This is a genomic window from [Clostridium] polysaccharolyticum, from assembly GCF_900111595.1.
GTDB lineage: Bacteria > Bacillota > Clostridia > Lachnospirales > Lachnospiraceae > Clostridium_AI > Clostridium_AI polysaccharolyticum.
The window spans coordinates 1-43,929 of record NZ_FOHN01000025.1 but is presented as its reverse complement, the minus strand read 5'-3'; the positions used below and the strand labels follow the sequence as shown (position 1 = coordinate 43,929).

29 protein-coding genes and 3 pseudogenes are annotated in these 43,929 nt (G+C 36.0%); 2 read left to right on the top strand and 30 right to left on the bottom strand.

Features of this window, described 5'->3' with window-relative positions:
* Positions 1–229, bottom strand: a pseudogene (locus BMY85_RS15710) (helix-turn-helix domain-containing protein); the annotation flags it as partial.
* 96 nt (positions 230–325) lie between these two features.
* Here BMY85_RS15710 and tnpC point away from each other — a divergent pair.
* Positions 326–961, top strand: a pseudogene (gene tnpC / locus BMY85_RS12705) (IS66 family transposase); the annotation flags it as partial.
* A gap of 140 nt (positions 962–1,101) precedes the next feature.
* Here the strand turns inward: tnpC and BMY85_RS12700 are convergent.
* The 29 genes and pseudogenes from BMY85_RS12700 to BMY85_RS12570 all read right to left on the bottom strand — a co-directional run bounded on the left by BMY85_RS12700 (position 1,102) and on the right by BMY85_RS12570 (position 43,584).
* A complete protein-coding gene (locus BMY85_RS12700; RefSeq protein WP_092478647.1) occupies positions 1,102–1,200 on the bottom strand; it encodes a DUF1848 family protein in 99 nt (32 codons plus the stop codon).
* A 65-nt stretch (positions 1,201–1,265) separates the two neighbouring features.
* Complete coding sequence (locus BMY85_RS12695; RefSeq protein ID WP_330387293.1) at positions 1,266–1,856, bottom strand: PD-(D/E)XK nuclease family transposase; 591 nt, start codon at positions 1,854–1,856, stop codon at positions 1,266–1,268.
* On the bottom strand, positions 1,857–2,078 hold the full coding sequence (locus BMY85_RS16200) for a hypothetical protein (RefSeq protein ID WP_330387292.1): 222 nt from the start codon (positions 2,076–2,078) through the stop codon (positions 1,857–1,859). It lies immediately after the preceding gene.
* 134 nt (positions 2,079–2,212) lie between these two features.
* Positions 2,213–2,869 carry a hypothetical protein gene (locus BMY85_RS12690; RefSeq protein WP_092478646.1) on the bottom strand — a complete coding sequence of 219 codons (657 nt, stop codon included), beginning with the start codon at positions 2,867–2,869 and terminating at the stop codon, positions 2,213–2,215.
* Between the two features lie 136 nt (positions 2,870–3,005).
* Positions 3,006–3,770 carry a hypothetical protein gene (locus BMY85_RS12685; protein WP_092478645.1) on the bottom strand — a complete coding sequence of 255 codons (765 nt, stop codon included), beginning with the start codon at positions 3,768–3,770 and terminating at the stop codon, positions 3,006–3,008.
* Positions 3,760–5,823: a UvrD-helicase domain-containing protein gene (locus BMY85_RS12680; RefSeq protein ID WP_092478644.1), complete on the bottom strand. Its 2,064-nt coding sequence runs from the start codon at positions 5,821–5,823 to the stop codon at positions 3,760–3,762. The genes BMY85_RS12685 and BMY85_RS12680 overlap by 11 nt, the downstream gene beginning before the upstream one ends.
* Complete coding sequence (locus BMY85_RS12675; RefSeq protein ID WP_092478643.1) at positions 5,823–7,919, bottom strand: AAA family ATPase; 2,097 nt, start codon at positions 7,917–7,919, stop codon at positions 5,823–5,825. Before BMY85_RS12675 ends, BMY85_RS12680 begins: the two co-directional genes overlap by 1 nt.
* 48 nt (positions 7,920–7,967) lie before the next feature.
* Positions 7,968–8,261, bottom strand: a complete 294-nt coding sequence (locus BMY85_RS12670; RefSeq protein ID WP_092478642.1) for a hypothetical protein — start codon at positions 8,259–8,261, stop codon at positions 7,968–7,970.
* A gap of 400 nt (positions 8,262–8,661) precedes the next feature.
* The gene (locus BMY85_RS15785) at positions 8,662–9,786 is read right to left on the bottom strand and encodes a hypothetical protein (RefSeq protein ID WP_207646554.1); all 1,125 of its coding nucleotides are present in this window, start codon (positions 9,784–9,786) and stop codon (positions 8,662–8,664) included.
* Positions 9,787–9,915: 129 nt separating this feature from the next.
* Complete coding sequence (locus BMY85_RS12660; RefSeq protein WP_092478641.1) at positions 9,916–10,158, bottom strand: hypothetical protein; 243 nt, start codon at positions 10,156–10,158, stop codon at positions 9,916–9,918.
* A gap of 29 nt (positions 10,159–10,187) precedes the next feature.
* Positions 10,188–10,721 carry a hypothetical protein gene (locus BMY85_RS12655; protein WP_092478640.1) on the bottom strand — a complete coding sequence of 178 codons (534 nt, stop codon included), beginning with the start codon at positions 10,719–10,721 and terminating at the stop codon, positions 10,188–10,190.
* Between the two features lie 166 nt (positions 10,722–10,887).
* Positions 10,888–11,319 (bottom strand): hypothetical protein, encoded by a 432-nt coding sequence (locus BMY85_RS12650; RefSeq protein ID WP_242939740.1) that lies wholly within the window; start codon positions 11,317–11,319, stop codon positions 10,888–10,890.
* 150 nt (positions 11,320–11,469) lie between these two features.
* Complete coding sequence (locus BMY85_RS12645) at positions 11,470–12,759, bottom strand: AAA family ATPase (RefSeq protein ID WP_092478639.1); 1,290 nt, start codon at positions 12,757–12,759, stop codon at positions 11,470–11,472.
* Between the two features lie 328 nt (positions 12,760–13,087).
* Positions 13,088–15,709 (bottom strand): pyruvate, phosphate dikinase, encoded by a 2,622-nt coding sequence (ppdK, locus tag BMY85_RS12640; protein ID WP_092478638.1) that lies wholly within the window; start codon positions 15,707–15,709, stop codon positions 13,088–13,090.
* A gap of 180 nt (positions 15,710–15,889) precedes the next feature.
* On the bottom strand, positions 15,890–16,651 hold the full coding sequence (locus BMY85_RS12635; protein ID WP_092478637.1) for an EFR1 family ferrodoxin: 762 nt from the start codon (positions 16,649–16,651) through the stop codon (positions 15,890–15,892).
* The gene (locus BMY85_RS12630) at positions 16,641–26,114 is read right to left on the bottom strand and encodes a type I polyketide synthase (protein WP_092478636.1); all 9,474 of its coding nucleotides are present in this window, start codon (positions 26,112–26,114) and stop codon (positions 16,641–16,643) included. The genes BMY85_RS12635 and BMY85_RS12630 overlap by 11 nt, the downstream gene beginning before the upstream one ends.
* 17 nt (positions 26,115–26,131) lie before the next feature.
* Entirely contained in the window at positions 26,132–30,613 is a 4,482-nt protein-coding gene (locus tag BMY85_RS12625; protein WP_177180786.1) for a beta-ketoacyl synthase N-terminal-like domain-containing protein, read from the bottom strand.
* 365 nt (positions 30,614–30,978) lie between these two features.
* Positions 30,979–32,064, bottom strand: a complete 1,086-nt coding sequence (locus BMY85_RS12620) for a cellulose binding domain-containing protein (RefSeq protein ID WP_092478634.1) — start codon at positions 32,062–32,064, stop codon at positions 30,979–30,981.
* Positions 32,065–32,182: 118 nt separating this feature from the next.
* Entirely contained in the window at positions 32,183–32,764 is a 582-nt protein-coding gene (locus BMY85_RS12615) for a hypothetical protein (RefSeq protein WP_092478633.1), read from the bottom strand.
* Between the two features lie 14 nt (positions 32,765–32,778).
* Entirely contained in the window at positions 32,779–33,126 is a 348-nt protein-coding gene (locus tag BMY85_RS12610) for a hypothetical protein (RefSeq protein WP_092478632.1), read from the bottom strand.
* A complete protein-coding gene (locus BMY85_RS12605) occupies positions 33,126–34,142 on the bottom strand; it encodes an MFS transporter (RefSeq protein ID WP_092478631.1) in 1,017 nt (338 codons plus the stop codon). The genes BMY85_RS12610 and BMY85_RS12605 overlap by 1 nt, the downstream gene beginning before the upstream one ends.
* Before the next feature lie 116 nt (positions 34,143–34,258).
* Positions 34,259–35,647 (bottom strand): annotated as a pseudogene (locus BMY85_RS12600) (glycine--tRNA ligase).
* A gap of 49 nt (positions 35,648–35,696) precedes the next feature.
* Positions 35,697–36,305: a hypothetical protein gene (locus BMY85_RS12595; RefSeq protein WP_092478630.1), complete on the bottom strand. Its 609-nt coding sequence runs from the start codon at positions 36,303–36,305 to the stop codon at positions 35,697–35,699.
* Positions 36,306–36,426: 121 nt separating this feature from the next.
* Positions 36,427–37,149: a DNA repair protein RecO gene (recO, locus tag BMY85_RS12590; RefSeq protein WP_092478649.1), complete on the bottom strand. Its 723-nt coding sequence runs from the start codon at positions 37,147–37,149 to the stop codon at positions 36,427–36,429.
* Positions 37,150–37,183: 34 nt separating this feature from the next.
* On the bottom strand, positions 37,184–37,330 hold the full coding sequence (locus tag BMY85_RS15705; RefSeq protein ID WP_177180785.1) for a hypothetical protein: 147 nt from the start codon (positions 37,328–37,330) through the stop codon (positions 37,184–37,186).
* A 71-nt stretch (positions 37,331–37,401) separates the two neighbouring features.
* Complete coding sequence (gene era, locus BMY85_RS12585; protein ID WP_092478629.1) at positions 37,402–38,307, bottom strand: GTPase Era; 906 nt, start codon at positions 38,305–38,307, stop codon at positions 37,402–37,404.
* Positions 38,308–38,322: 15 nt separating this feature from the next.
* Positions 38,323–41,271 (bottom strand): insulinase family protein, encoded by a 2,949-nt coding sequence (locus BMY85_RS12580; protein WP_092478628.1) that lies wholly within the window; start codon positions 41,269–41,271, stop codon positions 38,323–38,325.
* A 263-nt stretch (positions 41,272–41,534) separates the two neighbouring features.
* The gene (locus BMY85_RS12575; RefSeq protein WP_092478627.1) at positions 41,535–43,157 is read right to left on the bottom strand and encodes an ABC transporter ATP-binding protein; all 1,623 of its coding nucleotides are present in this window, start codon (positions 43,155–43,157) and stop codon (positions 41,535–41,537) included.
* 16 nt (positions 43,158–43,173) lie between these two features.
* Entirely contained in the window at positions 43,174–43,584 is a 411-nt protein-coding gene (locus BMY85_RS12570; RefSeq protein ID WP_092478626.1) for a hypothetical protein, read from the bottom strand.
* Between the two features lie 93 nt (positions 43,585–43,677).
* Between BMY85_RS12570 and tnpA the strand changes: the two genes are divergently transcribed.
* Positions 43,678–43,929 (top strand): IS66 family insertion sequence element accessory protein TnpA (gene tnpA / locus BMY85_RS12565; protein WP_092478196.1); only part of this gene is annotated, 252 nt, incomplete at its 3' end.

Sequence of the window (43,929 nt, the reverse complement as noted above, 5' to 3'; positions counted from 1 at the left end):
CTTCTATGATAGAATGAAAGTCATCTATAACAGATTTTTTCTTTCTTGTATGAGATTTTTCAAATCCATGCAGGTATTTGTCAACCGTTCGTCTATCGACGTTCAGTTCACGAGCAATTTGGCTCTTATTAATTTTCAATGTTGAATCCTCCAGAAAAGGTTTTAATTTAGTTAAATCATTTAAGGAATATATAGTTAAATCAGTGGTTATATTAGTTTGAATGATCATAATAGTGCCTCCTATCAGGAATCTATTATAATCAGTTTTTGTACATATTTATATTAGATTTTCTGTACTTATTTATGTTAGCATTTATATACGGACGGCTACACTGGATATGATAAGGTTACAAATGTTATTCGGTGCGAATGTTGGGCACACCTTAGAAGAAAGTTTGTGGAAGCCATGCCTCCGGGAGCGGAAAAACAGCTGATAGTATCTCCGGCAGAAACTGGAAGGGACTATTGCAACAAGCTGTTCCACATGGAAAAAGAAATGGAGAGCCTCTCACCTGAAGAAAGGAAAAAACTGCGTCTGGAAACGGAAAAACCGCTTTTAGAGGCTTTTTGGTGCTGGCTTGAAAAACTAGATCCCCTATCTGGCTCCAAACTCGGAAAAGCTGTAGTCTATGCCAAGAACCAGGGAACCTATCTTGAAAACTATCTATTGGATGGAAGATGCTCCATCTCAAATAACCTTGCAGAAAACAGCATCCGCCCATTTACAACAGGAAGAAAAAACTGGATGTTCTCGGACAGTACCAAAGGAGCAGATGCAAGTGCTGCTGTGTACAGCGTCATTGAAACAGCTAAAGCAAACGGACTAGAACCATTCCAATACCTGAACTTTTTACTAATGTACATACCAGAAACCAACTTCAAGGAACATCCTGAAGAATTGGAAGATATGATGCCTTGGTCTGATTTTGCCAAAGAACAGTGCTCAAAGAAAAGAAAGTAAACGGCTTCAATTTTCAAGCTTACACTGAAAACATTCAATATCTATTAAAAAATATATGAAGTAAACGTATTCAACTTTAAATTACCTGGTAAGTATAACACTTTGACATGTAATGTTGTACCTACCAGGTAATTGTGCGCTTACTTTCTTACATAAAAATATTCCTCTTTTACTCTGTTTATAAACCATTCTGGATAATAATTTGAGATATCGGTTCTTCTGCTTACATTTAGAATCATGGAATTCCCTTCACTAAAAACAGGGAAGCAGGTTTCCCCGCTTCCCTGAACATATCTTCACTAAATTATTTACTTGAATTTTTCTCTAAGACCAGGTTTTCTACCACTTCAATAGGTAAGTCTGCACATTCTGCTATTTCTTCTATGGATGCTATTTGTTTCTCTAACAGACGTAGTGCCATTCTCTTTTTCTCATCTGTTATTAAATCTTCTACTAAATCTTCTACTGCTTTACACATAGCTGAAATCCCCTCCTTGTCTTCTTTATAGTATCTTGCTGTTTTAGCAAGAATCTGATAATTCATGTCATCTGGATTGGAACATTTAAAGTCATGCATTAACTTACCCAGAGCAGAATCATCGTTGTATGTAGCGTTTACATATATGATATGCGAACCATCATGAAATAACTCCTCTGTTTCTTTAATATATCTATCAATATGATAAATAAGCTTATTCTTCCCAAATACGTCATTCTCTGTAATAAAGATAACATAGGTTTCTGTTAATTCGTCAGCATCATATCCTACTGATAAAATATTGGCATCAATAAGACTGCTGTTATATCTTGCCCGCTTAGCTCCAGCTTCTTTATTTGCTCTTTGAATTTCGATATTGTATTTCTTTCCTGTCGAATCTGTTGCAAAGATATCCAATCATAGAGAACGACCTTTTATATTTTTGATCGTGTATTGGGTAAAGACTTTCTCAACTATTATATCGGTTTTCTCTAAAATAATTCTTAAAACTAATTCCGTAGCTTCTGTGTTGTCTTCAAAACATTTCGTCATGAAATCATCATCTAGTAGTCTGAATTTTTTTATCTGGTGTAACACTTTTTCTCTTGTCTGTTGTTTCAATTCTGACTGTTTCTTCAAAATGTGTTCACCTTCTTTTATGCTTGTTTTGTGTGTTTATGATAACATAGTTAAGATAGGTTTGCAATATCAAAGCTTAACTACATCCTAATTCATCTTCATGTGTCATTCTCTCTGAATGTTCCTCCTTTACATTAGTAAAATCCATACTGCTGACAAATCTGATGAACTGCACAAGCAAATACCGATCTGGAATGAACATTAGGATCTTCATTCCTGTCTTTCATGTCTATATATACTTGCCTCATCTCCTGCCATAAATCATGCTCTTTCACCCATTCAATTTTCTCTGGCAATCTATAATAACCATCTGGCTGCTCGCACCAGCTATATGTTTTCTGTTTTTTATTGTGGCGAATGTATTCCTGACATTCATATCCATCCTCATCTATGTAATTATTTACAATGGCAAAATCACAGCTATGTAGAATACGTGACCTTCTCCTATCCTTCCTTTTTATCGTCAGGACACGCGTAGAATCTTCTGCGTAATCATATCCATACTTCCCTACTACTTTATTAAATGCTACCTGAAGGATATTTTTTATCTCCTTTGCCGTATATTCCTGATCGTCATCATTTACTTCAATATTGAAATCAAAATCATATCCAACATTGGATTTTGCATCATAAGTAATCATATTTCTTTTATAACTTCCAACTATTGTATATTGAAATGTAAATTTCCTTCTTACGAAATCCTGCACCTCATGAATCAGACACAAAATATTAGAATAGGCTTCCGCTACAACTGGATCTTTTTTAGAAATATAGTAAAAATCGTGTTTCATAATATATTCTCCTCTCTATACCCCAAAACCGTCCACTTAGCTTATCAGTGCTAAATCATTTTATTATATATCAAATCGCAATTTTTTTCAAGTATGAAAAATTAATAATTTGCTATATCGGTTCTTCTGCTTGCACTTAGGAGCATATATTTTCTGATAGATCGACCAAATTATTTATAATTTTCTCTTTTACCTCACGGAACATATACATATGCAATCTATCAGTAGTAAAAATAGCCTTATATCGAAATACAAACAAATCAATTGAATCTCTTACTCTATAGCCAAAATCATATTTATTTACTATCAAATGAAATTCATCCAGTTTGGCAAGCAACGAAAAATTTTTTGTTGCATGATGATGATATCCAAACTCAGAATACATATTATGGTAATACAATATATCAGAATCACTGAAATATCCAACTATACTAAATAATCTACCCTCTGTTACATCTTTTAATTTTTTCATATTTGTTTTCCCTAACGGAAATAATTCCTTTTTATTTTCAACTGGAAATGGTGCATTATTAGCCGCTGAAAGCTGAAAACCCATATGCTTTCCTAATGAAAGATAATGATAGGCAACAATATAAAAGACCTTATCTGTCACTTCTTTATCCGTCAGCAGATTATGTAAAAATTCTAAATACTCTTCCGTCAGACGTCTTTCTGGTGATTCGACATCTAACCTAAGATATTTATCTCTTTCTTGATAAATGCAACCATATACCCCCTTTATTTCCGATTCCTTTCCTGTTTCAAAGTATTCCTTACAGGTATCTTGGACTTTTACAAAATCTGAAATACAATAATGTTTCGATAAATCCTTTATCTCTTTCGCAATCTTCTCATTATTTTTTAAAAAATCATCAATGTACTCTTTCATTCTATTTTCCATCTTTAATGTCCTCTATCTTTCCAAAAATCATTTCAATTTTATCTTGAATGTCTTCCATATGATCAACGTAAAGGATGCATAAATTCTTAATCGCTCTTGAAACTGCAACGTATAAAATATTTCTTCCAGTTTCATACGAGTCAGAGATTTCTTCTATGGATTTGCCATATTCTTTAAAATACGTTTCAAATAAATTTTTTCCTTTACCCTTACCGAAGTCCTGCCCCAGAATAATAGCAACATTTTCAAATTCCAATCCCTTTGTGCTGTGAAATGTATGATAACAAATTTTCTCTTTTTCAGCATGGTTTCGGTAATCAAACCAGTTTAACAATTCTTGCTTTTCTATTTCCAGTATAGGACGAATCATTTCTTCTGCTGTTTTGGATTCCTCCCAGTCGTCACGATATAAATTTTTTGCAATCTCTGTTATTACAGCATTATAAGATGCTTCTTCAAGGTCAAATACTTTGTCTATAATCTTTTTAAATACCTTATCGTTTTTTTCTTCATATTGCTTAAATATTTTCTTTAATAATTCTTCTATATTTTCGCCATCTATTGATTTCAAGACTTGAATTAATGTTCTTAATTCTGAAAAACTTATACTTCTAAAGTCATCTGTCGGGAGAATATTTCTAAGAGGTTCTCTGCCATTTCTTACTTCACTATATAATCTCATTAGGCGGTCAAACATTGCTGGCACTCTGCCAAGCTGTCTGGTATCTTGACCAAGCAGTTCGGAATTTAATTGCTTATATCCAAGTCCCTTTTTATAACGGTCTGTACCGTTAAAAGCTATGTACATCTTTAAAAAACCACTATATTCTGCAACTTTCTGATTGGTAGCAAACAGACAGTGCAACGGATTTTCTGTACTGCAGTCCCAATTTTCTGCACACATATCAATAAATTCCTTTATATCTGCTTCTGTGCCATAGTAGCACATAGCACTGCCTCCTTCACAATCTGAATAAATTGACTTTTGTTCAATCCTATCATTTCTTACCTTGTTTGCAAGATCAATTATCTCTTTATAGGATCGGCGATTATAAATCTTATCAAACTCCTTCAATCCAGTATGCAACTCATTTAATCTTCCGCCTATCCCATCATCATAAATATTCTGTACCGAATCGCCAAAATATCCCACAAACATATCATGGTTTATTTCTTTTGCATATTTTTCAACTAAGTCCATCATTTTCACTGCAACTTCCGTTGTATCCTGATACTCGTCTATCAGAATATACGGATACTGGTCTATAATCATCTGTCGCATTTTAGGATACTTTTCAATCAACTGATAGCCATATTCCAGTACCGTATCATGACTGATACGCATTATATCTAATCGGTCACGATTGTACTTCGCATTATACTGGACTACTCTATACTCTTTCTCTTTTGCTTCTATCCGTTCCAGACATCTTTCATATCGTTCTATTTTAAACAGTTTGTCCACCAAACTTTTAAACTTTGTAACATTTGATAATAAATCTTTATATTCTAATGGAATTATTTCTGACATACTATTCTTAAATCCTGATGCATTATTACTGTAGGCTTCATAATAGGCTTCTCTATTCTCCTGCATAATCAAAAAAAACTCTTGCTTCTTAACCTGGTCTAACTTCTTATATTTTTGAAAATCTGGCTTTTTCGCTAACTGGTTTCTTATATCTTTTATCTCATTTTTCAGTTTTTCAACGTGTAATGCCAACAATGCACTTTTTTGTTCCTTTATCATACTCCAGATGCGTTCATGGATGGTAGAAACCACAACTACATCAGATGCACCTATCTGATGTTTTATATGATTGGCTGCCACATTTGTATAAGTAATACATACAATCTTTTGATTGTGTTCTATTAGCTTTTCCCGATTCTTATTTACAATATGTTTTAAACATTCTACTAATGCATAGGTCTTTCCAGAGCCTGCACCTGCATGAAAGACAACACTTTCAAATGTATCACAACATTGAAATAATTGTTCCTGTATTGCCTTTTCCTGTTCAAGATCCTCACTACTATACTCTGTAAGCCCCATTATTCTCCCCCTAACTTCTTTTCAATCCATGTCAGCCCATCTGCAATATACTTTGGCAATTTCGGAATTTTGTCCTCACATTCTTCATTTACGATTTTATAAAGCAGTTTACTGGCAAATTCTCCTTTTAAGTTCTCTAATTTTTCCTGCCATCTATAAGATTGGTTCTTATTCTCTACATATTTATTATTCTTCGTAACAATTCGTCCATAAATTCTTGGTTTTAATTCCTTAAGCACATCATTCAAAATTATATTGTCAAAGTTCGTCAATATAAACGCTTCTTCAAAACTAGTTGCATAATATCCTTCTATCTCTCCTTGATAAGACAAATACATATTATCTTTTTCTATCCATTCTCGAATATTTGAAATATCCTTCTTGCCATGAAAGTTCTCAATGGTCTTATTGGTAGTTTCTTTTCCCTCTAAACTTGTAATCTGATCCAAGTTCTTTTGCTTACTTTTTTCTCCATCTTCACTTTCTGCCTTTTCACGCTTAATATCCAAATCTGTTATGATAAGCACTGGTATCCCCAAAGCTTTCACAAGATTTCTATATAAATGCCCATGTGCCCCATTAATATTAAATACCGAAATGTAATATTGTCCTAATGTCTCCTCCCTGTTCTCCAGATAGTATGGAATCAACAAATCTTCTGCAAATCCTTCTACCAAAATGGCCGCATCTGAAAAGAAAAGTTCTGACACTTTATACTTAATATGTTTTTTGAAAAAATTGAATATTGCCTCATTATTTGCCTTATCTCTTGCCTTATCTTTTGTTTCCTTTTGCTTTGGAGCAACCTTCTCATTATTCAGATTAGTTATTGCTGCATGATGCTCCTTCTCATATAAATAACAGATGTTATCGAATGTATTAGAACTATGTATTTTACTATTTAAAATATGGGAGGAATGCGTTGTGATAATAATCTGACTATTTATGTTCTTCTTTTTGTCAACAAGGATCTCATCTATTGCTTCATTAATATTCCGAATAAACAGTTCCTGCATCTGCGGGTGCATAAAGGTTTCTGGTTCTTCGATAGATATTAAGTTTATCTTACTATTAAACGTAGAATCTGGATATTGTTCTATATAATCCATAATCGTTGCTATAATCAAAACCAAATTGCTATATCCTAAACCAAACTGATCTTCTGGAACTTTAACCGTATTGTCTACATATTGATATTTAATCAAGTTTGACATAAGCTTTTCAAATGTAATATCTGCACTCAAATCCACTGCCATATGGTTTGTGGAAACCATTTTTGCCATTACTTTTTCCACTACATCTGCATGTTTTTCATTAATATCCTCGGATAAATCCGAATTCATTTTTTCTAACTTTAATTCAATCGTTTTTTTCTGTTCTTTAAATGTATGCTCATATCTGTATTTGATAATTTTGTTAAATGCTTCTGATAAACTATTATCCTTCCTTAAATGATTGGCTTTAATGCATCTTATATCCATTAAATTAGACAACTTAAAATCTATTTCCAGGTTCTCTTTATTTTTATCGTAGTAATTAAGAGTAAAATCCGTCTCATTTAACAATTTCAAAAATTTATCAAATGCATCTACATTCTCAACATTGGTTTTTAATTCTTTCATACTTTCATGAAAAGTTGTCTCATCTTTTACTTCGTATTTAATGAAAATATCCAGTTCTGTATCTTCCAAGTCCTCAACAAGCATAAATGGAACCAGATTTGAAATCCTGTCATCACTATTTTCTTCTAACTCAACCGTAATACCAAACTCAATGTATGGTAATTCATTGTCTTCCTTTTTCACATCATAATTTTGCAGATAATTTTGCAGATACCGAAAATTAAAGTCATTTACGCCAAATGAAGTTGGCTGCTTAATTAACTTTTCTAATGCTGATATTATGGTTGTTTTTCCGGCATTGTTTTTTCCAATAATTAGGGTTGTATCAGTGGCAATGTCGATTTTTGTTTCTTGCTGTTCTTCTGTCTGATTGTCCTTCTTCTCTGGTTTGATTTTTGAACTAACAAATTCAATCTCGTTTTGTTCTTCGTAAAATTTTCTGTAATGGTTTAGTTTTAGTTTTTTTAGATACATTCTACTCCCTCCTGTTCACCTGTTGGCTCTTATATTTTTTCTTGAAATTTAAACAAAATTATCTCCTAATAAAATCATAGACATTAAGCATACAATATAATCTTTCATCCATTCCTGTACATTTTTCATTTCATGTTTGGTATCTATCAGATTTCTGCTAAGTGCAGCAAGTTGTATACTATCAACAGTTCTATATTCCAATAAAGGAATTTTCTCAGCAGGAGGTGTCTGTAAAAAGAAATATCCTAACTGAATATTCGCTTTCTTGCTAAAATCTTCTATCTGATTGAAGGTAGGCGTTTTCGTACCATTTAATACTTGTGCCGATCCAAAATACTGCATAAGGCAAAAAAGCTAACCCATAAATGGTTAGCAAATTATTGGAGCTGGCTATGTGATACTTTACACAATGCAACCATTACACCTCATCACCGCAGCAGCATAGCCAGCTAATCAACATAATAGACATATCCTTCATGAAGTGTCCTCCTTTCAAAGTCGAAAAACAAGCTTTCATAGTATCATAACAAATGCCAGAGGCTACAACACTCAACAATGTCGCAAATATTGAGGTGATGCTTGGATTCGAACCAAGTCCTGCTGCAAACTAATCTTGCACTTTTATTATATCAGAAAAACAATTATTATATAAAGGAATGTTTTCTGAAAAAATGCAACGCATGAAATCATCATTAATAAGGCGTAGATTTCTTAACTGTTGTAGTCTTTTTGCTGCTTACCTCTAATAAAAAATTGTGTTCAGCACTACAATCCCATTTATTTCTTGCAACATATCTAATTTTTGATTTTGAATACAATACTCTATAAATTTTTTATAATATATATTAGATGCTACCAAAACTTCAATGTTTTTATAGTCAAATTCAATCTTTTCAGGCACTCTCCACTCTCTTTCATGTGTCCAGTCAATCATTTTATCCTTATCATTCAAGTCATAATTAACAATCCTCCAGTGCTCATCCTTAGATAATTGTGACTTCATTAATTCCTTTTCCTCGTATATTACAGGTCTACCACCCATTTTAAAGATCTGCCTCTTATTGAATCGTACTCCAAAGACACAATAGCGAACTTTACAATTAGTTTCCTTTCGCAATTCCTTTTCATACAGCAGATTTTCTGCTATAGCATTTAATGGTGTATCCTGCAAACACACAGCAGGTCTGCTCCCAATTATAAATCCTGATTTTGTCGTGCTACCAATTATAGTTTTCTCATCAAGTATCTTTAGCAACGTACTAAATGCTTCTTCTGCTGTTTCCCCCTTTGTCAAATGAGTCAACCTAGATGATATATCATTTCTATTTTTATATCTATTTCTCCATTTATTAACTACTTCGGTTAATAAATTAAATCGACATAAGTCCTCCCTTAAATCATTCCCTGTTCGTAATTCATTAATTATCTCTGACAAAGTTTTTCCTCTTCCACCATTTTGAATAGCCGTATTTACCCTCTTAACTTTCCAGTCAAAAGGTTTATATTTTTTATAATGTACAATATCTTTTCTAAACTCGAATAATGGAGTATCAGGCTTTGCATCCCATGCAATAATAAGCCACATGATAGCATTGTATGATTGTTTTGCCACTGGATTCCATTCTGACTTTTTTCTTTTTTTGTCTCCCTCACCTGCTTCTAGATTCCCGCCTGCTCCACCATCTCTATGTAAAGGATTAAACAATGGTAATCCTTCATGCTTCAATAATTTTAGAAAATCTCTTGCTGCACCCATCCCACACTGAATAATCTCTTTTGTTCCATTTGCTTTGCTTGTTGCTTCAAAAATATAGTAATCATTTTCTATTGTTTTGCCTGCATCACTATGCTTTTTTTGTCCAGCCAATAACTAAATATGTGCAACTGGCAATACATCATAATTATTAATAATCCACTTTCTCCTTTCTGGACCTCTGCACTCTATAATGTTCCCCCTCCCTTCTTATGAAATAAACTCAAAAAACTTGATAAATCTTTATAATTCTACATTTTGTTTCCATTTAGCTGTGTGGTCTATTTTATCAACAACCTTATTTTCATCTAAAAGTTCTTTTTTAGTTTTTTGGCTTAATATCTCCCAATTTTCCTTTGGAATAATATAAGTTGCATTTCCATAAACAGCTGATTCCAATACACAATAATTTTTAAACACAAATGCATAATATCCCTTAAATCCATTAATACCTTCAACTATGCTTTCATACTTATATTTTTCCATATATTCCAGTCTAGTAATACTATAAACATCTATTTTAGGTTCATACTTAGTATTCTGTCTAGTTTTAATACGTTCACTTGGCATTTCTCCTTGAGGAAGAATTTCCCATGTGCATCTTTTTTTCTCGATGAGTCCCCAACCTGAATATCACCATTAAACACATAACAATTAACAATAACATATTGTTCCCTATTTTTATCCTCAAATAACTGCAATTCGATTCCATAAGGAGACACCTCTACCTTCGGATAACATTGTTTATAAATATCAACTGCAATTTCAGATGCATTAGTATTTCCAAAAGGATAAGTCCAAATTGTTGATACATATCTACGCTCTTTGGGTTTAGACTTGTCCGCATAAGTATATCCATATGCATTTTTTCTACTTTGCGTTCCAAATATCCCTGAAGGTAACACTATATCGCCAACTTCAGATAACCCTACTCTTTCTGCTTCATCCCCCTTAACAGGAATACCAATTTGAATTTTATTCAAATCCTCCCCTTCTGGAATAGGAACCTTTCTAATTCTCTTTCCTTGTATACAATAATATTCTCTCATAAAATCCTCCTTTGCAAAATCTCCTTGCAAAAGATGTTATACTCTGATATTATTGGTTTGCGAAAACAATACGTCAAAGTTCACCTTTGGCAAGGGAATCAGTCAGAGTATTTTCTCTGGCTTTTTTCTATGTAAAGAGTTAAACTCGTATACATGCCTTTTCATATTATATTGTCACCCCAAGAATTTTATATAATGGTGCTAACTGGTCTTTAACTGCTAATGAAATCTTATCAATATCCAGTTTCTCTACCATTCCGTTACTTCTCATCCCTTTGTAATAAACTCTATTTGCCTGTCTATAAAGCTTCTTCAACTTATCATATCCAGTACTTCCAACAACCTTCGTGGTCTTTTTTAGTCTTAAGAAAGAAATAATATTTTCTGCATCATACAAGAACCAGTCCTCGATAAACCTTTTTGCTCTTACCATTATTACCTTCTTCGCACCATAGTCCATCATCCCCTCTTTTACTTCATCCCACTTTATAGGCGGTTTTTGGGATAATTCAAATACGTCTGTATCACTGCAAAGAATAATTGTAAATTCACAATCAGCAGCATATTTAGGCTTAATTTCCTTAACAAACTTTCTCAATGCTATGTTTTTGAATCCACCAACCCCATTAACATTTCTACATTCAATAAAAGTATCAAACTTCTTGTTACTTCTTTTATTTCGAGCATTGGCAATTACTCGCTTGTAAATTCAACCTCTGTATCACCTTCAACAAACAATATCAGGCATTTATTCATATAAGTAATCACACTCCAAATAATCGCTTAAACTATCATCTGAATCTGAAAGTAAAGAAAACAAATAATCTCCCATACTCATATTAAAATCTGTTGCGTCTTGTTGCAGCTGTTTCTGTCCCGTCTTCTTAAAAGTAAAAAACTCAGCTATTCCAGCTACCCTGCTCATACCAATATGAATCCATGCTGGCTCTAAATAATTAATTATATATGGAGAATGACTTGTAATAATAACCTTGCAATCATCTAATAACTGGCTAATTATTCTTATATAAGCCTGAAATAGCCCAGGATGTACAGAATTCTCTGGTTCCTCAATTGCAATAAGAGAAAAGTTGCTTACACTTGATATAATAATTTTTGTAAGAATCATAAACACTCTTTTTGCACCATCTGACATAGCTGTAAAATCAATTGGTTTAGCAAGGCTTCTATCTCTAACAAATAATATATGCATACGATTTGTTAAAACAAATGGTATATCTTCTGGAAACTTTTCGTTCTCTAATTCATTTATACAAATCTCTTTTACAATAATATCCTCTATATTTGGAAACAGCTGAGTGTATACATCTTTCAACAATTCGAATTTATCTGGGTTATGCTCTTTTAAATTGTAAATAATACGAGGCAAATTGCCTGCTTTTATCATTTCGTTTTCAAATCCCTTACGAATAATAGGATCTGGCTGATAAAAACTTTTTGCATCAAGATTATTTTCCATGTATATCTTCATACCATTCAACTTTGTAATAATTTCTGCATAATACAGTTCATCATAAGCACGTAATTTATTAACAACTAATTCTGCAGGATCCACCTTTATCTTTGCTGAACATCTTCCAGTCTCAGAGCTCTTATACAAAGCTCCATCTGATGTTCTATTAATTAACTGCATGAATTTTTGTCCTTTTTGATCAAGCTTAACCTTTAACGACTCTGAAACAATTTCAGGCTCTATATCTTCACAATTTTTCCATACAAATTCAAATCCATACTGAGCAATATACTCTTTACCATTAATATCCGTAGACACTTCCATCTCGTATTTATAATTTTTCCCAATCGTGTTACGATTAATTGGAATCAAATTAGAATTTGCCATCATTTCTTTTTTATCTTCAATAGTAGCCTTTATAAATGTTAAACCAAAATCAATACCAGAAAGAACATTCGACTTGCCAAAATTGTTAAGTGCAACAAGAGCCGTAATATTCTCAAAAGAGATTCTAACATTGGATAAGTTTTTAAAACCATCTATCAAAACAGCTTGAATCTTCATAGTGACACATCCTTTTTTATCTATCGTATCTATACTATATCACTTTCTTTTACAAAACGCAATAAAAATTTTCTTTTGTTTATTTATATATATGCTATAGTTCTTATTGCATTTTTTATACGCAATTATTTTTTTCGTTTTTATTATCTATATGTTTTATCAATATCAGTCACCTGCTCCTTTTTCTTATAGCTATGCACTTTCCTTCTGTCATATATTCAACAATTGAATTATTCTGCGTAATACAAAAACCCCCTGAGAACATCTTACAACATTCCCAGGGGGCAAATCTATTCATCCGTAACTATATTCAATTACAAACTTTCAATTATTTATTATTAATTGCAGCCTGTGCAGCAGCCAATCTTGCGATTGGTACACGGAATGGTGAACAGGAAACATATGTTAAACCAACCTTATGGCAGAATTCAACAGATGAAGGATCTCCACCATGCTCACCACAGATACCAAGTTTGATATCAGGACGGGTTTTTCTACCTTTTTCAGCAGCCATCTGTACTAACTGGCCAACACCGTTCTGGTCAAGTCTTGCAAATGGATCGGATTCATAGATTTTTGCTTTGTAGTAAGCATCTAAGAACTTACCAGCATCATCACGGGAGAAACCGAATGTCATCTGAGTTAAGTCGTTTGTACCGAAGGAGAAGAATTCGGCTTCTTCTGCAACTTCGTTTGCAAGTAATGCAGCACGAGGAATTTCGATCATAGTACCGATGTGGTATTCGATATCGGAATTCTTTTCTTTCTTAACCTGTTCTGCAACTTCTACAACAACGTCTTTTACGTATTTTAACTCTTTCTTTTCGCCTACTAATGGGATCATGATTTCAGGAACAATATCAAATCCTTTTTCTGCTTTTACTTCGATAGCAGCTTCCATAACGGCTCTTGTCTGCATCTTAGCGATTTCTGGGTAAGTAACAGCAAGACGGCATCCTCTGTGACCCATCATTGGGTTGAATTCATGTAAAGCATCACAAGTAGCTTTTACCTGTTCAACGGATAAATTCATATCTTTTGCTAATGCAGCGATATCTTCATCATCAGTTGGAACGAACTCATGTAGAGGTGGATCTAAGTAACGTACTGTCATTGGTCTTCCTTCAAGAACTGTGTACATTGCCTTGAAGTCTGCTTTCTGGAACTCTAATAATTCGTTAAGGGCAGCTTCTCTTCCTTCAACTGTTTCAGATAAGATCATCTTACGGATCTTAGGAATTCTGTCTGGCTCGAAGAACATGTGCTCTGTACGGCAAAGACCGATACCTTCTGCACCTAACTTAACAGCGTTAGCTGCATCAGCTGGAGTATCTGCATTTGTACGAACTTTTAATGTTCTGAACTGGTCAGCCCATCCCATGATTCTACCGAAGTTACCACTTACAGAAGCTTCCACAGTCTTGATGTCGCCTAAGTAAATGTTACCTGTAGAACCGTCTAATGAGATGTAATCACCTTCCACGATTTTGTTTCCGCCAAGTTCGAATACTTTCGCTTCTTCGTCGATTTTGATTTCACCACAACCGGATACACAAGCAGTACCCATACCACGAGCAACTACGGCAGCGTGAGATGTCATACCACCACGAACTGTTAAGATACCTTCAGCAGCATGCATACCTTCGATATCTTCTGGAGATGTTTCAAGACGAACCAGGATAACTCTTTCGCCTTTTTCATGAGCAGCTTTTGCTTCTTCCGCTGTGAAGTAAACTTTACCTGCTGCAGCTCCTGGAGAAGCTGGAAGAGCAGAACCGATTACTTTACCTGCTGCTAATGCATCTTTATCAAATGTTGGATGTAATAGCTGATCTAAGGATTTCGCTTCAATTCTTGTAACAGCTTCTTCTGGGCTGATCTTTCCTTCATCTACTAAATCACAAGCGATCTGGATAGCAGCTGGAGCTGTTCTCTTACCATTACGTGTCTGTAAGAAGTATAATTTACCTTCCTGGATAGTGAATTCCATATCCTGCATGTCACGGTAGTGGTTTTCCAGTTTTTCAGCGATTGCCATGAATTCTTTGTAGCATTCTGGTAAATCTTCCGCTAATTTAGTGATAGGCTGTGGTGTACGAACACCAGCAACAACGTCTTCACCTTGAGCGTTGATTAAGTATTCCCCATAGATACCTTTTGCACCTGTGGATGGGTTACGTGTAAATGCAACACCTGTACCAGATGTGTTACCCATGTTACCGAATACCATTGCCTGTACGTTTACAGCTGTTCCCCAGTCACCTGGAATATCGTTCATTCTTCTGTAAACGATAGCACGAGGGTTGTCCCAGGAACGGAATACAGCTTTAACAGCTTCCATTAACTGTTCCTTAGGATCTTGTGGGAAGTCAGCTCCCATAGCTTCTTTATATATAGATTTGAATTTTTCGATAACTTCTTTTAAATCATCAGCTGTTAAATCTGTATCGAATTTAGCACCTTTTTCTTCCTTGATTTGATCAAGAATTCTTTCAAAGTGAGATTTAGGAATCTCCATAACTACGTCAGAGAACATCTGGATGAATCTTCTATAAGAGTCATAAGCGAATCTCTGGTTTCCTGTTTTTTTAGCAAAACCTTCTACAGCAACATCATTTAAACCTAAGTTAAGGATTGTATCCATCATACCTGGCATGGATGCTCTGGCTCCGGAACGTACAGAAACTAATAAAGGATCTTCTGTATCACCAAATTTCTTACCCTGGATTGCTTCTAATTCTTTTAAAGCATCGAAAATCTGTGCTTTGATTTCGTCAGTAATCTGTTTTCCACTTGTATAATAATCTGTACAAGCCTCTGTTGTTACTGTAAAACCTTGTGGAATTGGAAGGCCTAAGTTAGTCATTTCTGCTAAATTAGCGCCCTTGCCGCCTAAAAGATTTCTCATGTCGGCATTTCCTTCTTTAAACAAATATACCCATTTTGCCATTGTGAAAATTCCTCCTAAAATAAATTGTACCGCTAATGTCCCAAACTTTCCCTGATTCAATTGTTTTTCCAACCAATTGTCTATATGTACCTAAAAAGTTTGTTAAACATTAGTCACTGTTGGTATTATAACACACATAAATAAAGCATGGAAGAAGTTTTTTGATTTCTTTTACGTTTTTTATGAAAAAGGATTCTGATATCTTGGTTTTCCCTTCGTTTTCCTTTTTATCTCTATTGCAAATTTCGGACAATAGGATATGCAGGCTACGCAAAATTCACAGTTATGCTGCCATTCTGGCTTTCCATCTTCCATCCGGATATTGGCTACTGGGCAGTTTTTCACGCAGATGCCGCACCCGTTACAATTCTCCTCTACATAAAATTTTTTATCTTGTTTTGCTAAAGAACGCCGATAAGAGGAAAACAGCATTTCTGTCATCTTATGAAACTTAGGAATGGAATTGGATGTTTTCTGGCAGATGTCAGCTCCAATGCCCTTTAATGCCTCTTTTGCCTCTTGTAAAATCTTTTCATGTTTGTCTGTTTTCTGCATTCCCATCACTGTGGAGTAGTTATCTGGGCATTTCACTGCTGCTCCATAAGAAAGTGTATTGCCTTTGCCATCCAGTAACCGTTTAAGTTCTGGCAATGCATTTCCTGCACTGCTTCCCATAGTAATTACACCATATATGTATGTACCTGTTTTTATTTGCAGTTTTTTTACCGTTTCCCGAACCAGATTTGGAAGTCCCCAGAAATATACTGGGCAGACAATGCCAAGAGTCTCTGCATCTAGCATTTCTTTTGTATTGAACTGGGAAAGTGCAAGTTTCCTGCACTCTCCCAGACCCTGCTTTTCTATGGCCTCCCCTATGATGTCTGCTGCCATTAAGCTGTTATGTGTTCCAGTAAAGTAAAGTATTACATGTTTATCTTTCACGAAATTTTCCCCTTCTCTTTACGTTATTGTTTTCGTCCTCTTTCTCTAATGGCCTTGAAAAGAAATGTATCTTCTGTCCATACTCAATCATTTTCCGGAGAGATTCTACATCTGGACGGTTCCAGTTAAGTCCTAACTTATGAAGCAGACAGCAGGTCTTCTTCGTCGCAATCACAAATTCCGTATACATAGGTACTTCTAGAAGATGTGAATAAGTTAAAAAATTCTGGATAGCATTCTTTTTCTTATCCACATCATAATTTTCAACGAGATACTGGATAAATGCTTTGCCCTCTATGTATTCAATTCCAAATCCTTCTTCTTTTAACACCAATGACAAATCTCTAAGCGTCAGAAGATGTGGATTCTGTAAATGATAGGTCTCCTGTTTTAACTCCTCCTGCTGCATCAGTTTCAAAACCGCCTTGCTGATAAAATCCACATATGAAAATTCAATAAATGCCAAATCCAGATCTGGAAGATAATCCAGCTGCAGAATAGACTGCATAAGCAGATACACAGCATTTTTTTCAATATTCTCCTGAAAATGTCCATTTTCCGAATCATATACAATATCTCCAATACGGTATACATTTACATCAAATCCGTCAGCTCGAAGTCCTAACAGCATCTGCTCCGCTTCGTGTTTCGTATCGACGTAATAATTATTAAATTCCTGTCCAAAATCCGTATCAAATTCCGTAAACAAAATACTGTCTCTGCCCTCTATTTTTCCTGTTCCTACCCCTTTTGTAGACATCTGGTGAATCTCCTTTTTACATCCAGTCTTGCTAAATGCAACGATCTGTTTCACTGTTTCTACATTGGCTTCATAAAATGCCTCATATTCTCCGTAATGATCCACTTTTCCACTGGCATTTACGATACATTCTGTAATTTTAGCCAGTTCCCAGTAAACTGTATAATCCAGTCCAAAATTCTGTTCTGTTATGTCCCCTTCTAAAACAAGCCATCTGTCCTGATAAATCTGATATATCTCTTCTCCAAAATATTCACAAAATTTTTCATAGATACGTGTCTGCCCATCACAGTCTTTGTGTGACCTTACAATCAGAACAACCTGTGCATCTGTCTGAGTTACGATTTCCTTTAACAGATATATGCCAAGATACCCTGTTCCACCAAGAAGCAGTATTTGTTTCCAGTTCTTTTTCTTTTCCAGTTTCATAGTATCGTAAGCTTTACACAACTCTTCATATTTATCCTGTTCTTCTTTTAGCTGCCGTTCTCTTATAGAAGAATCTTTTCTTGCAGCAAGCGTCTTGCTTACACGGGCTAACTGCTGTTTTAAATCAAAGGAACGAGGTTCCAGTTTTAATGCTAGCTGTGCCACAGTTGGATAATCATATATATCCGTCATATCCACCTGATAACTTTTCTTCAATTCATTTACAATACCAATCGCATACAGAGAATCTCCTCCAAGCTCGAAGAAATCATCATAAATCCCAACTGTTTTTAACGAGAATGCTCCTGCCCAGACTAATGCTAAATGCTTTTCTATTTCTGTTACAGGTGCTGCATATTCAGAAGACAGCTCTGGCCGTTCATAAATCACAGTTCCCTGAAGCATATTTTTTATCAGTTCCTGTCTGTCTTTTCTTTCTCCCTGCCACAGCTTTTTCGTCAGTTCCTTAATTGAAACAATTACTTGGGGCTCCCTGCAGTTCAGGACTTTTTCAATAATTCTTATCCCTTGCCCCGGCATAAGTCCATCCTGAAAGAAACTGCTGATGCTGTTTTTCTCTAAACATGCCCGATGTGCCATGCCAATATTCTTCCAGTTATCCCAGCGGACCGATATAGTTTTCCTGCCATAATATTTCTTTGCTGCCCAGTCTGCATAAGCATCTAAATAACGGTTTGCTGCTACATAATCCGATTGCCCCGCATCCTCTGTTACAGTTGCTAAAGAAGAAAACAAAAGCATAAAATCCAGTTTTTTCTTCGCAAACACCTGATCTAAAACCTTTGTCCCCAGCACTTTCGGCCTTAATACCTCCATAGACTTCTCTTTGGTTTTAAAACGGATTAACCCTTCTCCTCTAATTCCTGCAGTATGAAATACACCGTTTACTTCTCCATGCTTGTGTTCAAATTCCAGAACCTCATTTTCTACTTCTTCTAAATTGCAGATATCACAAATCTTTACCGTAACTTGCGTCCCTTTCTCTTTCCATCTAAACAAAGATTTTATTTTCTGTGCTGTCGAATCCTCTGGCTGTTCTTCTAAATAACGCTTCCATTGATTTTCTTCTGGCAGTTCATTTCTGCCTAAAAGCAGCAGATTGGCATCATACTTATCAATCAGGTAATCTGCAAGAAATCTTCCTATATCCCCTAGACCGCCTGTAATCACGTAATTGCCACCTTTCTGAAATGCACTTGCCTCTGATTCTTCCATAAGCAAAGGTTCATGACTTGCTTCTAGACGGACCCCATTTAAATATTTAATATAGGCACTGCTTTGGAGGCTTGCACACTCTTCTAGTACATACTCCACAAGCTGTTCCTTCCCACTTTCCCCTGCAATCTGTATATGTGTACAAGATATGTTTTCGTATTCTTTATTTGCCACCGAACATACACCATTAATCAAACTTGCTAGCAGGTACTCCTGCCCACTTCTTTCTTGGGATACTGTGTAATAGCGTATTTGTTTGGAACTGCCAAAAATCTGAACCTGTCTTACAATTTCCCAGAAGCAGCTTTCTTGTGTAAGTTCCGAGTACGGAACAGCATTGATAATCGTAACTTCCTGATTCATTTCTACTGAATCAGCAAATAAATTCTGAAGCCTTGTCTCCCAGTTTTCATCAACTAACACCGCCTGAAAGGATATACCGTTTTCTGTAAGTTTCTGATAAAACTGCTCAAACAAAGTTTTATCTTTTGCAAGTACAAGCATTGAAGATACACTCTCTTTGGAACCAGTGGCTGGTTTCATCATTTTCCAACATGGACGATATAACCAGTCCTCTATCGAACGGGATTCTCTTTCCTTTTCCATCGTAATGCTTGCCGCTGGAAACTCTTGTCCCTGAAATGGATAACCAGGCAATGAAACTTTGTTTAAAGGATAATTTTTATAATGTAAATCAAAATTAATGGTTACGCCACTGCACCATAGTCCTCCGACCTGTCCCACAAGATATGTCACATCATCTATTTTTTCCTTTGAATGGCGTATCATGTTCTGAACAGATTTAATATTCTGCAGTCCATTATGCTGACACTGTTTTACAAGGGAGCTTAACACCTTTCCCGGCCCAACTTCTACAAAAATGCATTTTTTACTTAATACTGTTTTTATTCCCTCATAGAAAAGAACCGTATGACGCAAATGTTCACACCAGTACTCTGGAGTAATCACTTCATCTGTAATCCAAGTACCTGTTAAGTTTGAAATATATGGTATCTTTGGTGCTTCCATAGATATGGAATTTAATAGTTTTGCAAAATCCTCTAACATTGGCTCCATCATTCCAGAATGAAATGCGTGAGAAGTTTCTAGTCTTTTATAGTCTATTGACTTCTGTTCTAAAAACTTTTCAAATTGGCCTAATTCCTCAAAGCTTCCTGATACCACACAATTCTGTTCTCCATTTACGGCTGCAACCCAAAGATGCTGCTGACTTTCTTTTATTAACTTTCTGGCATCTTCTTCCGTCAAAGTTAAAGCATCCATGCCACCACGCTCCATGCCTTGCATAAGCTTTGCACGTTCTGCCACAAGTCTTAACCCTTGTTCCAGTGAGAACACGCCAGCAACGCAGGCAGCCACATATTCTCCCAGACTATGGCCTAATAAGGCATCTGGCTTAATTCCCAGCTCCATAAGAAACATTGCCATAGAATACTCTATCATAAATAAAATTACCTGAGCATTTCCTGTTTCCCGTATCTTCTGACTAGCCTCGTTTTCTTTTTCTCTGGCTGGAAATACTATGTTTTTATAATCCCTATTATCCAAAAACGACTGATTCATAATTGCAAAACATCTGTCTAAATGATTTTGGAACAGGCTTTCTTTCTCGTATAACTCCCTAGCCATATTTACGTATTGGGAACCTTGTCCCGTAAATAGAAATACAACCTTTGACTTTTCCTTATCTACGGTATCTTCTTTTACTAGTACATGTTTTTTTTCTCCTCTTAGTCCTTCTAATAATTCCTCTCTTGTAGAAGCTAACACCATCTGGCGGTAGGAAAATGCCTTTCTTCCAATTAGCAAAGTATATGCAACGTCTTCTAGATTCACCTTCTTATTGGTTTCAAGATACTCTATATACTGTTTTTTCATACGTTCCAAAGCTGCACTAGTTTTTGCAGAAAAAAGAAACAGTTTCTGCAGCTTTGCTTCTCCCTTATATTCTGCACTTTCCAATGGTTTCTCATACTCTTCTAATATTATATGAGCATTCGTTCCTCCAAATCCTAGAGAAGTAACTCCTGCTCGTCTTGGGATTTCGCATCCATCTTTTCCTATCTGTTTTTTCCATAGAACTGTCTGCTTAGGAATGTAAAATGGACTTTCTTCTAAATGCATATTAGGATTTGGGGTTTCACAATTAATGCTTGCAGGTATTTTATGATTTTTTAATGCCAGTGCTGCTTTTATGACACCTGCCACTCCTGCCGCTGCATCTAAATGTCCAAAATTAGATTTTAAAGAACCTAATGCACAATATGGCTGTTCCTTTCTTGGATATACTTCTTTCAGTCCTTCTACCTCAATTGGATCCCCTAATAAGGTTCCTGTTCCATGTGCTTCTACATAAGTTACAGTAGATGGATCTACATTAGCATTTTCAAGTGCCTGTTCAATTACTTGTTTCTGTCCTTCAATACTTGGTGCTGTATAGCCTGCCTTCCGTTTTCCATCATTATTGGCTGCTGTTCCTCGAATTACAGCATATATAGTATCTTTATCCTCCACAGCTTTCTCTAATGGCTTAAGGACAAGAACCCCTGCTCCATCGCTAAAAATAGTTCCGGAGGCTTGTTCATCAAATACACGGCAGTGGCCATCTTTGCTAAATATCATGCCTTCTTCATAATGATATCCTGTTTTTTTCGGCAGCATTACAGATACTCCGCCTGCTAACGCCATTTCACACTCTCCACGTTCCAAAGCACTGCATGCCAGATGAATAGACGTAAGAGAACTAGAACAGGCTGTCTGTACACCATAGCTTGGACCTGTCAGATTCATTTTATAAGAAATTCTGGTTGTCATATAATCCTTATCATTTAAAGAAATCCTCTCAATCCGTTCCTGTCCGCATGATGTTGGCTGATAGATCTGAGTCATCCATGTATAATCCGATGCACTTCCAGCAAAAACTCCTATATTCTGTGAACCTTCTCCTCCCCCCTCCACAGAACCAGGTGTGTAACCTGCATCTTCCAGTGCATTCCACACACATTCATGAAATATCCGGATCTGGGGATCCATTTTTTCCGCTTCTTTTGGAGAATACTCAAAAAATGTTGCATCAAACCATTCTGCATCTTCTAGAATTCCTTTGGCATAGACATAGTTTTTATCTTCTAATTCCTCTTCTGGTATTCCCGCTTCTAATAATTCTTCCTTTTGGAAATGTTCAATACACTCCTTTCCTTGTATAAGATTATCCCAGAATTCGTTGACATTTCTGCTTTTCGGAAAACGTCCTGCCATCCCTATAATCGCAATTGGCATCTGGCCGTTTTCTTTTTTTCCCAGCATAACTCCCTTTTCACTCACACAAATGTTTTTCTTCTCCTCTGCTTTTGCCTTTCCACCTATTTTCTTGGCAAGCTGTTCAATAGTTGGATATTTAAATAAATCCATTATCGTAATGGCATATCGCTGCCTTAACCTGTCTATCAGTTTCATGGCATCAATTGAACGCCCGCCTAAGTCAAAGAAATTTTCTTGTACATCTACTTCTGAAAGATTCAGCGAATCTTTCCAGTAATTCTTTAATTCTTCTTCTATACTTTGAATGTTTTGTAAACATACAATCTTGGAATTTTCTTTTTCTCCTTCTAAAACGATTTCCACAGAATTGCGTTTTTTCTCACATTCTTGCGACTCTTGCCGTAATGTTTCCCAATCCTTCTCATATTCTTTCAGATAGCCAGAAACCGTCTTCTCTGGATGATGAATCATTTCTTTTAAAAGCTCCACATACCAGCTCACAATACGTTCTGCCGTTTCCTTCTTATATAAGGAAGTTTTATAAGTAACACCTACCGTTAACTGCTTATGTTCCTCAATCACTTCAAAACTCAGATCAAAAAAGGACTGGCTAACAGGAATCTGTACACTTTCACAGCGTATATCTGCCATGTGATTCACACGTTCTTCTGCATTTTCATAGATAAACATCGTATCAAAAACAGGATTGCGGTTTTCTTTTCTATGGGGTTCTACCAAAGGTATCAGATCTGCAAATGCAATTTTGCTGTAAGCAATGCTCTGGCCACAGTAAAGCTTGGCTGCTTCAATGTATTTTTCCAGTTGCCAGCTATCTTCTATTCTGTTTTTTATTACTACCGTATTGGTGTAATAGCCAATGGTTTCTGCAAACACCTCGTCTCTTGTCATAATAGGTGTACCAACTACAAACTCCTCTTTCTTTGTAGTCTTATATAACAGCAAAGCAAATGCCCCATAAAGAAGATGGTATAACGTACATTTCATGTCTTTTGCAAGCTTTTTTAAACCGATTAAAACCTGATGGCCGATAATTTCGTGAATACAGGCACCACTGGTATTGTTTCCTTCTGTCCTTGCATAATCTAATGGAAAAACTACGCCATAATCCTTGTCTGCTAGCTCATTTTTCCAGAATTCTATAGCTTTGCCATGCTCTGACGAATAGCTATACCATTCCTGATAATTCACATACTCAGAACACGCTCTTCCTACCGTTTCCAGTTCCTTTCCTTCATACAAATCCATAAACAGCTTTGTAATCAGCGTACAGGAATAACCATCCGCTATGCTATGATGCAAGTCAGATAACATAAGGTATTTTTTTTCTGCCAGTTTCACTACCTTTACATGCATTAAAGGTGCACAAAACACATCAAAAGGCCTAATAAATTCTTTTACATACTGGTTTACATAAGCTTCTTGGCCTTCTTCAAATTCCACCTGTATTTTGCACTTATCTTGTATTTTCAAGACTATTTCATCATTCCTAAAGCAGTAGCAGGCACGTAAAGCTTCTTGGCTATCCACAATTTTCTGAAAAATTTCTTCTACTCTGGAAGTATCAAAATCACCACTTAACACAAATGCAGAAGGAAGGTGCGTTCCTGCTTCTGCTTTCTCCATCTGGCTTAACAGAAAATATCTCTCCTGTGCCTTTGTAATTTTACAGATATTTTCACCAGGTTCTTCTATTGGTTCAGGTAGACCTGTTTTTTTTTTGTAAGGTTCACTGCTTATATTTTGTTCTGATGAAAAGGAAAAACCTCCCTTTCTCATTTCTTCTACACTCTCTTTAATTGCCTGAAGGAAAAAGCATGCATCTTCTTTCGTATGTGCAGCACTAAAGAAACATGTTCTTTTTTCCCATATATAAACGCCTTTCTCCATTAAAAGATAAAAAAACAGTTCTATTTCTGCTGGTAATTTAGCTAAATCATATTTTCCATATGCTTCAAAACGGAATTCTGATCCAAAATACTTCACAATAAGAGGTACATTGGCTTCCCTGAAATAAGCATTTACAGACATTACAAACTGTGCCGTCATTTCATTAACCTGTCTTTGTATTGCTCCACCATCTTTGTCTATGAACTGCAAAACGGCTTTTGACGCAGCAAGGCTTAATGGATGTTTGCAGAATGTTCCTGCAAAAAATGTCATTTCCTTTTCTGGATATGAGTTATCACCATAATTCCAGTAACCACCGTCTACGGCATCTAAGTATTCTGCTTTTCCTGCCACAATTCCAATTGGCAAGCCTCCTCCTGCAATCTTTCCGTAAGTTGCCATATCTGCTTTAATTCCGAAATACTCTTGGCATCCACCTGGACAGATTCGGAATCCTGTAATCATTTCATCGAAAATAAGGGCTGCATTAATCCGCTCTGTCAAGACTCTTAACTTTGTTAAGAATTCCTTTGGCTGTAACCCTGGATTCCTGCTCTGGACTGGTTCCACAATAACTCCTGCTATTTCAAATCCATGTTCCTCAATAATCCGCAGAGATTCTTCTTTGGCATATTCAAGGACCATCACGTCTTCCACCATGCCATACATGGTTCCTGGTGAAGTTGGAAATGTAACCCCGTCTAAGGATTCTGCAAGTACACAGTCAAAATTTCCATGATACGCCCCTTTAAACATAACAATTTTCGGTTTCTTTTTCACGGTTCTTGCAATTCGCAACGCTGCCATAACAGCTTCCGAACCTGTATTGGAAAAGGCAGCTCTTTGTGCACCTGTAATCTTACAAATCAGTCTGGAAACCTCTCCCCCCAGATCTGTCTGTGGGCCTGTTTCATATCCTTTTGCAATCTGCTGCTGTATGGCATCAATAATAAACTGTGGCCTATGGCCAAAATAGTGTACTCCATATCCAATTGCCATATCCAAGTAAAGGTTCTCATCTAAATCCCAGAATTTTGAACCTTGGGAATGAGAAGAAACAATAGGATATATCAGTTCTTTAAAATCCGTACGGAAATTCAAAGATGCAATCCAGTCACAAAACTGTTCTCTGTTATTTCTTGCATACTCTTTGCTTTTTCTGGTTTTTTCATTGTATCTTTTAATGAATTTCTGTATAAATGCTTTCTGTTCCAGCGTAAAAATATCCCGATCCAGTTTTACCGCACGGAAATTAACCTGTGGAAATGGGCGGTTTGTATTCTCTCTATTTTCCTTTTTCTTAGCTGTTGCATTTTCTGAAAATCTGTTTTTTACCATATTCTTTTCTACAGGTTCTTCTGGCTGTCCGGCTAAAGCTTCTAACTGTTTCACAGCAAGGTTCTGTAAAGAATCGGCCATAACCTTCATCTGCATTTCCAGAATACTTTGAACTCCATCGGAATGCACGATCCTAGATACAGATTCTTTTTCTCCTTCCTGTACTGTTATCTTTTCATCTGAAATTTCTTTCTTCTGAGGTTTCCAGAGTTCAACTGTTTCCTTTAGCTGTTCTGTTACATCGTCATCTTCATTGCTGCCAGAAACGACACTAATGGCAGTATTTTCCACAATAAACTGAGCGATTTTTTCTATGGTGTCCAGATCACTCATGACTCTAGCCATGGGAATTTCCACTTGAAATTCCTTATCTATTTTTTTCTTAATCTGAACTAACATAAGAGAATCTAATCCAAGCGAAAATAAATTACAGTCAATTTCTATTTCTTCTTCATCAATTCCAGAAACATCTTGAATCAATGTTTTTATCTTTCCAATTATCTTTTGCATTGGTATCCTCCACTTTCTTAAAACCAAAATTTGCTCTGTTTTAACTCTGTACCTGGCAACGAAACAAGCCAGTCGCCCTGTCCTTTTCCTAATGAAAAATGTATGTTTACCCCCTGCCCATATAATTTTCCAATCATCGTTCTAAGCTGAAGTTCTTCCCTTCCAGCCTTTCTTATAACTGGCAGTATATATTTTTCCTCCTGCAGATTCTGTTCCGCTAAAGCAGACAAATACGGACGTGCATTACATTCTAGATAAATACTGCAGTCGAGTGCCTCTGTTGCTTCCATTGTTTTTTGTATATGTGCAGTCTGTTCTAGAAGTTCCCAGAAATGGAACTGCTTTGTCTGTCCTCCTTTCCCGTATTCCTGCGTGCTATAATAAGGAATTATTCCACATTCTGTCTGTTCTCCTTCCATACGCTTTTGAACTTCTTCCTTTGCTTTTTCCTTTTCGTCTATCCATAATACATATTCTTCCAGTTCTATATAAGAAATCTGGTTCTGTTCCATGCAAGAAAGAAACTCTGACACTTCCTCATAAACAACTACTATGCTCTCTCTGGAATTGACTGTAAGCAGATGGATATTCTGTTCTGTCTGCTTAATATTCTCCCATTCTTCTTCTGATAAAAACAGTAATGCTGCTTTTTTCCTCCTTCCATATTTTTGTTTTGCCTCTAAAATATAAGTAGCGAAAACAAATGCCTGTCTCAATGTAATTTTGCCTGCTACAACACAGCCTATCCACTCACCATTCCCATGTCCTGCTATTCCACTAAATTCCACACCGAAATTTTTCAGTACTGCAATCAGTCCATACTGTACTGCCATGCTAAAATAAAGCTTCCATTTTTCCTGTTCTCTGTCCGTTCCCTTTCCAAGTTTCTGAACCCATTCCATTTCCTTTAGAGAAAATTCTGACTGCAATATTCTCTCACATTCCGTTATAGCCTTCTGAAATACTTCATTTTCCTCATATAGCCTGAAAAATCCTTCTGTATCAAGCTTCTGTATCTCTCCACAAAGCAGCACGATCTTGTTATTCTTTGCAATTATCTGCCCTGTACTCTTCTTTTTGCTGGCTTTTTGCAATTGTTCAATATATTCTTCTTTCTCTGCTGCCGCTAATCCTAATCGGTATTTTTCACTTGCCTTATGGCGGTTTGCTGTATATATAATCTGTTCCATAGGTGCATCCGTCTTCTCCAGAAAATCAGCAAAATGCTCTATTTCCTTATGAAGCTGGTCTAACTTTCTTGCAGATAATGTAAGTATCTGTGGATATTTTTTTGGAAACTCCACCGCTTTCATTGGCTCTGCCTGAGCAACGATTACATGAGCATTGGTTCCACTTAATCCAAAAGAACTTATGCCTGCTATTCTGTTCTGTGCTCTCCAAGGCATAGCTTTATCTAACACCTGAAACTTCATCCTTTTCCAAGGAATATAGCTATTCTTTGCAGCAATTCCATAATTGCCAGGCAATATTCCATAATATGCTGCTAACACGGTCTTAATAAATGCTGCAATTCCTGCTGCACTTTCTGCATGTCCAATATTGGTTTTTCCTGCTCCAAGATATAATTCTTCTTTTCTCTCTCCATACACTCTATGTAAAGCATTAATCTCCTGAGGATCTCCCAGTTTCGTTCCAGTTCCATGAGTTTCTACAAATGAAACATCTTCTGGACTTATTCCTGCATTTTTTAAAGCCTGACGCATAACCCTAACTTGTGCCATTCCATTCGGTGCTGTAAGGCCACTGCTCCATCCATCACTATTAATAGCACTTCCCTTAATCAGAGCGTATACCCGGTCTCCATCTCTTCGTGCTTCCTGATAACGCTTTAATACAACCATGCCACAGCCCTCACTTCGTACATAGCCATCTGCTTCTTCGCCAAAGGTGTGGCAGTGCCCTGTTGGTGACAATGCTTCCATTTTCATCAGCCCAAGATATCCATAAGGTGACAAAATACAGTTGACTCCACCTGCTAAGGCCATATCCGATTCTCCTGACTGGAGGCTAAGAACCGCTTGGTGAATCGCAACCAAGGAAGAAGAACAGGCTGTATCTATGACCATAGATGGACCTTGAAAATCAAACGTATAGCTAATACGTCCAGCCGCCATGTTGTTCATATTTCCTGACAGCATATAAGACACTGCTTCATCCTTTGGAAGTATCTCTTTGTAATCAGAGTTTGAAATTCCTATAAATACTCCTGTTTTACTTCCTCTAAGTTTTTTCCTATCTAAAAATGCATCCTGCAGTGCCAAATAACTGTTTGTAAGCAGCAATCTCTGCTGTGGGTCTAAATACTTTGCTTCGATTGGGGTTATTCCAAAAAATCCTGCATCCATTTTATCAATATCCGCTAAAAATCCGCCTTTTATGTTCAGCTGGTTTTTTTCACAGAAATTTTTTAATAGTGTACGTTCCTGTGGTATCTCTGTAATGCCATCATAACCTTCCAGCAGCTTTTTCCAATATTTTTCTAAGCTATCCGCTCCATTCGGAAATTGACATGCCATTCCTATTACTGCAATATCATCTGATTGAAAGAGTTCTTTCGTTTCCTGCCGTTCATACTCTTTACCGTCTTCTCCTAAAATGAAATCAGCAATAGCATTGACCGTTGGATAATCAAATACTAAAGAAACTGGAAGTTCCATTTCTATTACTTGTGACATCAATTTATGGAACTGGGCCGCTTTTATAGAATTGACTCCTGCTTCTACAATGCTCTCATCCAAATCGTCTATGGTGAATCCTAATATGTTTTTTAACTGCTCCTGTATAATATCAATCACTTGTGCTCTGGAATACTGCTGATACAAATCATAATAATTTTTCTTTTCAATCCATTCTTTCAACTGGAATCTTTGTATCTTTCCACTATTCGTCTTTGGTATTTCGCTGATTAAAACTACTTTATCTAAAATAATGCCTGTCCGTTTTGCAATTCTCTTTTTTAATGAATCGCCAAACTTACGCAGTTCTATAAAAGTCTGGTCTCCTTTTACCAAAAACAAAATAATCTGGTCCCGTTCTGCCTCTTTTTGAAAAATACCACAAATAGCACATTCGCAATTAGGATACTCTTCTTTTATGATATTCTCTAAATCATGGCAGTAATAATTTTTTCCGTTTACAAATATAATGTCTTTTTTCCTGCCACTGATAATCAGTTCACCCTCATGGATAAACCCAATATCTCCCGTACTAAGCCATCCATCCTGAATTTTCATTTTTTCATTCTGATTCAGTCCATCATAGTATCCACTGCTTATAATAGTACCTGCAACCTGTATCTCGCCAAAATAATCTTCTTCCAGTACGTTGCCTTCTTCATCCACAATTCTGATTTCATTATTACGGTGTGTCCGTCCCACCTTCACCAGTTCTACTACAAATGAATTTTCATCTTCAGAACTTAAAAACTGAACTGGTGTACCTATTCTCTGATTTTCGCCACAAATCCATACGTTTTCTAAGAGTCTTCCTACTTTAGTGGATGTCACAGAAACTGTGGCCTCTGATAAGCCATACCCTGTCTGGAAGACATTTTCCCTAAGATGATACTGCTTCATCATTTCCAGGAAAGTATTACAGGCTTTCAAGGTGATAGGTTCTGCACCATTTAAAATGATCCTTAAATTTGACAAGTCCAGTCCACTACAGTCCCGATTCATAATACCTCTTAAATAATAACGGTAGCCGAAATTTGGACTGCATGTTAAAGTGACTTTATGCTCACTGACTTTCTCCATCCACAGATAAGGCCTGTAAATGAATAAATCCGTATTCATAAGATAGCTGTCTATATTACAGTAAATTCCCAGCATATGACTTATAATAAGTCCAATATTGTGGTAAAGAGGCATCCAGCTGAGTATAGAATCCGTCTCAACTACTTCACTGTCTTCCACCATTCCTTTAAAATTCTCCAGCAGATTATAATGTGAGATCTGCACCCCCTTTGGCTCTCCTGTAGAACCAGAAGAAAATTGTAAAAAAGCAACATCATCTGGATTACAGCCAACTGGAGTTTCCACACAATTACTCAATTCACAATTCCCTGCATTTTCATATATATGTATTTTTTTAACATCTTTTTCATCTAGATCATTAACGATTTCTTTTCGTCTCGAATTTATTGTTGCAATATAAGGATTTCGCAGCTGTCTGTAGATTTTTAACACTTGTCCTACGGATTCCTTTCCTTTTTGTGCTGGAAGTGGCACTGGAATCATTCTTCCAAGTATACATGCCCAAAAAGCGATCAGAAATTCCCTATTATCTTCATATTGCAGTATTACTTCCGTCTTTGCTTTCAATCCTTTTTCTATCATGCATTGCTTCTGTCTCCACGCTAGCTCGTAAAGTTCTTTATAGGAAAGGAATTCTTCCGCATCCTCGCCCCGTATAAAATAAATCCCGCGATTGTTTTCTTCCACCTTGGAAGTAATAACCTCTATTAAATTTTTGTACATAACATCCACCTTTCCCCTACTTAAACCCAAATAGGAAAACTCCTTCATGTTCGATGCTTTTCTTTTGTATTCTTATTGGGAATTCATTTTTCTTAACTAAGAAGTGTATGCAATACTAGTAGATTTGTTAGCTATCTTGTCTATAACTTTACCTTTCAGCTAGTTCTTTGTCAAGTAACTTTATACAATTTATGTCTTATACAGGAGACTAATCTGTTAATAGTAAACAAATTTCATAAAAAAACAAACTATTTTCTAAATATACTGCCTTTCCCTGAGTGTGTACTGGTGTACTTTTTTCAGAATGCTTTCATACAATTGAGAAAAGGCAGGAAATAACCTTCTCCTGCCTTTTCTCTTTCCATTTAATCTAATGCAACTGCATCTATATCCCACAGCGTATCTTTGTAATCTCCTTGTGCTATAAAACTGAAACATCTGGAATCTCCTGGTTCAATACCTGTATCCCATGATTCATTAGAAACGAAACATGCTCCATCTTTGTTACTTACTAACTTTGCTCCCCATAAAGAACTGATTTCATAATCACTTGAAAAACTAGCTTTCCAGTTCTTAACAGTCTTTTTTCCTTTATTCGTAATAGTAAACTGCCCTATAAATCCACCTTTCCATGTATTCACAGCTTCAAATCTGCATTGAAGCGTTTTTACAGGAACAGGCACTTCTGTAGGCATTATAGAGCTAGTTGGGACTGGTTCTGGTGTCGGTACTAGAAATATTGCTGGTTCTGATGTTTTCACTTCTTGTGTGCCTGTTGGCAAAAGTGAAGCGGACACAGAAGGTTCTGGACTTATCATTCCGATCTCCAGATCATCAAGACAGATCCAGCCTTTTTGTCCACGATAATAACATATATAAGACCAAGTTCTGCCATACTCATCTACATATAAATATTCCAGCCCTTGGCCCAGTTGGTAACAAATATGTCCTGTACTAATTCCAGAATTGGGATATGTCCATAAGCTGCAATAAACTTCTTCCCACTTTCCATCAAATCGATCATCCATAGGCTGCAGTTCTGATTTGTGATCCTTACAAAATTCAATATGATCATAAACCAGTTTCAGTTCAGCCATTTCTACCCATAATACTTCATTATGAGATGTATAGCGAAGGCCCTCTGAAATCATTCCCCATGCTTTTCCCTTTTTACTGTCCGTATAACGATACATAACCCTTACATGCTCGTTATTGCTAATTTTAACTGCCTCTTTGTCTGAGAGTGGATCTACATAAGCAGAAACATGTCCATTTTTTCCCATAGTGATATACTCTCTGTTTTCATAACTGCATTCCTTGCGATGTTCCTCCATAAATTCACTTTTTGGCGGCTCCCATATAACATCTGCTTTCACTAAATTCCCATTCAGAAAGCTTCCTGCCATAAAACAGAATGCCACAAAACAAAGTACCATTAACTTTCTTTTCATTTCTTGATAATCCCCTTTCCTGATTTTTTTATAAAGAATAAAGCAGTGCTGACATAGTTTTGCATTTTATCCATCTGGATTTTCTGTGCATCCCTTGTCTCTTACATGCACCTCCCCTCTACTGCTCTTTTTCTTTCTTCCAGAACACTTTCATAAGTATCCCTGTAACAGCAATTAACCCAGTCACAAGACCTGTTACAAGTAAAAGCACCTGTTTTTCACTCCATTTATTCTCCTTATCATAGAACTTGTCCTTTTCTTTGCAGTCCACATCTTCTCCTGCCAGATTACGATTAAAAAACGGAACCTCTGGTGCATTAATGCATATCCATCCTTGCATTTCATCACTTTGTACATATCCCCACAGCATTTCATATTCTTCATAATACAAGTACATAAATGGTAATTCTGAAAAAGCCGCCTTTATATGTCCTGCAGCTTCATCGGAATAAGGATATGTCCACACATAGATTTCTTTTTTTTCGTCGTCACCAACAAACTCTCCATTATATTTTCTTATTTCATCCCAATGTTCTTTCATAAAATCATCCTGTGGATGATCTGGATTCAATGTTTCTTCTATTTTCTCAGGCCCATTATCCAAAACCACATCAGCAAATAAAATTTCCTGTCTCCCTAATATTACAGCACAAAACATACATGCAAACAGCATTGCCGTTCTATCTAATAATTTTTTCATGATTATCTCCCCCTCTAATTAAGAATGTTTATCAGCAAGCCTGTTCCATAAGAAAACAGATTGGCAAACAAGGATAAATAAAATGGATGTGGAATCTTTTTTCCATACGACTTGTAGCAAATTCCTTCCACAATTACTGCCCCTATTTCCAGTATTCCAACTACAAGAATATGATTCCATTTAGTATAATACAATGCAATATAATGAACCAGTACTACAAACGGATTCGTAAGAACATTTACAAGGCAGGCCAGCAGCAAGTCTTTTTTTTCCCTAATGCCAGCTGCCAGACAAAACAAAAGTTCCAGTAACAGTGTCATTATAAGGGAAATACATAATGTCTGAAAAATCCAAATTCCCATTATTCTTTCACCTTCTTTAGTCCATACATCAATACACATAGTGATACAAAAGCGATTGCTGTACTTTCTATCAGACTATGATAAGTTATGCCATCTGCAAAATAAGATGGGAGCATTCCTAAAAACAATGCTACGGTAAGCAGTCCAAATGAAAAACCTCTGCACCCTTTTAATACTTTTGCAACCGCCCATAATGTAATTGGCATTGTCATATTAAAGAGGAATATAGCCGCTATGCCTAATACTGGTTCGTCACAGAATACAAACAAGATAGCTGCTATGGATAGGGATACAAAAGCGGTTCTCTTTAAACCAAATATATCACCTATAATCCCTCCAGCCGCCTTACCAGACACAACCGCACAAATTAACCAGTTTCCCCATTGGGAACCCCATTCAAACTTTTTCATTCCCATATAAGATCTTAGCAGAACTACAAGAAAGAAACAGGCCACTGCTCCTACGGCACCAGATTTTCCTTCCATTTGAAACGATACTGGTACATTATTAGATAAAAATGTACGATTAGGCAGATAATCCAGGAATGCAATAAGAATCGCCATAACAGCTAAAGAAACCAAAAATGCTGCAGATGGAACTGTCCCCTGCTTTCCTAACATGGTTCCGTAATAGATACCAAATGCACCTGGAGATACAAATATCCCTAACATAGAAGCTTTTTTTGTACTGCTGTTCAATACATCCGTACCGCCTCCAACATGGAATAACGCATTACCAATTCCAAGAACTACCACTGCTGGCAAAACAGCTGGTGAAACCAGATAGGCACCTGCCACGAAAATACATCCAGATGCTGCACACAATGCATTTTTATTCCATTTATCAACAATAAGGCCAAATGGCATCTGCATTGCAAATGCACAGAAGTTATACAAAATAACAAGTATATACCACAAACCTGATGAATAACCATAACGAAACATAAAATTAGCACAAGCAAAGTCTACAAGAAAATGTGCCAAAGAATATGGCACGATCATGCCCCTATTTTTCATCTTTACTCCTCCCTTTTATCCCAAACTCCACTTTACCAATACTATTATACCATCGTTTGGAATATAAAGTAAAGAAGTGCATCCCGCTAAGCAGAATGCACTTTATTTATTTTATATTAAAATTCAAATTTCTTTTCAAAATAGGTTTTCAGTTCTCCAATCTTAATTCTTTCCTGTTCCATAGAATCACGATCACGTACTGTAACACAGCCATCCGTCTCAGACTCAAAGTCATACGTAATACAGAAAGGCGTTCCTATTTCATCCTGTCTTCTGTAACGCTTTCCAATGTTTCCACGATCATCATATTCACAGTTATAGTATTTGGATAGCTCTGCATAAATTTTTCCTGCACCATCTGCTAATTTCTTGGATAATGGAAGTACACCAATTTTAACTGGGGCTAATGCTGGATGAAAATGAAGAACAGTTCTTACATCCTCGCCTTCTAATTCTTCTTCGTCATAAGCACCACACAGGAAAGCAAGTACAACACGATCCGCACCAAGAGATGGCTCAATAACGTAAGGTACATATTTTGTCTTCTTTTCATCATCAAAATAACTTAAATCTTCTTTGGATACATTCATATGTTGAGTCAAATCATAATTTGTCCTATCTGCAATACCCCATAATTCCCCCCATCCAAATGGGAATAAAAACTCAATATCAGATGTTGCTTTGGAATAGAAAGATAATTCTTCCTGTTCATGATCACGAACACGCATTTCCTCTTCTTTCATGCCAAGATCCTTTAACCAGTTAATACAGAACTCTTTCCAATATGCAAACCATTCCAAATCTGTATCTGGTTCACAGAAAAATTCTAATTCCATCTGTTCAAATTCACGTGTACGGAACGTAAAGTTCCCTGGTGTAATTTCATTTCTGAAAGATTTTCCAATTTGCCCGATGCCAAATGGAATTTTTTTACGGGATGTTCTCTGTACATTTTTAAAGTTTACAAAGATACCCTGTGCTGTTTCAGGCCTTAAATATACGGTATTCTTTGCATCTTCTGTAACACCCTGAAATGTCTTGAACATTAAGTTAAACTGACGGATTTCTGTAAAGTTATGCTTTCCACAGCTTGGACAGCAGATATTATGTTCTTCAATATAGGTACTCATTTCTTCATTGGACCAAGCATCTACAGAACCTTCCATAGCAATGCTGTTTTCCTGCATATAATCTTCAATAATTTTATCAGCACGAAATCTTTCATGGCATTCTTTACAATCCATTAAAGGATCAGAAAAACCGCCTAAATGTCCAGATGCAATCCAAGTCTGAGGGTTCATAAGAATCGCACAATCCACACCTACATTATAAGGATTTTCCTGAATAAACTTTTTCCACCATGCCTTCTTAACGTTGTTTTTTTATTCAACACCTAAATTTCCATAATCCCATGTGTTGGCTAAGCCTCCATAAATTTCTGAACCTGGATAAACAAAACCTCTTGCTTTTGCCAAAGCAACTATTTTCTCCATTGTCTTTTCCATAGTCAATTCACCTTTCTATCTTGTTCTCTTCATGAATAATTCATGTATTTTATTTATAAACGATTACCGCTCTTTCTTCTTCCGTAGTTTCTACGGTGTTAGGAGACAGTAACATTACGTCTTTATAATACTTGACAGTATCGGGGAATATCACTTTTCCCTTCATCTTCATTACCAAAACTTTATAATCTGCATTTTCCGTTACTTTGTTCTGATTAACACGGCTTCCATCAGAAGCCACAGTAAATACCTCTGGAAGCACTCCGGCTTCTTTTGCCTCTTTCATGGTATACTCTGCTATTTCTGACTGATTCATTAAACCGTACCGTTTCACATTATCAAAAGTTACAACCGCCTTTGCAATATGCTTCGAGTCCCTTTTTTCTATTTTAAACTTTTCAAGCTTGACACACTCTTCTCCTTGTTCCCGATTAAAATCCTCAATCTGCTTTTTCATAAATTTCTTTAATTCAGCCTGATCATAATAAATTTCATTGAAGGATTCATATGCACCTGACTGCACGCTTCCGTCACTACGAAGCAAAATAGTTTCAGACTTTACGTCTGCTAACCTAAGTGCTTCAAGTCTTCCTTTACACCCAGTAACTGATAGCATAAGGCAAATACAAAGTCCCATTACGAAAGCCTTTTTCTTCATGATTTTTACACCTTTACCTTTTCTCGCTCCGCTTCAAACATGGTTCTTTTTATTTTACCCTTTATTGCGTATTTTTTCAACAGATTTTTCTTTTTCCTTTGCTGACAGCTTCCAAGTGTATCTAAAACGACTCAAATAATTTCAATGACCGGAATTTCCGCTCTACATAATTGTCAAGGTACTGCTCATTTAACCGTTCCAGCTCGCCTAGCACTTCTTCCGATACACGGAATGTAAACAGTTTCTCAATAGACGATGCCTGTATATACTGCAGGGTGTATAAAGCTGCTGGGCTTATATAAAACCCGCCCAAGTAATTACGCCGGCAGGTATCGCATAAAACTCCGCCCTCTCTTACATGAAACAGCCAGGAATGTTCACAATCTGCCTTTTCATTGCATTTCACACAAGTAAATACCTGCGGTCCTTCCCCATTAATCACCATCATTTTCTGCTCAAATATGTATCGAATCAAGCTCTTATCAATGGTTCTTTTACTTAATGCCCGAAATGACTGATACAGCAATTTAAGCATCTGGGCAGCTTCTATATTTTCCCTCCCATAATAGTCCGCAAACTCACAAAAGTACATGCCCATTGCTACCAGATCTAAATCTTCTCTTAAATCAGTAAAATAATTGCTGATATCCGCTGACAGCAGAGTATAGGAAGATCGCCCTTGTATCATGGTAAAATATCCGAAAGCAAAAGGCTGCGAACAGGCAAGCAAGGCACTATTTGGTCTTCTAGCGCCTTTTGCAAAAGCAGATATTTTGCCACATTCTTTTGTTAATAGGACAACTCTCCGATCATAGTCTCCAACAGGCATGGCAGAAAGCACCATACCCATATAGGAAACAGAATTTCTATAATTTGAGTTACTCAAAACACTCATCCTCTTTATAACTTTCCTGACACACTATCTCTTCCCCATCCAAATTACTTTCACATGTGCAGGCATAATTTAAATAATCATTAATACTTCCTGTTTTCTCAAATAACTTCCAAAGTTCTCTGTCGCTCATAACCAGCCTCCCTAACCTTTCTATCTTTATTATTAGGATTGCCAGTTTCTATCTTTCTATGCCAGCGATACTTAAATTTCTGTTTTGTTATAGCCATAATTTTTAAGGAACAGGTCACTGTCTCGCCAGTCTTTTCTTACTTTTACCCATAACTGCAGATTCACCTGCTGGTCTAGAAGATTTTCAATTTCCCGACGGGCATTCATGCCAATGTTTTTTAACATAGCTCCCTTTTTGCCAATGATGATTCCTTTATGGGAGTCTCTTTCACAAATAATAGTAGCATCAATATCCATGATTTTGCCACCCTTGCGTTCTTTCATTCTATCAATGGAAACCGCTATTCCATGAGGAATTTCATCATTCAAAAGACGAAGTGCCTTTTCACGGATCAGCTCCGCTACAATCTGACGTTCTGGCTGATCTGTAATAGTATCCTCATCATAGAACTGCGGACCTTCTTCTAAATAACAGAAAATAGTATGAATAAGATTTTCTTTATTTTCTCCGTTCATTGCAGAAACCGGAACTATCTCTGCAAAATCATAAAGTTTCTGATAAGATGAAATAACAGGAAGAAGTTCTTGCTTTTTCACAGTATCCATTTTATTAATTACTAAAATTACTGGGGTACGGACTCTCTTTAAAGTTTCTGCAATATGCTGCTCCCCTGCTCCGATAAAGGTAGTAGGTTCCACAAGCCACAAAATTACATCTACTTCATTCAGAGTACGTTCTGCTACCGTCACCATGTATTCCCCAAGTTTATTCTTGGCTTTATGAATACCTGGCGTATCCAGGAAAATAATCTGGCCTGCTTCTTCTGAGTAGACAGTCTGTATTCTGTTTCTAGTTGTCTGTGGCTTACTAGAAGTAATTGCAATTTTCTGCCCAATAATCTGATTCATTAATGTTGATTTTCCTACATTCGGTCTTCCTATTAATGTTACAAAACCTGATTTATAACTGCTTTTCATTGTCCTATCCATCCTCTATAAATTAAATGTTTTATCAAACACGCTTTCCTGTTCTTTTATTTTATCTTCATTGCCCACTGCACAGATAATGTAATGCTTAAAGATTGACTCCATCTGGCCTGCTAATGCCCTGATATCTTCTTCCTGGCAGTTAATAATGCTGTCACGTTCTTTCTGCAGCAGTTCTGCATCCAGTTCAGACATATAACAGGAATAAGCACGTTCTCCTTTTGCACATGGATTCAAAGGCCTATCTGTTGTGCTGACAGTTCCTAATACAAATTTCGTCATATCTCTCTGGTCAATGGTAAAATTCTTCACAAAATCCGTTATCCCTTTGTAAACATCAATGGTCTCCAAAAGATTGGGATCCCTGTACGAAACAAAATAGCTGTTTCCATTTCTAAGGAAATTACACATACACCCATATGCCCCACCTTTTACACGAATGTTAATCCAGAGATATTCATATGCCATAATGGTTTTTAGTACTTTTAAAGCTCCTGTATATGCAAGTCCGTTATCAAGGCATTTTCCTGCTAACGCAACATACTGTACCTGCCCTGCTGTAAGAATTCCTTCATTAACAGGGGTAACTTCTGGAAGCACCTTCTTTTTCTCAAGGAAAGACTCTTTCTTAGCAGCCTCAACCCTATGAACAAACTCTTCTGCTTCTGACTTAAACTTTGAAAATCCTTCTTCTTCACAAGTAATGCTTAGAATCATATTTTCTTTGCAGAAAATTCCTGCCATCAGCTGTGTTAAAGTCTCTGCTAACTGTTCCGCTTTTTCTTCAAAATGTTCTTCCAGATCACACAAAAACTGGTAATAAGACCATCCAATTAGACAGTCATTAAACTGGCTTTCTTTTGAAATATAAGAAAGTGCCCTAGCTGCTGCAAGGGAATGGGCCTCAGAATTCATCTTAATTTTCATTTTTGACCTTGCTTCTGAAATAATTTCTTTTAACCGTTTACGGTCTTCTAATATGCTTTCAAACAGCACCTGCTCTACAAGCTTCATAGCTTTTCCAATATTTTCGTAAAGTACCTTAATAGTTACTTCAAAAAATGGCTTATATACATCTTGTTCATAGCGGACAGAATACTTTTCCATATCATATACAATACCACCAGTGTATATATTAACCTCGTTGGCTAACTGCTGGTACTCATATTCTTTCGTGCTGGCCTTTCCTAATATATAACTTAACAGGCTAAGTTCTGTGGCATATCCTACATAGTCATTTACTGCAAATCCTATTCGAATATATCCAATTCCATTGGTAGTAACATTATGATGTAAAGTCGTTACATTTGCAATGTTATATTTTTCATTTTGAATTGGACGAACTTCTTTTCTGATATCTGAACGCTGTAAAAGAGGAATCTTTTCTAGTTCTTCCTTCGTAGATGGTGTTTCCTGCCATGTTCTTAATTCTTTATTGGCTTTTATAATTTCTTGCAGCTGTTCTTTCGATAATGTTTTTTTATACGCAGCAAGCTTTTCTTTTAACTCCTGCTCCTTCTTTGCTGTTAAACCTGCTTCCGGCTCTAGAATAACTAGTGAACTATGCGGATTATCTAAAAAATACGTTTGAATCAGTTCTTCAAAATATCCTGTCTCCACATTTTTTTTCATCTTCTGATAAGTTTTCTCAGCCTGAAGATGAATAAATGCCGATGCATCGTCATAAAGCCAGCTGTCAAGTACAGTAATTCCGTACATTAGTCCCTTTGGATAACTTCCAAAATCCCCTTCTTTAAAACGGAATTCGTGATAATTAATAGCTGCTAAAAGAGATTGCCTGTTTATGCCCTCTTTGCAGATTTTCTGTAATGTTTCCCGAATTACCTTCAAGAATTCTTCTTCTTTATTTAATTCAGCTTCTTTTGCAATAATGCCAAAGTATGGCTGATAAATGCCATTTTCCAGTTCGCTTAAAATATCATTTCCTATTCCTGCATCAATCAGTGCCTGTTTTAATGGCGCACCTGGAAACTGTACTAGTGCAGACTCTAAAATCTCAAGTGCCAGATAGATTTCCTTATTTAAACTGGTGCCTGCTACTACGTTGTAACTTAAGTACGCACCTGCTTTATCCGCTTCCCCTTCTGAAACAGAATAGGTATCACGGATGATCTTCATTTTATCAAATGCTGGCTGTTTTTTTATCTCTGAATCTATGGTTTCTTTTTCAAAGTTGCTTAAATATTCTTTATCCATCCAGTTTAGTTTTTCTTCAATATCCATATCCCCGTATAAGTAGATATAACTGTTTGACGGATGATAGTATTTCTTATGAAAATCCAGATAGGCTTCATAGGTCAGTTCCGGTATTTCGTCCGGATCTCCTCCTGACTCTATTCCATAAGTAGTATCGGGATATAAAGATGCCTGAATCATCCGGTACAGCTTCTGCTCTGGTGAAGAAAAGACGCCTTTCATTTCATTGTACACAACACCATTTATTTTCAGTTCTGCCTCTTCATTTTCTAACTCATAATACCATCCCTCTTGTTCGAAAATGGCTCTCTTTTTATAAATATTTGGATAAAATACAGCATCCATATAAACTTCCATCAGATTTTGAAAATCCTTTTCATTACAGCTTGCAACAGGATATATCGTTTTATCTGAAAAGGTCATAGCATTTAAAAAGGTGTTCAAAGATCCTTTCGCCAGCTCTACAAATGGATCTTTAGACGGATATTTTTCAGATCCGCATAAAACAGTATGTTCCACAATATGTGCTACTCCTGTTGAATCCTGTGGCGGAGTCCGGAAACCAGCCGAAAATACTTTATTGTCATCATCATTGCTTATGACAACTATCCTTGCTCCACTTTTTTTATGGCGAAATACCAAGCCAATGCTTCCAATCTCTTTTATATTTTCTTCCTGCTCTAACACATATGCTGGAAGATCCATCAACTCTTTACTGCTTTTCACACTCTTAGCCATTCACTTCTTCCTTCCTTTTCTTTCAATATAGTGTAAGTGTACTCAAACTAGGCTATATTATACCATAAGTGGCTAGTATTGTCATGTGTGTATGTTTTTAGGGAGTTTTAAAAGATGCCGAGGCTTTCTGGAACATGCAGTTTACAGAACACCCATTTCGATTAGAATTTGCTGTGGATTCAATGGACGGCTAGATTCTTGTCTGGGCGCAAGGGACTGTCAAATTAGCCATTGTGATATGCAACAACCCCTTTTTTCATAATCTAACAATTCTTAAAATTCTCCATATAAATTATGCTATCTACTATTTCCTCATATTCATCTGTATGTTCTACAATGATAATGATATAATCCTTTTTTATTTCTTTTAAATACTCTATTATGATGTTTCTCATCTTACAATCCATATTTGAGATAATTTCGTCCAGTATCAACACTGGCTTTTGACAATAAATACTTCTTGCAAATGCAATAAGCTTCGTCTGTCCTCCCGACAAATTTTTACCACTTTCTTCTAACATGTAATCATCATTCAAAATATGATCATCAAAATATTCACGAAAATGAAGCTTCTGAAGCAAATGCTCATATCTCACATTATCATATTCTTGTGCCAATATGATATTATCTTTTATATTCCTATTAAAAATAAATGGATGCTGTCGTGTAACAGATGTATATTTTCTCAAATCCAGATTTTTTGAATTTAGTTTAATATTTCCTTTATAATCCACTATTTCACCACATAGAAGATTGATAAGGGTAGATTTTCCACTGCCATTGGATCCTCTAAATAGTGCCGTCTCTCCTTTTTTTATATTAAAATTCATATTACAAAATAATGGTTCCATTCCTACATATGCATAGTCCACTGAATCCACGTTAAGAACATTGATCTCCTCCGATTTCTCTAATACTTCTTTACAATTATCAATTTCCTGTTCCTCTGAAAAATTTTCTTTTAATCTGTTTGCAATAATAAGTACTGGCTTCAATGTGTTTATAATAAATCCTATCTGCATGGTAGGGGCTATGACCATCTGTACATATGTAGTAATCATAAAATAAGTTCCAACTGTCAATGTTCCATGAATGATATCCAAACCAGACAGATATAGTATTCCAACCAAAAGTAATGACGTTAATGTAGTGGTAGCATTAAAATACATTGAAGGAAATACTGCCAGCTTCATATTTACCTTTAATTTGCTTTTTGCTTCCTTATCTATTTCTTTTGTAAATAAATGTTGTGCTTGATTTACTCTTATTTCAAAAATACCAGAAATGACTTCTTCTAATTGGGCCGTAAGTTTAATATTTATATCTAATACCTTAGGTAGATATTTTTCCAAAACCTGAGATCCGTAATAATAAAGTATGAAAATAATCATTCCCGCTCCTAGTGCAAGGAGAGTCATCTTCACACTTATATTTATAAGCAGCACCAACGATACAAAAAAGGATATCAATGATAATACTGCCTGAAATAATTCTACAGAAAATACATCTTCCAACTGCCATGATTCTGATATTCTTTGTAAAATTTCACCAGAACTTTGATTAACAAAAAAATCGTGTTTTTTCGTAAGCATGTTATGAATCATTTTTGTATAAATATGAGTCGTATATTCCTTTGATATTTTTGTAAAAACATAGGAGCTAAATATGGTAAATACATATTGTAATAGGTGCAGAACACATAAGACAATACACATATAAAATAATCGTTCTATATTTTTTTTCAATATTCCGTCATCTATTATTTTTCCATTAATGTATGGAAGTAGAACAGAAAAACCTAATTCAGATATAGATGTCAGAATACCCAAAACAAACAGGACTTTATTTTTTAGAATTATGTCCCATAATGCTTGTTTCAAATTCAATTTGAATTACCTCCTACTATGTTAACATTCTATAAATATATTCAAACATTTTTCCATTATCAAGATCTTCCTCTGAAAATGCTTTCACTCTGGTGAGTAGATGTATTCTCCTAGCATAATCTTTTGTCGAATCTAAATTCAAAATCGTGTTATAGTTGTTTGCCGAATACTCCGCATCATCCCTGTTATGCTTTGAAACATAGATAAGAAGTTTGGAACCAATATTCTCTTCAATATAGTGTTTCAATCTTTTTATTTCTGGTATTTCCACAAATAGTGATACAGAAATAATGATTAAATCAGGCATGCTCGTTGACATAATAATATACGGAATTCCTGATATAATATGATCAAACTTAATAAATCGGTCTATACTTCCTGGCATAGAGGTTATCAGTACACTGTTCTTGTCAGCTTCTTTCCTCATTCTATTATTTAAATGTAACCGTCAACTCAGATACGCCTCCTCAATCCACGTTTCTTCCATTATACTATACAAAAAAGTTAGGAGGCAGTATAAATGGAGAAACGAAAATATACATCCAAGCAAGAACGAGAACAACACATCCAGAACTTTCTGTCCAGTGGAAAGACCAGTCTTTCCTGGTGTCAGGAAAATAACATCAAGCCCTCAACCTTTGGAAAATGGCTGCATGATTACCAGACAAAGAAACAGGAAGTAAAATTCATTCCACTGAAACCAAAACAGAACACAAGCCAGCAGTCAAGTACAGGTGAAATCCTGATCGAAATCGGTGTCTGCAGACTGCAT

What these genes read in the sequence shown, in the direction of transcription:
- BMY85_RS12700 (WP_092478647.1), bottom strand. Translation starts at nt 1,200, where the DNA reads ATGATTCTAAATGTAAGCAGAAGAACCGATATCTCAAATTATTATCCA.
- BMY85_RS12690 (WP_092478646.1), bottom strand. Translation starts at nt 2,869, where the DNA reads ATGAAACACGATTTTTACTATATTTCTAAAAAAGATCCAGTTGTAGCG.
- BMY85_RS12685 (WP_092478645.1), bottom strand. Translation starts at nt 3,770, where the DNA reads ATGGAAAATAGAATGAAAGAGTACATTGATGATTTTTTAAAAAATAAT.
- BMY85_RS12680 (WP_092478644.1), bottom strand. Translation starts at nt 5,823, where the DNA reads ATGGGGCTTACAGAGTATAGTAGTGAGGATCTTGAACAGGAAAAGGCA.
- BMY85_RS12675 (WP_092478643.1), bottom strand. Translation starts at nt 7,919, where the DNA reads ATGTATCTAAAAAAACTAAAACTAAACCATTACAGAAAATTTTACGAA.
- BMY85_RS12670 (WP_092478642.1), bottom strand. Translation starts at nt 8,261, where the DNA reads ATGCAGTATTTTGGATCGGCACAAGTATTAAATGGTACGAAAACGCCT.
- BMY85_RS12660 (WP_092478641.1), bottom strand. Translation starts at nt 10,158, where the DNA reads ATGGAAAAATATAAGTATGAAAGCATAGTTGAAGGTATTAATGGATTT.
- BMY85_RS12655 (WP_092478640.1), bottom strand. Translation starts at nt 10,721, where the DNA reads ATGAGAGAATATTATTGTATACAAGGAAAGAGAATTAGAAAGGTTCCT.
- BMY85_RS12645 (WP_092478639.1), bottom strand. Translation starts at nt 12,759, where the DNA reads ATGAAGATTCAAGCTGTTTTGATAGATGGTTTTAAAAACTTATCCAAT.
- ppdK (WP_092478638.1), bottom strand. Translation starts at nt 15,709, where the DNA reads ATGGCAAAATGGGTATATTTGTTTAAAGAAGGAAATGCCGACATGAGA.
- BMY85_RS12630 (WP_092478636.1), bottom strand. Translation starts at nt 26,114, where the DNA reads ATGCAAAAGATAATTGGAAAGATAAAAACATTGATTCAAGATGTTTCT.
- BMY85_RS12625 (WP_177180786.1), bottom strand. Translation starts at nt 30,613, where the DNA reads ATGTACAAAAATTTAATAGAGGTTATTACTTCCAAGGTGGAAGAAAAC.
- BMY85_RS12620 (WP_092478634.1), bottom strand. Translation starts at nt 32,064, where the DNA reads ATGAAAAGAAAGTTAATGGTACTTTGTTTTGTGGCATTCTGTTTTATG.
- BMY85_RS12615 (WP_092478633.1), bottom strand. Translation starts at nt 32,764, where the DNA reads ATGAAAAAATTATTAGATAGAACGGCAATGCTGTTTGCATGTATGTTT.
- BMY85_RS12610 (WP_092478632.1), bottom strand. Translation starts at nt 33,126, where the DNA reads ATGGGAATTTGGATTTTTCAGACATTATGTATTTCCCTTATAATGACA.
- BMY85_RS12605 (WP_092478631.1), bottom strand. Translation starts at nt 34,142, where the DNA reads ATGAAAAATAGGGGCATGATCGTGCCATATTCTTTGGCACATTTTCTT.
- BMY85_RS12595 (WP_092478630.1), bottom strand. Translation starts at nt 36,305, where the DNA reads ATGAAGAAAAAGGCTTTCGTAATGGGACTTTGTATTTGCCTTATGCTA.
- recO (WP_092478649.1), bottom strand. Translation starts at nt 37,149, where the DNA reads ATGGTGCTTTCTGCCATGCCTGTTGGAGACTATGATCGGAGAGTTGTC.
- BMY85_RS15705 (WP_177180785.1), bottom strand. Translation starts at nt 37,330, where the DNA reads ATGAGCGACAGAGAACTTTGGAAGTTATTTGAGAAAACAGGAAGTATT.
- era (WP_092478629.1), bottom strand. Translation starts at nt 38,307, where the DNA reads ATGAAAAGCAGTTATAAATCAGGTTTTGTAACATTAATAGGAAGACCG.
- BMY85_RS12580 (WP_092478628.1), bottom strand. Translation starts at nt 41,271, where the DNA reads ATGGCTAAGAGTGTGAAAAGCAGTAAAGAGTTGATGGATCTTCCAGCA.
- BMY85_RS12570 (WP_092478626.1), bottom strand. Translation starts at nt 43,584, where the DNA reads ATGAGGAAAGAAGCTGACAAGAACAGTGTACTGATAACCTCTATGCCA.